Raw genomic sequence first — 57671 nt, 5'->3', positions numbered from 1 at the left:
GCAAACCATGGTTCACCGGATTTTATATTCTTCAACAAGAGTCACTTCTGTTACTCTTCAGAAAGCGTGGTATTGATATATACCGCATAGATTTCCTAGAATATTTTCATGATTGCACCTCACCTGCTGAAGTCATCGAGGATGTAAACTCAACACTTGTAGACCATGAGATGTATGAAACAACTACTGAAAATAATGGATCCGATGAGTTATATTTAGAAGATCATGTAAGAGAAGAGTTATTACAAGACAATCAGATAGATGAATTTCAGCGTGGCTTTACACCATCTGAGCTTTGTAGAGACATTTTCAGGCCAGAATCAAAATATCTTTCGCTAATGGAAAGGGTTAATTACAAAAAATTCCCTCTGAAAGTACACAAGTTTATACTGTCCCTCACAACTCCCATTAACTTCAGAGAGGAGTTTTACTCAGCTTACAACAATGCAATCTCCCAACAAGCGAAGAACGGCACTTTAGATTTTGATGATCTGGATCTTATCGATTGGGATATCCCGTTTTGAACTTACATGATTAAGTTCTAACTTGACTCTGCATAGCACAAATCTAACACGATGAATTCTAATATTTCCGTTATTGGTCAGGAGCGGACATTAGCAAAGCTGGTGTCCGCATTAAATATCGGACATCCAGTGTTCAGGCAAGTTAGCCAATGGAGGTAAACCGACTTAGACCAATTTATCGGCGAATCTGAACCTATTGCAGACTCTGTGCTTCTACAAAACGCATTGCAGAATTTTGCTAATAGCCGTGGAAACCATCTATGTTATGCGGACATAAACGCGCGGGTGAAAACCTTTTAATAATCATATCCTTTTGTTTTTTTATCTCTAACTGTTCTTTCTAAAGAATTTACCAATTTTGCTTCTTCTGGAGTTCTAGCCGTAACACTCATTTTTTTGTTGTTGCATCAAGCCCTTTCCATTGAATTCGTCGCAGCTTTGTTTCCTCGCCGGTTTCGACGTCAACTGCGGTGTAATATGCGCCGGAACGTTCAAGCAAGCCGGATTGCGTGGAAAACGTAAATTACTCGAATTAGAACTTCAAAGTGTCGCCTATATCAATAATGTTCCAAAGCCTAGTTCATAACGGCTCTATTTTTTCCCAAATTTTTAGCTTTATAAAGATTGTTATCGGCAATCTTATAGGCTGGTGTTTGGGTAACCTCTTGCTCCCTTGTGGACAGTATACTTCCATCTATAACAGCCACTCCAATACTGACAGTGACTGATAATTGCTTGTCAGTAGCTGGCAGAGAATATCCATCTCGCCCGACTGCAGAGACTAAACGCTGTGACAATTCCAACGCCGAATGTTTGGTCGCCAACGATGTATAAATCACAAATTCCTCACCGCCAAAGCGAGCGACTAAATCTTCTTCTCTGAGTGCGCTTCTTAGTCTTGCTGCGACCTCACGCAGAATAAGATCACCAATATCATGGCCATAATTGTCATTAATAAATTTAAAATCATCAATATCAACAATCATCAAATAGCCCTGTAAATTTTTCTTCTCTGAAAAACGGCGTTCAAAACCTCTTCGATTGAGCATTTTCGTCAAGAAATCAAATTGAGCGTCCAAAACTTGCTTTTCTAACGAGGTTCGTTGCAACTTACCTTTAATAATTGAAGACATATAAAGAATACTGAAGAAAACCAGATTCACAAAAAGTACAATCCCCATCGCTGTGGCATGAGTTGCTATGACCCGCCACTCATTATCTGCCCAACAAGAATGCGATAAAAATGCAGCCGACAGATACAAACTTATTTTTTTCATAATACTTTCCTGAAAAAGAGATATGCATCTAAACTCAGTGCAACAAAAGAGAAATAAAAGACCGATAGCAATCCTACTGCTACAACAGGGCCTGTTAATAAAATCGGAATACCTAACAATAAAATGCACTTGGCAACTAATAAGTGTGCCCACCCTGCTGCCAGAAAAAAGATGAATACACGTCGACTTGATAACGTTTGAACATTGTTATGGTATGTGTACAAACCTACAGAAAAAAGCAATAAAGATATAATTCCATGGGGTTCGATGAACATCCTAAGGTCACCCGACTCAAAACCCAAGCCAATCGACCAAAAGTCATTAATGAAAATCAAGCTCAGAAAGTCTATTTCGCTCACTAACTTTATTGCGTACTCAAACGAAATATCACTAAGCATAAACTCTTCAGCTATAGATAAAAAACGCACGAATACATAGATTAATACGAGAGAAAAGCTAGCAATCGTCCAAAGAATGGAATGGATTAAAGTGTTGTTTGAGTAATTCTGTGATAAATCCAATTTATTCAAAAACCGCCTCCCTGATTTATAAGAAGTATTAACCAACTCACCTATACTTTAAACAGTAACAGCTTGGTTCAGGTTCGTCACCAGTTCGTCGATTTAGCGAAGGAATAATTTATAGCCGTAACGCTCATCTTTTTTTCGTTGCATCAGGTGCTTGGACTGGTAAAGCTAATGAGGCAGTACATTACGGTATTATTAGTTTTGTTTTATGTCTGCTTCGCTCTTTTCGGTCAATCTGTGAAGTACATTGAAATGGTGTACTTTTAGCAGTTACTTAACCAATCTATGGAAAACGTCCGAGATTCGCTCATTGGAGTCTTTTGAAGTCAGTCAATGTTGGTTGTAGGTAATCTGTGTATCTTAAGTTCAACTAGTATATGCAAGGGTCGAATTAATTATCACAGCTCATAGAAGTGAGATGGATCGACATTTATCTTTAATGGCTCCATTGGGTCGTCATTAAGAGGTTTATCAGTGTGCAATATTATTCGCCATTCATCTTGGCTTATAAATGGCTCTATCGGTATTTTGGTCATGACATTAGGGTTATGCTGTACAAGGGCTTCAGGTATCCCATCGACGTAATAGCCGATAATTTTTCCTGTAGTATTGGCCCTTGTTCGTTTAAGTCCAGGGTATTGGTACGAGACTTGTCCGTAGCCACATTGAGAGACATTTATTTGCTTTGATGCTTGCTGTAGCACATCATTTGCTAGGTCTGCTAGGCTTTTAATACCCAATGTATTACCGCCAAATCCCAGTCTTATTTCTTCTTTGATGTTTAATCCATGCAAGGACATGACATAATGTGTTGGATGTTCGGTGCCCAGTAATCCGCCATGTTCACATTTGATTCGAATACCACCTTCAAAGTTAAACTCAGTGAACAATCCAGAGACATTAACACCTTCAAAACGGTCTTCTCGACTCAAGTCATCTGCTTCGAGTTCTTGGTAAAATACATTTGTTCTAAGCCATATGCTGCCGCCAGATAAAGTATGCGGATAAACGTCTTTTTTTACCGTACGGAACAAGATAGGCTCATCAAGTTTTGTAGTTATTATAGCCACTTAGTCACTCCTTAATTTAACGATTGGAAAAACACTTCGAAGACTATAACCTTTGCGAATCAGCAGCGTGAAGCATTTCTTTGAGAGTTTCTCATTGTGGTAATGTCAGCTTACGAGCAAAGTTAAAAGTAAGAAATCACATCGTCAAAAGTCTGCTTATCGTGCTCAGGAGCCATGATCTGCGGCTTGCAAAGTAAGTAATTGGTCAAAAGCGGACGGCTGAATTTCTTTCCTCTGAAAATCAAGCAATGTTTTTTTAGTAGTAACAGGTGATATATTAAGGTCTTAAGATAAAATTGGCACAGCAGGAGTAATCTTTATCTCATGACGAAAATACGGTCGCCAAGGAAGAAAAAGGCTTTGCCTCCCGTATCATTGGGAGGGGTGTCAGTTGAGGAAGGATTGCCTTATCCTATAGTTCATTACCCGAACCACTATGGCGCTTTTTTTGCCTTTTCAAAGAAAGAGGGGGCGGAACCATTCCTTTGTGACTGTAGTCGTTCTGCATTTGAGAACCTTATAAAACTCAATAAGCAATTTCGTTCTCAACGAAATTCAAACCCGCTTCGGGAAACTGTCGTTGATAGCTTCAATGCCCCAGATATGTTGGCTAAGATTAGTTTAGATATGGGCGGGGAAGTCAACATTCAAAACTTTAGTTTCAAGCCGAAACTCTGTCACAGATGCAACTTAACATCGCCCACCCAGAGGTTTTGTCATGAAATGTATGGCGGACAGTTTAAGCAAAGCTATGGATGGTATATTCAACAAGCCTATTTACGCCTCGGCATAAGCACAACTAGCTTGGATTACTTGGAAGATGTATGTCCTGAAGAATATAAAACACTTATTCAAGAGATTGAACATGCTCAGCTAAAATATCAAGAGGTGCATGAACAATCAAATGACCTTATATACGGTTCAAACCGCGAAGATCTTACTAAGAATGAAGTGACGTATTGCCATGTTGTCAAACAAGAGCTGGCTGAGTCGCTCTTGAAATTGAGAAAAGAGCATCAGAAACTGAGAACTCAGCTGAAGAACAAGATCGAAAATATTACTCGCCAAGAGTTTGGTTTTAAAAAAGTTGGAGAAGGGTGGGTTAGTGAAACTCTTCTATATCAAATCATTGCACGTATGTTTCCTGATCTCGAAATTATCAGACACCACAGACCAGACTGGCTCGAAGGACTGGAGCTTGATATATACATTCCAAGCCTACAACTAGGTATTGAATATCAGGGCCAGCAACATTATCAGCCTATATCAATTTGGGGCGGGAAAAGTGCTTTAATTGCATTACAAGAGCGCGATGATAGAAAAAGGAAGCTATGTAAGGCGCTGGATATTACACTAATGGAAGTGGACTTTACTGAACCACTTACTAATGAACATATAGATAATCGCCTCAAAGAACTAAAAATCTTGTAGCGCAACCGAGAAATTGCCCAACAATCTCTGGGACGGAGACGATTAGTTAAATATCAACTTCTTTTGTGCTCGGTTCTAGAGGCAATGTCCGGAATCGAATCTGCGGGGCTGATAACAAATAAAGTATCTGCAAAGCGAGTTTCGGCTATGAGCGAATCTTTCTCGTTCAAAGAAAGCGCTGTTTACTTCCGCTATTCGCTCAATTTGGACTTTATTCATCTCTGGGACTAGAGCCTCACTATTTTACTGTTTTTTAATTTTCAATTGTAATGCTTCGATAGATATTGGCGGATGAGTTCTATGGATTATGCCATGGCAATTTGGACATAGAGGTTTCAAGTCTTTAATAGGATCAACTTGATATTCTTCTCTGATATCAGCTAAAGCTACTTCATGGTGCACATGTATGAACCCTCTGCCAATGTCCCCATAATTTTCTTCAAAATCAAAATCACAGACATAACATTTACAGCCATAATGAGCAATGCACTTGGCTCTTGCCTCAGGGTTTCTCTCATATGCATTCACCGAAATTTTCTTTGTTGCACCCTCGATGTAAATCTCTGGTTCTAAAATTTCTTCTGTTGATTTGAAAACTTCATTATCAGAAAGGCTTAGGGCGTACCACATACCATTTACACCAGCTAGACTTTTATCTTCCAGCTCCCGCTTAAAGCTTTTTATTTTAGCCGTACCGTTATTAGATTTTTCATATTGCATGGGGAATGTTTTTAAACTGTAACCATGCTCTTTAATCAGTGTTATATGTTCCATAGACTGCTTACGACCTAGCCCCCGCCATTCTTCGCTAAAAATCAGGCCATCTTTATGAACGTCCCATAGCCCAAAAACAATAAATTTGTCTTTATGATTAACAAACGACCAACTCCAATTCCAGTTTCGGCAGGTAGCTCCAACTGACTCCATAAACTTTTTTCTGCTCATACATAATCCTTCTATTGAATTGAACGTTAAGGGTTAATGAGACTAAAAGACGAGTTTAACGTGACTAAATGTCAAGTTAATAAGTAACGATTCACATTTTTATCGATTAGTTAAGCAGCGAATATAAACCAGGCTGAAAACCTTACTTTTTTACCTAAACTTCGATCATGACAAAATGCGACATGGTTTTGTTTATCAATTACAGCCCCGCGAATGAGGCCGATAGTTTCATTAATGCTCATACCACTATCAAAAAAATGATTAGCTTTTTCAACCAATTCGAATGAATACTCGTCACCTGCACTTAGTACAATAAAAGTACACCTTATATTATCTTTATCGTAGCCGCACATCTTAGATTTATTGCTTAGAGTCTCTGTTACAAAGTATTCCCAGCTTTCATCTTCGGGCTTGATTAATGATAGATACCCCAATGCAAAAGCACCTTTCGGTAAGTTATCGTACAGAAAGCTCATATTCGAATTCAGGAAGAAGGTACCAAGAATTTCTGGCTCGAAATTAGCTTGAAGCATGTCTAAGAGACAACGAAGATACTCATTTGGCCGATGAAATTGACCAGCAATCTGAAAAGGGTATTTACCAACTTCCGCGATATATGTATGAACCCCATCTTCAGAAAGCATAGGATATTCAGACTCTTTCGTTAATTCCATGAATTTTTCGATGCTGTCAAATACTTCCTGCAAAGCATCTGCAAATTTCTTCCCTTCGATCATATAGTCCCTTATTGGTTGTAGTGCCCTAACGATTTCGCACGTAATTGTGAAAATATAGCAAAAAGGTTAAGATTTGCTCGCCCCCTATTATGAAACCCACACGATTCAACCAAGTACAATTATCATAGGTGTTGAATAGCCATCGGATTGCGAGACACTTTGTAACATGGCAATTAAAATGTTACGAACTGTCTATTCGTGTATGATTCCGCACAAATTACAAACCGAAATATCTAATGCGAAGTATTCTTGCATTGGTCTTCCATGATGCCATACCCTGAGCACCCCCAGAATTCACCGAACTTTCCATTTCTACGCTTCATCGGTCTACCGCATTTATTACAGATTTTCATAACATTTGCGCAACCTGGGTTGTTGCACACACTTGCCTCTCTGCCATCAATAGATGGTGCTTTGCATTTCTGGCAAACCCTGGCCTTGCCGACTCGACACCCCGTTCCTGTGCTACAACTGTAAAACTCTCCGAATTGGCCTTGCACTAATCTCAAAAAACCTGAATCGCAATTTGGGCACTTGAATATGCGTTGATATTTTTCTTTAAACGCTGCGGAGGCAATATTTAATTCGTATTTTGGCGCGAGTAACTCAGTAACAAAATCTGAAGGTGAAGTAGCGCTCGCTATGATATAAGATTTTTTTCTGGCTCGTGTTATACCGACGTATAGTAAACGCCTTTCTTCTGAATGCGGAAAACCATCCAATGATGGTAATAGCGCTTCAACAACAGCATCATCTCTATTCTCATTAGGGAATCCACTTTTCCCCTGAAAAAAGCCGATTAGTACACAATAATCAGCTTCTAAGCCTTTCGATTTGTGAAAGCTCCAAAACTGGATATTGTCTTTAAATTTCTGACTCCATAGGGCGTTTTTTGAGTCATTCAAAAGGTAGTTGTATCTTGCAATGATAGCAATACTAGCATCTGGGGCGTTCTCTCGAATTTTTGCAACAACCTCTACGACCCTCTCATAAAGACCTTCTTGTTTAGATGGTTTGTCATCAAGAAGGTAAACTTGAGATTCACTGACTTTTGTATGCGTGTCGATATGTTTTTTGAACTGTTCAGGGTTCTCCATGATGAATTCCCCAGCGGTCTTAGCAATACTGTTATTGTATCGAAAGGTCTTTTGAAGTTTTGTTAGCGTATATTTGCCGACCAGTTCGCCAAAGCGCGTCGTTAACTCCAGCTTACCACCAGAAAAACGGTAGATTGATTGCCAATCATCCCCTACGACAGTTAATGATGGTGTTGGCCCTTTATCTATCAGCGCTTTTACAAACTCCATCCTTGCTGACGATATATCCTGAAATTCATCGACAAGTATATACTTCCATCTCGGTTCATATTCTCCGTCCTGAACCACTTGGATTGCTCTTAATATCATGTCGTCAAAATCAATTGCATTTTGAGTCTTAAGTTCTTCTGCATATCCGACTTGGAGCGAGTTCAATAATCCAGCGTATTTTTGAGCTTGGTGAATTTTTGACGCGTTCAATCTCTTAAATATTCTCTGTTCGCTCAACCTCTCAACTCGAATAGCCTGGAGAGCTTTCACCATCAACTCACTCCAACTGGCAAGGTGTTCTTGTCCATTTAACTTTTCGAAAATCTCATTAGGAGATAATGGTTTGCATCGAATACCAAATGAAGCCAATTTCGCAGTTAAACCGCTTAATAGCGTATCTTCTTGCCACTCGTAATGAAAAGTTTCGATGAGCTGCGTCCCACACTCTTGGTGCAACGCCTTTTTTTTCTTCATTGTGTCAGCGTAGTACGTTCTATCAATATCCGGTCTCGTATTTCCTTTTCTATCTATCCCATAATGCTCAATATAAATATCGGTATCCAGAATATGAAAATCAGGCCGATAGTCAAAACCTACTTCTATACGCCGCTTGCTAACATATTGTGCCTCGTATTTATAAGGGATCTGATTTATGTAAAGAAAATTAGCGATGAGCAATTCTTGGTAACCCTTAACAAGTTCGTTATTTAGGGTTCGAAAATCATTATCTCTTAGGTATTTTTCATACTCAGCTTGTGACTTGAAGTCGAATGGATCGACAGGCGGTGTAGTTAACTCTATCAGGTCAAAAACTCTGGTAGGATCTTCCGCGACATATTGATAGATCCAATTTGTTACCCACTGTTTTAACTTAAATGAGTCTTCTGCAAAGACACTGATTTGAGTAGGAATACCGGTATCTCGCAGCAACTGCCTGCCAAGAGCGTGAAATGTAGAAATATGCGGTAATGATTCAAGCTGGATATTTCCGTTAGCTGCTTTGCTTGCTAGCCTTTCTTTCAACTCCTCCGCCGCAGCACGGTTATAAGCTAAGATAAGCACTTCGGAAGGGGTTGCTAGTTGAAGCTCAATTAAATTAAGCGCCTTTGCAACCATCACTGACGTTTTACCCGTTCCTGCGGCAGCCAACACCATATTCAAATCATTGGAACGGATCACACCCAATCGTTGTTCAAGCGTTAATGGATTAGACTCAACCTTATCAAAAAACGACTTTCGCTTTTCTAGTTGAATTTGCTCATGGTAGGCACGCAAATCATCAATATTGAAAGGATAAAACTGGTCGATTTCTATGGTATTGGCTAATGCAACATCGCTTAAATAGAACTCCCATTTCTCTTTTTGGGAGTGATATAGGTGATGGACTTCGGATATTAAAGTGGAAAGCTCGGCGCTGCGTGAATCTCTGGGGTACGCTTTTAAAGCTAATGCTGCGAACTCACTATAGGCACGTCCAAGGTATTCCTCGATTGAATCCTTGATGTTTTTATTTGTGTCTTCGATAAAAGATGCAAGATTACTTTTCTTTAGGAAGTTAAAGTAGTTACGCTCTTTACCAACCTGAATGGCTATTTTCCCACCAGAAAGTCCTGCATCAGATTCAATAAACGTACGTAGCTCTTTAATTGATGCAACGACTGATACCTTACCTTTTTTTTCAATGCTAATCGACTGAGGTTCTGAAATTACGGACGGCCTACCTAATAATCTGCCAAAAAAATTAGGCTCTAATTTACTAACAAAATCCATTTACAACTCTCTTATAATGGCCAGAAATCGAACAACATTTTGCTCTAATGAATATCCTTAGAGGACATATTGTAACTTCAAATTGACCTCACCGTCATTTGATGACTAACAAACTTAAACCAGTCATCCCAACTTAGGTACAGTTCAACTAAAAATGCCAGAAGACTAGAATTAAAGCATCATATCTTACGGACGATACTTATGAGACTCGACGAGTTAATTTCGCTTAGAAAAGCACACGGCTCCTTTCCATGCCGATTCTACTTCACCTACGCAAATCAGGAAGTAACAGACTTTATCATCCTCCCAGCCGCAGGTATCGAAGTTATTTCCGGTGACTTTATCCCGCTGACGTACATCAATGCCAGATTGTTCAATCTCCGATTTGACCGATGGTATATATCCCCCTAACCCAGGGACTTACCAACATAGTTCTGGCAATTTGTCATTGGTCGACCAAACTAAACTTAGATTGCTGCAAATAGCTCAAAATTAAAGCCAATTTGCACCTGACCGAACCTAACGTTAAGGACGCAATCTAATGCCTCAAGATATTGAAAACAAAACTCTACGCATGGCAACATTGATTAATGAGCCTGGAGAACCTGTCAACTTCGGATGCAGTGTTACCGAACTGAAGTCGATGATTTGTCGGTGTCGTGAAATAGATATTACTAAACCATTTTGTGCTGTTGAAAATTGGATGGTTTGGGATGCCGTATTCTCAGAGCCGCCGATACAAGAAAATATAATGGTGGTTTACGCAAACAAAATATTTCGCGACGAAGCTGGTCGATTTGTTACTGGGGGATGGGTGTGTAGCACTGTCGTTCAGAGCATTCATGAAGAATGTATTTTCTCAACGAAAAATACACACTATATACTGCTGGGAACTGGCACACTGAAACCAGCTGACGCGAGCGATATACTCGCGCTTTACAGACAATAACTACTTTCCGCCCGAAAAAGGCTCTCGTCCATATTTTCGCACTAAGGAGTAATCATGAAAAACTACGATGACTACTTGATCGAAGTACGCATGCTTATAGATGCAGGACATAACCGTTCCGACATAATCAAAGCACTTAAAATTGAGTATTTGATGAATGAGGGGGATAAGAACCCGATTGATGAATTAGGCAAACTCATTAGCGATATCGAAGGCTCTCGGCATGAGTTGCTATTCAAGTAATAATTTTGCTTCAGCCGTTCAATAGTTTCCTACACCATTAAGATAAGCTACTAGAAAATAAGTTCATCCAGATGTTTGTTAACCTATTATTAAATACATTATCAATCAGCATTTGAGCAATTATCATAAGAAAGTCATACTGAAGAAAACATAAGAGACATGACGTAGGTCGACAAATCCGAATTAGAAAGGACAATAAATGAGTCATAGGATCGTCAATAATGTTGGTTACAAAAAGATATATCCCATGTCAGAGGGCAAGGATGATACTTTTTGTCATTATTGCGGGCGCGAGGCGAGGATTGATCTTGGCTTACAATGGGATCATGTCCCTGCTCTGAATTGCGCCATACCTGAAGAACATAAACACATTAAAAAGACATTGGTTAGAGCATGCTCCGAATGCAATTCTCTGGCATCGGATATACCCCATCTTGATTATTTAGAGCGTCACTACTGGCTAAAGTCAAAGTATCTGGAGCGGTACAAAAAATTATTGTTAGATGATATCAGTGTTGAAGAACCACAATCGCCAGGACATTCTTTTGTCGATGGTTATTTAAATAACCAGAAATTCTTTTATTTTGAATTACTAAAAGCGGTAGGATTTGGTGTAGTAAATGTTAGCCAAATTGATTCACCTATAATTGCCTTAAAATGCCGTTCGGGTCGAACAGTTGAGCAGGTGTTGGTGGATTACCTTTTTGGTGCGCCCAATGTGATAAAAGACGAAGAGGATGATGAAGATAATGGGGCTGTTTATTTTGAGTATAAAGATTATATTGCTTACCTGAAAGATGCTTTAAAATCAAAGGGTTTGATAACTGAAGAACGAGTACAAGGCATTAATTCAACGAGCAATGAGAAAATTCCAGAATTTCCAACTCGATATTATCAAGTTTCATGGGCAACTATCACGCGTGCAGTAATGTTGAGTGCACAAGTTGATGATGAGGAAATAACAGCAAAGGATGATGACCAAAAAGATAATGTGGTCGAGCCTGTTAAGGAAAATGAAAAAACGGGCATTGTAATTACTGATGATGTGGAAATAGGTTTTAATCGTTTTACTACTGTCATATCAAAAATATTGCATGAAATAGGCATGTATAGAGAATTAGATAACCATTTGTACTTACGGTTCCTAATGAAGCAAAGGAACTTGAACATGAAGTTGCCGAAGAATCCAGTTCCATATTTTGAAACAAGTTGGGAAGAGCTGAACGGTTATATTAAACGTAAGTTTTATCAGGAAACTCTAAATAAGAACAATGCCTATCAGGTAGAGCGTATCATTAATGGTGAGATTACACTTACCGAAAATAAAAAAAGGCGTATCTCTGAACCCCCAAGAGCAGAAAACAATCCCTTCTCCGCAAAAACGGTGAACTCTCCGCCAAGCAAGCAAAATAAAAATAGTGTTGAAGATGTAATGAAGCGCTTTAAAGAACTGCGTAATAGGTACGGCGAATTCTAATTTGTACTAGCCCATATCTTCCTTCAGTACGTTTCTCGATTTGTACTTTTCCGATACGCTTACCCATAACGATCCTCCTCGTTCCCTTGAAGATCTTCATATCACCAACCATCATCTTCTTCAGCTTTTTTGATTGGTATCCGCGTTGTTTTTGTCCCAATTACTAGTTCATTCTTTACTTTTGCCATCCTGTCATCCTGCTTTAATCTATTCCCGAATGATTGCTCCAGAAGATACAGGGGTAACAAATCTTCTCGTTGCACCGATAACCTTCTAGATGTTGGGATTCTTTCACATGCACTTCTTAAAGCGAACTCTACTAACATCGCGCGATCAATATTGAAACGCTTACAAATAATATCAAGCTTTAAGACTGCATCGTCTGTCATCTTAATCGACAATACTTCTAGTCGACGGCTTTCTCTTTGTTGCTTCAGCCAAACATAAGCAGGCTCAGTATTTCTTCTGATCCCTTTGTTACGAGCCAAAAATTCAATCTCGTACTCAATAAAGAAGCGCGCCCAGTATTCCTTCTTGAGAGCTAGCTCATCACACAATAAATGGAAATTTTGGACAACAGCTGCATCAACCCTAAATTTTCTTGATAAATATTTTTTATTCATTATTTTCAACTACGTCAAAAAACGTAAGTTAATATTTTTTATAGAAATCATAAAAAAATATCCATATCACTCACATAAATCCCGTTGTTTCATAGGCTAAGTTGTCTTTCAAACTCAAAAGCCGCAAAAACTATACAAAACAACACAAAAATGACACCAAATGGCAACATTTAAAAAAGATAACTCATTTTTAGCAACCTTTTAAATCAATAAGTTAAAAACAATACCGATCAAAAATCACACAATAAAGTGATCATTTTTCAAGCTATTTACAAGAACCAAAGCTGCCTCTTAAAATCTTTAAAAGTGACAGTTTTTCGGAGCAAAATTCCGTCACGAAAATTTGCGAATAAGCGAAAGGTAACCTTTAATCTTAGTACATTTCAAAAAATAGCCAAAGAAATGAGAGGTATTTTTTGACCAAGGAGAATTGAAATGATAGGCAGAAGAAAGCCAACACGCAGGCGTAACAAATACGTCTTCAATTTTTACAGCAATAAGAATTTCTGCCATATCTGGTGTGAATCGGTGTTGGAAAGCAACTATGCCCTTTCACTCGAATTTGATAGTTCAGTCACATCATATTGCTCACAACCAGAACATTTTGATGTTTACGGTAAAAGATATACACCAGATTTTCTCGTCCAGTATAAGTCAGGACTATGTGAGTACATTGAAGTTAAACATACTTGCTACATGGATGAATTCTTTTTTAGAAAGCATACACTTCGTCAAGAGTGCGTGTATGCACTAACCAACTGCACGCTTAAGCTAATCAGTGAAAAGGATATTCATGTTGTTGCGGTAAACAATCTACGTATGTTGAAGCGCTATCTGGATATCAGTGTAATTCATTTGCTTGAAAAAGTTGGTTCTCGAAAAACAATCACATTTGAGCATCTAAAAAATGCTGTCAATAAGATTCATTACGCTACTCCAGTTGATGCCTGGGCACTCGTTGCTCAACAATACTTCATTTTTGACATTACAAAACCTCTGAATGACGAAGTTACTTTGCAGAGGAACTACTAATGCACTACATACCGACATTAAATGACACATTCGTCACAGACGATAATCAACGTGTAAAAATAATACACACAGACCAACAACGAGTCTTGCTGGCACCTCTAATTAATAATGTTGACGAGGGAGATATTCTGCTACCAGTTGAAAGTTTTAGAGAGCAACTGCGAATCGGTAATCTAAGGTTGCTAACATCTCGAAATGAGACTATCGAGCAATACTCTGATTATCAGGTCAAGGAAGCTGATAAAAGGAGAACTTTCCTTGACGAAATGGAGCGTCTATATAACTTGGGAATGCCCCCTACTGCCTCTGCAACCATCAAGCAAGTAAAACAGAATGTTGAAGATAAACACCATATAGCAAAGAAAAAACATGGTGACTCTACCCTATGTCGATGGTGGAAAGACTACAAAGATGCAGACTTCAATTTGGAAGCATCTATAAAAGACCGCAAAATTCAAACTAAACGATTAAATCCCGCAAGTGAAGTATTTCTAAATAAGCACTTATCTAACGTGTGGACAAAAGGAAACGCCGAAAATATCGCTGGTGGATACAGACAATATGTTAAACATGCGCACCAGGCCATTGAAGAAAACAGCGCAATTCAGGTTGTATGTGAATCTACTTTCCGCAACAGATTGTCGGATTTGAATCAGTTCTCTTTGGTTGCTCAATCAGGCAATTATTCTGAAATTACAAAAGCATTGAGAACACTTTGCAAAAAAATTCATTTGAACCGCGCTTTGGAGCGAGTTGAGATGGACAGATTATCTCTTAATCTTGCGTTAATCGGAGATGATGGCAAACCAACGGAGAATGTGAGTATTTATATTGCTATTGATTGTTATTCACGCTATCCGATATCTGTGACTTACGAAATCGGTACAAGCGAGGACACTGTCGGCGCCCTCCGCTCTCTAAAACGGATTATCACTGATAGCAATCAGCAATTACCCGCTTTTGGTCTGCCAGAGGAAGTGGTGGTGGATAATGGCCCTGGCTATAGCAGTGAGGCATTTCGCCACGTAACGAAAAGGCTCAACATTTCACTTACGAAAACACCGTCAAATCAACCTTGGCGAAAGCCTTTCGTTGAGTCTTTCAATAACACACTTAGAAGAGAATTTTTCGAAGGTGCAAGCTTTACACTTCCAGACGGCTCTGAAGTGTTGGGGGTTCCTGGGTATTTTCCCAAGCGCACTCAAACGTCCTTAAAACCCCCAACCGAGGAGAGTATTAAAAACGCAGCCCGAATAACTATATCGGATTTTGAAAAGCAGTTGCTACTTTATCTTCATCATTATGTTAACAGTGCACACTCGTCGTTAGCAGGCAAAACACCACAACAAGTATGGGATGAATCCATCGCATTGCATCCGCAACCAGCTACCATGGATAGCCTAATACATTCGGCGTTTCATTGCTTTGAATCTAAGGTCAAGCTTTCGAGCCGAGGTACTGTCCAGGTCGATAATCAAGTTTTCGCAGACGCTCAATTAAAACAGCTCTACTTAAATGCAAAAACATTAGATAAAAAGCAAGACCTCTCTGTATATGTTCAAAGAGACCCAGATGACGCCAGATATGTCACTGTCATAGCTACATTTGAATCTTTAGCTTCCGAAGTCATTGTCGAGAACGTTCCAAACCGAGCGCTTAAAAATGACGAGTTTTCATGTCCAGTATCCTTCGAACAGCTGAATGAGGGTAATGCTGGATGTAAACGTCGAGATATTTATTTTGGCGAATTTGACACCCATATAAAACCCAAACGCCAAAAACGTTTGTCAGGAAAAATCGTTCAATCGGCAAATAAAAACATCAAGAAAGGATTATCAGTAGATGAAAGAATTAAACAGAGTAATAATCTTTACAATGAACGAAATGTAACTAACAAGCGAAAAGAAGAAACAACCTCTAGCTCAATAAGTACCAAACACAGTTCTTCCAAAACTGCTCGACAATCATACAAGCAACATGACTTTTGGGATGAGGATGCAGTTTAGACATGTTCGAGCATCCAAGTTTAACTGAATGTGAAACACTGATAGAAGATGTGCATACCCAGCACTTCGGAGTTAATTATGGGCTGCTTATCACCGGCGAATCGGGCGTGGGAAAAACGCTCTTAGGGGTAAACTACACAAATAAACACCCTGTAAAGCAAACTCCAGAAAAGGCCATTCATCCAGTATTATTTGTAAAGTTGACCGAAACTAAAACAGCAAATGACTTACTACTCCAAATAATGAAGTCCTTGTCACGTGTTACGAACAAGCCAAATACTAAATCCCATTTAATACAAGACCGTCTTCACTTTCTTTTTATCGAACACGGAGTACAACTGGTCATTATAGACGAAGTGCAGGAGTGTCTAACCGACATCGATGGTATAACGAGCCAGCGCATGGCAAAGCAATTCTGTGCATTAATTGATAATAATCCAGCAGTATCTTTTGTGCTGATTGGAACACCGGTAGCCAGTAGATTATTAAAGTTAAAGTACGGGAAAGCTGAGTGTCGACTTAAAAATGAAGAGCAACTTTCTCGACGTTTTCTAGCCGAAAAAACACTTCACAGCATCCCTTCTCGCTGCAAATGCTGGTTAGATTGCTGCAACTATTTTTCATATCAACATGGAATATCGCTCTTCACTTTGTGTGACAAAGCAATATTAAACAGACTACACGTCGCCACCCTTGGTAAAATTGGTCTGTTAAACAAGCTGTTTGCAATTACTCAAAAAAACGCTGGCGAAAAATTGTTAAGTCGCTTTGAACTCGCCTACCTAACTGGCCTAAACTCATCGGCTTACAACCCATTCGACGAACGCGCCTACAGCGACAGGGACATTATTAATATCCTTGATTCAAGAGAGTTTGATTAGTGCTTTCCATACTACCAGAGCAAATTACTGATGAAAGTTTCGCAGGCTATATTCTGAGATTAAGTAAACGCAATGGTTTTGCAGATCCGGTTGAATGGCTAAATCAAACGACCTGGGAAGCCATAACGAAAAATTCTATGAGTGCAAATCACTGGCGCACATTGAATACATTCATCCCTATTTCTGAAAAGGAGCTTAGGGCACATTTTTTCGCAAGACATTCTTTGATTTTTGACGATTACAGATGCAACAAGCCACGGATATGTGCGCTTTGTATCAAAGAACTAGGTTACTTGAAAGAGAGCTGGCAATATATCGGAAACCTTTACTGCCCTAAACACAAAACTTTACTTATCGACAACTGCCCCGCCTGCAACCAGTCATTCACCTGGCAGCAGCAATTGTTATCAAACCAATGTACAAATGACTACTGTGCAAATCCACTAAAAGCTGAAATTATCCCAAATGAGATTGAAGAGCTATTCATTGATGAAATTTGTGATTGTCTACTTGCGAGTATTTTCGCTAAAGACCCTCTAACAACTGTGTTGCCACACAGCAAAGTACCTCATTTTGACAATCTTGCACTTGCAATAACGCAAGGTTTTAATCTTCTGACCTGTGACGATGAATTCACTGTATTTTGCAATAACCTGACAGATAACAAAGATTGGAATCATTTACCTATGCAGTTCAGGTATTTTCCATTGGACTTGCTTATAACAAGCCTTCAATCTTTGTGGCCTATTGCATGTATGGCGAAATCACCGAGAAAAAGACAAACCGAAGCACATCTTGAAATGTATGAACAAACCCAGTTCATTGTGGCATATGGTTCAGCCTTAAACGTTCTTACGATTCCAAATGAACTGCTGAGATCATTACCTGAATTTAAAAATAAAGAAAAACTCCCCCTCAATGCTCGGATAAATATCGCTCCTCTACTTGAAAGCCTTTAACTTAGTGTTATTGACCTCAGAGTTAAAAGCTAATTTCCACCTACTATTATTCTAGATATCCGCCATTTGAAATAACTCTATATTTCAATGGTTAATATTGCCATTGAGATATCATTGGATAATAACTACTTTTTGTTATAACGTTCATATGTAGTCGCACGCAGTAATCAGTTGTAAGACTTCTACCTTGGTTAATATCTTCAACATAGATGAGATTTTGCTTATTAATCTCCTTTCGAAGTAAAGAATATATTGTACCTCTCTTCTGCAACCCGCTCCCTTAATAAAGACTATTTACTGAGAATCTCAGCTCGAAGTATGATTCCCACTTAGGGTTACCATACACCTGCTCTAGCCGCCCAAATCCCCCGGTTTCGCAGTCACCAATTTTCTAATAACAAAAAAATGCCCTTACTGGCCACCTGCCGGTTTTACCTATTTCTTATGAGTAAAGCATCGGCAGCCACAAAATGGCACTTTTGCACTTTTTTGCTAGCCTTAAACAGGGTGAAATTCAGTATTGGTAACACTGCTAGCGCAGCCCATTTCTGGTTGCGTTATTTTATGGACACATACTGACTAAATCATCCAAAGCCGCCCCTCCTTTGTAACCCCGAGAGCGAATAAAAAGAAGCGCTATTATGCAAGAGATGTTCACGCAGCAAACCGACTTTGAAACCGTCTTTCGAAACTCAAAAGATGGCCTGGCTATTTTTAAAGGTGATATTTTCGTTGACTGCAACCAGTCTATGCTGGACATCGTTGGCGCAGATAGCCTGGAGCAGTTTGTTGGCAACACGCCTGCTGAGTTTTCGCCGGAGTATCAGCCCGATGGCCGACGCTCAGACGAGAAAAGCGCAGCCCACATTGAACAATGTTATCAACTGGGCAGTGTCAGATTTGAATGGGTGCATAAAAAGCGCAATGGCGAAGAGTTTTGGGCTGAAGTTATCTTAACCAAAATGGTACTCAACGGCGAAGTTGTGGTGCATACCAACTGGCGGGACATTTCAGAAAAAAAAGCTTTTGAGCTGGAACTACAATCGCAAAAAAGCGTGTTTGAAACGTTATTTAACGAATCGTCAGACGGCCTCGCCCTGCTCACCAAAGAAAAACTCTTAGACTGTAACAAGGCTTATATGCAATTGTTCGGGGCCGCTGATAAAGCACAGATTCTTGATGCCGATCCCGAAGATCTATCTCCGCATTACCAGCCTGACGGAAGAGCCTACACTGATAAAGCCACCGAAGTCATCAACACCGCTTATACGCAAGGCAAAGTAAGCTTTGAATGGGTACATCGAAAATTTGATGGCACCGAGTTTTGGTGTGAAATCATCCTGTTAAAGATTGAGTTGCAAGGGCAGGATGTACTCTACGCCACTACCCGGGATATTTCAGAGAAAAAAAGCCTGCAATTGGAAATTGCCAAACAGAAAGAAGCATTTGAAACGTTATTTAATGAATCGTTAGACGGACTCTGCTTGCTCACTACAGAATGTTACTTCGACTGCAACAAAGCCTTTGTTCAAATGTTTGACGCCAAAGACAAAAATCAGATTATTGGCGCCACACCCATGGATTTATCACCGTTCAGTCAACCTGATGGGAGTAAATCCCTGGATAAAGCACAAGCAATCATCCGCACCGCTTTTACTCAAGGAAAAATCCGCTTCGAATGGGTACATAAAAAGTTTAACGGTACCGAATTCTGGTGCGAAATCATTCTGTTTAGAATTAGTCTGAACGGTAAAGATGTGCTCTATGCCAGTACACGCGATATTTCGGAAAAAAAGGCGCTGCAACTGGAAATTGCCAAACAAAAAGAAGCATTTGAAACGTTATTCAATGAATCGTTAGACGGACTCTGCTTGCTCACTACAGAATGTTACTTCGACTGCAACAAAGCCTTTGTTCAAATGTTTGACGCCAAAGACAAAAATCAGATTATTGGCGCCACACCCATGGATTTATCACCGTTCAGTCAACCTGATGGGAGTAAATCCCTGGATAAAGCACAAGCAATCATCCGCACCGCTTTTACTCAAGGAAAAATCCGCTTCGAATGGGTACATAAAAAGTTTAACGGTACCGAATTCTGGTGCGAAATCATTCTGTTTAGAATTAGTCTGAACGGTAAAGATGTGCTCTATGCCAGTACACGCGATATTTCAGAAAAAAAGGCACTGCAACTGGAAATTGCCAGACAAAAAGACTCATTCGAAACCTTATTTGCCAAATCGATGGATGGTTTATCCATCCTCGCCGAAGAAGGCTATCAGGATTGCAATGAGGCGTTTTTAGCCTTATACGGCTTTACCAGCAAAGAGGAAGTTATCGGGTTATCGCCGCTGGACCTTTCTCCCGAGTTTCAGTTTGATGGCAAAACATCGGAACAAGCCGCAGAAGGGATTATAGACAAAGCTTTCAGCGAAGGCTCCCAACGGTTTGAGTGGTTACACAAAAAAACCGATGGCACGCTGTTCTGGTGCGAAATCATCTTAACGCGCATCACACTCAACGAACGGAATGTGCTGTATACTATTTCCCGTGATATCTCAGAGAAAAAAGCGCTCGAAACCAAAATTAACGAACGCAACGAACAATTAAATGAATCCAATAAAAACCTGGAAGAGTCTCTTCAGCGTTTAAATCAAACCAAGGATAAACTGGTTGAAGCAGAAAAAATGGCAAGCCTGGGCTCTCTGGTCGCCGGCGTAGCACACGAAATCAATACCCCTGTTGGTGTTGGTTTAACAGGCATATCGCAACTCAACTCTGAATGTGACGAGATAAAAAAACACTACCAGGCAGGTACATTAACTGCCGATGATTTTGAGGATTTTATCGATAGCGCAGGCGAACTCTCTGGTTTGGTACAGAAAAACCTAGAGCGCACGGCCAGCCTGGTTCGCAGCTTCAAACAGGTCGCCGTGGATCAAACCAGCGAACAGGATCGTGAGGTCAATCTTAAACAGTATTTTGAAGAAGTTGTCACCAGCCTGGCGTCCGTTTTACGCAAGTCTCAGGCTCGGGTGAACATTGACTGCGCGGATAATTTTATAGTTAAAACCAACCCAGGCCTGTTGGCTCAGGTGTTAACCAATTTTATTGTTAACTCGGTTGTACATGGTTTCGCTGACAAAGGTTCAGGTACTATCAACATCGCAGTCAGTGAAATCACCAAGACTGAATTTCTAATCGACTACCGCGACGATGGCGTTGGCATTGAAGAAACCCACGTCGCCAAAATCTTTGAGCCCTTTTTTACTACTAAACGAGGCTCAGGGGGCACCGGTCTGGGATTAAACATTGCCTACAATATTATTACCAATGCCCTTAAAGGATCGGTGGTTTGCAGCAGTAAACGAGGCCATGGAGTACAATTTAACATTCACTTTGAGGTTTCGGCACGCATCGCCTGATCCGTTATCCAGCAGGCAGCATGAGGTAAAACTGTTGTGCGGGAAAATCCAGTACAAAGCCCTCAAACAGATATAGCAAATCAACGCCAATAGTCATTGCTGCGGCGGGATTATGTGAGGATGCAGTAAAGCGAACCGGTATATTTCGCAGGGTGATAGGCCCCAATGACAGACTATCCAGCTCGGCCTTTTTAATGGCTATGCCCTCCTTTGTCGCGCCATGGATCTCACCCTCAGCTGTCAACCCCGGGTCATCAAAGCTTAACCCCAGCGCTTTAAGTACCGAGGGGGTAGCTATCGTTACCGCCGCACCGGTATCAATGGTTGCCGGAATCTCCACGCCGTTAAGCTTTACCATGATTTGCATGGCTAACCCATCATGCGCCAATGCAGGAACAGGCAGATAACGTTGTTTGTCATCAAAGCTGCCGCTTGGCAGTACCTCGAGCCGACTTTCAGCAATATGAAACTGTAGCGCCTGCTGCTGAAAAATATCCATACCGATAATACCGGCAGCCGGCGTAGAACCCGGATTCGGCAATTCAAACAACACCATGTCGGTAAAGTTAAACAACGGGCTCGCAAAATGGTCAACCGCAAAATAGCGGGCTTGAGTAACACCTGTTGCACCGCGTATGGTCATTTCACTCTCACGCGGCGTAAGCCCCAGAATATTGCCCATCTCAGGCACCAGTAGGCTGGCTTCGGCGGCAGTGTCCACCACCATAAAATACGGCCCCTGCTGATTAATGTGTGTGGCGATAACCGGGCGCTGGCGATTATCAAACCGCAATGGGGCACTATCAGAAAACGTGTTTTGCGGGGCGGCTTTAACAAAACTGACAAGCACCAGGGCCAGCAAAGCTAACATTCGGGTAAGCATAGGTAGTCTCTTACTTGGGTTAAATATTCACGCTAGCACGGCTTGCTTGCATACAACTGACACAGCTTTAGTCGGCTATGGATTGCGATACCGCATGCGGCATTTCCTGTTGTTGTTTGGTGGTTTGCAACGCATTTCTTAATGCCGCCAGATTCGCAGTAATGTCTTTTGCTTTATTTTCTGCGGCTTGCCGCTCAACTTCACTTAGCAGCTGTTCCTGAATATCTGCAGATTGCGCTGCCACCAGCTTCGCTACATAAACAGAGGGATCCGTGTTTTGAATAATTAGATTTCCTTGCGCGCCGAACAGTTGTCGTGCCAGCAACAGCAACTGCCGATTATAAAACGCCTGTGGATTGGCCTGTGGTATCTGTGCAAGCACATTCACTATCGCCTTAACAGCCAGTTTTAAATCGCCCTGATTAAGGTAAAAGGCCGCTTTCGACAGCTCAAACTGCCGGGCTACACCGGGCGAATCAACTATCGCAACGGAGGTATTATCTAAAATCTCTTGTACACGCTGTTTCGCGTCAGTTTTTGTGCTTGTGCGGGTTATTGCCGATATCTCGAAGGCCTGCCAAAGTGCCTGGAGCTCGGGTTCGCTAGCAAATTCAGCCGGAAACAATTCCAGTAATTGCATAAGCAGTTGATGCGCCTTATCTTTGTTCTGCCATTCACCCAGCGCCTGCACAATTGTTGCAAATGAAGGTTGTTCAAGACGAGTTACCGCCATTCGATTAGCAATAGTGGCCGCGGGATAACGTAATTGCCAGAATGCCGCCTTTAACAGTTCTCCTGCAATCTCGTACCGCGCCAGACGTGCCGCCAAATAAGATAAACGGATCCGGGTGGCTGGCGTCATTAAAGGCAGCGTTGATGCTTGCGCAATTAACTGTGAAAGTTGCTCTGATTGCGGTTGTGGCCCGGACTCGGTTAGCAGCGTCACCAGCAGTTGCAAATCATGGGCTGTCAGCGTTGAACCTGCCAATTTATCCAGCAACTGAGCGTAATGCTCCTGCGCCCGCCCCTGTTGCAGCCAGCCGGTAACAATTAGATTGTAGAGACGTTGCTGAGAAAACCTTTCGTTATCCGGCAAGGCCAGTAACCATTCGATGAACATAGCAGTTACCTTGGGATCCGCAGCCATGGTAGCGAATAGATCCGGCGCTGCATTCCCATCGCGCAGAACCTGCTCCTGGGTTAGCGGTGTGCCTTTAAGATCAAAACGGGTATGTAACAGCTGCTCTCGATCCAGACCGCTGTCATCAAACTGCTTCTGCCCGCTGTAACCATTTTGCCAGAGCGTATTCAGTAAGGCCCGGGCCGCTTCGCTCTGGATCTTAACTAAGCTGGCGAGTTGCTTTAGGTCAGGCTTTGATGGTTGTTCATTACGCGTTAAACCCTGCTGCTTTTTTAATTGTACAAGTAACGGCAACTCGGCAAAGCGGCTTGCAAATGACTCAAAAACCGGCTCGTACAAGCCTTCAATCAGCCCTCTTCCAGCCAGGTTTAACCACGCTTTAATCTGCTTTGGCGAGTTAAATACATCAGCCGGAATGGCCTTTAATGCAGTATCTTCATTGACCAACTGACAGGCAAGCCAGAGAAGTTTCTGGTGCTGTGCATCAGGATGCATCTGTAACCAATCATCCAGCGTCGTTATAAAGCTGGTCAACGCTTTCTGTTGCCATTGCAGCGTGAGTAAGCCAGTCAGATACTCTTCATCCTGCGGCACCAGCCCGTGCAGTTTTGCGTATACGGCCAGCAAATCGGCAGAGGGACGCATGGTTCTGACTACCTCATTCACAAAGGTATCCCGTGCAGATTTATTAGCCGGGTGCGCAGCCGTATCAGCTAAAAACTGTGCGATGTACTCAGCCCGTTGTTCACTAAAATAGCGTTCCGTTAAATTGTTGAGTGCACCGAGTACATAATTGTCAGTTTGCGAACCGCGATAATCTGATACCAGCTGATAAGCATGGCGTTTATCACCCGCAAAGTAAGCGGCTGCAATCTGTGGCAATAGCTCGCAACCGCTGCAACTTGCCGCTGCTACGCTTAGGCTAGCAAGTACTAAGGCCTGATTAGCCGGATGAATATCAAACTGTAACCAACGTATCGCCGCTGCTGCCGTTACAGGCTTGCCGGGTATCGAATATCCCGCAGCCCTTACCATCGCGTCCTTTAAGCGATTTTGCTGGTCGTCACTCAGAGGCTGATTAAGTAAATAGGTCAGCAATTCGGGTTGCAGGTATGCCTGTTGGCCATCGCGTTCCAGTTTATGTTGCAACTGAGCATACACTTCAATAAGTTGCAGCGTCGTCAGCCTCGCCACCAGTTCAGCCGTAAAATCAGGACTTTTTTCACTGCCAAACAAACCCGAAGGAACCGGCGACGCACTGAACCTGATAACCAGTGCCATCAAAGCTTCATCTGAAAGGAGTGTTAAACGGGTTTCAAGCTGCGCATAAAATGCTGGCTGCGCTCTGAGTAAATTAAATAAAACCTCGGGTAAATCCCGGCTTTGCTTAAACTCCGGCCAGAACCATTGCACAAAGGTATCCGGCGATACCTGCTGTAACGTTTTTAATAAAGCAGAATAATACTGATGACGCAGTGACTGTTCGTAGCCACCCGGGCTCTCAGCATTGTGTGCCTTTACCACTTGCCGGATCAGATCCACACTGGCAGCCTGATCCTGAGTAGTCAGGGCAATGGCCAGTTGTAATGCAAAATTATCGGCGTCTCTGGCTTGTTGCAGCAAAGCCTGCATTGGCCAGGATTTTCTGTTGTCACCTTCCTCGGGCTGCCACTCACCATGCATTAAGGCAAAATGCGTCATGTCGTGGGCAAACTCAGGATCCTGGGTAAACTGGCGCGATAGTTGGTCTGCCAACCCGGTAATCAGAGCTGGCTCAGACAGCGAAAATGCTAAAGGTTTAACGAGTTGCCACCAGGCATTTAAGCGGGGGTAATCGGCAAGTTTTGCCTTGGCAGGTGCTAACCGCGTTTGCTGAAATGTTTGCGTAAAAGCGGTGATTATCTCATCCAATGCCTCCTTATAAGGTACTTCCGAAGCGGTCCATGTCAGCATTAGTCCTTCAGTTAAAGCGCCTGCATAGCGGTGGTAGTTGAGGTATTTTTGCTGCGGATCCACACCTTCAACCAGTGGCAATTGGTTGAGCAGATACTCAATCCCCTGCCGATACCAGTAATTGGCGATCTCGGGATGGCCGGTCTGGGTTTCCAGTACAGCCGTTTTTAACAATAAGCCAATATTGGCCTGATCTGTGGCTAAAGCCTGACGAAAATTAACCAACGCCTGTTCAGCTTTTCCGATATGGGCGTAAGCATTGCCTTTCAATTGCTTCACGTTTACCAGTCCCGGAATATTGGTGATCAGAGAAAATGCTTGCTCGGCTTCTAAGAACTGCCCGTCTTCCAGCAGTGTTTGCGCTAAATCGGCGTAAAAAGCCGGGGGAAACAAAGGTTTTAACACCAACAAGCGTCGTCCATACAACAGCTTTTTAGCGTTATCGCCAAATATCGGTCCACTGGCGTTGTCACTTTTTGAGCCACTGTAAAGGGTAACCAGGCCTCTTAGCAGGGTTGGCCGTAGTGCGGGGTTTGTTGCTGCCAGCAGGCGGTTCGCTTGTTCTACACTGGTATAGTCGGCCAATTGCTGCGCTACCTCGGCATAGGTAAACAACGCCTGAGTCGGCTCTTCCTGGATGATAATGTCTACGAGCAGTCTGCGCTTTAGCCAGGTTAGGGTTTGCGTATTTATTTGCTTATTGTGGTTTTCCGTTTCCGGGTTTTCATTGGCCAGCAGATTCAATAAACCATCAACCGCAGCGCTTTGCAGTTCTTTTGTCTCGCCAAAGATGGACTGGTATTGCAGTATAGCGATGGCTGTTGTTAATTGCCCCTGCTGCTTTAACAGTACCGCCTGTTGAAGCAGTGAATCAACACTCTGTTGTTTTTCTAATACGGCAAGCTGATACAGACGAATAGCCTCCTGCGTTAACCCGGCCATGGCGTAAATGCCAGCCGCAAAGGCGTTATCGGAAAACGCGGGCGAGGATGCTTTTAGTTCCGTCAGTAATGACTCTACGGTGCGGGTTTGAGAACGTTCAAATGTGTCTGCTGATGCCGCAGCGCCCGGAGCCGGGTTCTCTCTGACATGATTCCGCAAGGTATTCAGGGTAATTTGCTGCCAGTAAGTATCAGCGTTACTGCTATCGAGCTCTGCCAACTGCTGCCAAACCTTGTTTAAGCTCACATAGTCCCGGGTTTTAGAATACAGCTTAGCCTGCATTCTGAGCTGCTCAATCTGACTAATCTTGCCTTGGCTAAACAGGCTGTTAATTGCCTCAAGTGCAGGCTTAATTTGCTTTTCCGTCAGGTAAACACTCACCAGCAATTCGACTTCGCTGGCATTTGCCTGCCCCTTCAATAACTTTTCAGCCAGTTTTTCAGCCAGTGCAGTTAGTCGCCCGGTTTGCGCCGATACGCTGATAATTCGGTTTGCCAGAAACTGTCGGCGTGCAGGAAGCTGAGCCTGTTGCCACAGCTGTTGCCAACGCATAAGCGCAGCCTCGGTATTGCCTGTGGCATAAGCCAGTGCTGCAATATGCAATTGCTGGTCGTAACCCAGCGTGCCCCTGATTTGTTCTAACTTCTGCAATATTGCCAGTGCATTATCAGAGCGATGCAGGCGCTCGTAGTTTTCCGCCAGTTGTAATCTGACCATACTTTGTTGCGGCAGTTGCTCATCAAGGAAGGCCAGCACGGTAAGGGCCTTTTCCTCATCCCCTCGGGCAAGATAGGTTTCAAACAAAAACTGTCTTACCTGCAGTGATAGCGAGTCATCATTTCCTTTGTTTTTTACCAACGCAATCGCTGCGTCGGTCAACCCCATCGCTACCATCTGCCGGGCAGCATCAAGCAACAAAGCCGTATCATCAGGGTTTCGCGCCAGCAATGTGTTAAATACCCCTTTGGCTGCATCCAGGTTTCCCGCATTGATGTGCAGGCCGGCGAGTCCCGTATAACCATTGATGTTTTGTGGCTGGCGCTGCATTTGTTCCTTATACAGCGCAGTAAGTTCGTTGGTGCGGTTTGCCAGTTCCAGCAGGCCTGCCTGACGGGCGATGATGGCAGGTTCGCTAGAAGAACGGGTGATTTTAAGTGCTTTATCGTATTCACCCAGCTCCATCAGTATATCAATGCGGATCTGACTGACTTCCACGGTTTGCGGCTTTGCCGCCAACTGCTGCTCAGCACTGCTAAGGTCACCGGCCAGCCGCCAGGCTTCACTAAATAACGCCAGGGCATAACGCTGCTGCGCTTTATCGGTAGCTCCTTCATAGGCTTGCCAGGCATAGCGGGCTGCTGCTGCATAAGCCTGAGTACTTAGCGCCGTATCGGCCGCTAATAATGGTGAACCGCCGATGGATAACTGGTTAATTAGTTGCAGAGCTTCGCCGGTGTAACCCAGTAAAGTCAGTACTCGTACAGCGCCCAGCGCATAATCAGGTTGTTGTTCGGCAAATTGCACTAAGGCCAGCGGCTCATGGCTAAGTAATGCCTGCATTGCTTTGCCATTCACATTACTTGCTGCATCACCATTAACCATAGTTTTATCGTGTTCGCCCCTAGCCAGGGTTAACGCAGCATAAATAGATTTTAAATTAGCGGAGGGTGAAAGCATTAACGCCTGTTGCAGCGCCATTTCGGCCCCCGCCACATCACCACGCAGCCAGTTTACTATCCCGGCTATAGTCAGCGCTTTGGCACGATGGGTTGGAACAAGCGCGGATTCGCTTATGCTATTTAATGAAGCTAATAATGCCGCCACGTCGCGATTCACCAAAGCCTGATGATATAGCTCAGCAGCCGCCTTGTGTGCATCCCATTCGCTTTGCACAACCTGCAGTACCGACTGATTTTCGGCAACAGCCATTGGCGGGCAAAGTAGCTCACTCACTAACAGGAGCGCACAGGTTACGCGGGATAAAACTTTCATTAACGGGCTCCTGGGTTAATGCTGGCAGTGGGCCAGCGGCGACAAATGATTTCCGCAAAATAAAGCAACAACGCGAACGCCAGTAGCCATGGATACAGCAGGGTTTCTTTTAGAGCTAAGTCCGCTTTCACGGCGGGTAACTCTCGAGTATCCAGCGTTAAATGTTTGCCACCGCTTTGCTCAACCACACGGTTAAGTGCATCTTTGGCAGCCAGACTCACCCGCGTCTCATTAAACCAGCCTTCTTTTTCACTGTTGGCCGCATACCAGTTTTTAGCGTCGACTGTGGCCCTTAACATAACGGCTTCGTCAAGTGAGGCCGCGATGCTGGCTGTGTAAATTCCCGGTGCTCGTTGCTCGACAGCAATCTCCTGCCACTGCCCGGTTTGTGCATTTAATTGGGCTAACTTCAGCCGGTCTGTGGTTTGGTCAACCCGAAGGGTTACCAGAACATGATCGGATAAACGCGTGCTACTCATTACCACTGGTGGTGCAAAGTCAGCCACCTCACTTAGTTGCGTGCCCAGCCACTGGCCATATTCAGACCAGTCTTGCCAGCGCTCAGTGCCGTTTCCAATGGGATCAGTCATCAACGCGGTTACCCGCCCTGCCCCGTATTGCCAGCTGGCCATAACAACATCGCTGGCGTTAACTTCACTCAACAGAGTCTGAGCATTGGCACGGGAGTTAATTTTTGCGTAACCATTTAACGGCGGAATACGTTCGCTTTTTTCACCCTGCAACCAAAAAGCACCTTGCTTAAACACAGGCTCTGGCTGCTCTGCTGGTTTATGAAAATTCAGCTCAACCATGGCAAACTCATCGGCAATACTGTAGTAGCGCCCACGTCCCCAGTTGGCCAGATCAGCCATCTGTGCTTCGCGCGCGGTATCACTGCCCACCAGGACCGTCGAGACGTTAATTTGATCCTGCGCCACAAAGCGCAGCAGGTGTTGATAGTTTTCTTCTTCAATGCCTGCGTCAGTAATTACCAGAATGTGGCGATACCGGGCGGGGATTTGTTTTAAGCCAAAATAGGCTTCCTGAATGGCCGGGAAGAGTTGCGTAGCGCCCATAGACTGCATGCGCGAAATAGCCCGCTCGATGTTTTCCGGCGTCTTAACAGGCTGCATAGGAACCGACCATTGTCGCGTACCGTAAAACTCAACGATACCGACCTGATCATCAGGATTCAGTTTTCTGACTGCCAGACGGGCAACTTGTTTAGCCAGTTCAAGGGGTTTACCCTGCATCGAACCTGAACTGTCTATGACTATTGCCAGGGCCACGCTAGGTTCCGTTTTTTCCAGAGTTTGTGTAAGTGTTACCGGTAATGCTTCGGCCAGAGGGCTATTTGCCATGCCCCCACTGGCAAAAGCCATTTCACCGCCGCTGTAAAATAAGCCTTTGCCCTGTTTTACCGCTGCTCTAATTGCCTGCTGCTGAAACTCAGAGAGTTGCTTTTCACTGGCATTGTTTAACCAAATCGCTTCGCTGGCGTTAATACCCTGGATAAAAGAATTATACTGACTGACGCTAGTCACCGTTATTGCATCACCCACCAGGGTTTGTAACGCAGAAACTGCGGTTTTATCAGCATTGGCGGCAAACAGGGTGATGGCAGGCTGACTTACCGCGATGATATCGCGACTATCACGCTCTATTTGCTTGTCGCCCTGTATTTCAAAAAGCTTTACCGCCAAGGGAGAAAAAGGCACGGAGGCGGTTCCCAGGTTAAGGGTTTCCTGCGCTCGACGTGGGTCAATATATCGAGATACAGACACCTCCGCGCCGACAACGTCAACTCGCCACTGGCTGGCATCGGATAGTGACTCGGCCGAAACCTGCAATGTGAGTGCCTGCCCGATCCGTGCAGGTAACACGGTTAACTTACTTAATAACGGGGTCGCTGTTGCGGGTAATTCAGCCCAGTTCAAATGCACATTTTTACTGGTGAGTTCGGCCAGGGCGGCAGCCCAGTTATTAGTAGTGCTCAGGCCATCGCTTAGCAGAGTGATATCGGCATTGGCATGGGCTGGGATTTCTAACAAAGCCTGTTGTACAACTTTTGCTAAAGCACCTTCATTAACGCCAGAGGGTAGTCGTTTAATTTCGCCACGGTTAAGGGATAAAGGCATCCCGCCGATTTGTATCACTTTTACCGCCACGGTTTGTGGCAGGGATGCAATCTGCTCATTCAGCCAGGCCTGTTCTGCACCAGCGTCTTCCATGGCATTAGCAGAATCAGTATCCACAATAAATACACGCATGGCACTGGTCGAAGAGTGAAGCCAAACTGGCTGCATTAATGCCAGCACTAAGGCGGTTATCAGCAAACAACGCAAAACACTCAGGCTGGTTTTGCTACGCCGGCCCAACCACAAAATTGCCGGTAGCAATAGCAACAGCAACAGCAACGCATAATAGGGGTGTAAAAATGTGATACTCATATTCATTACTCCCTAGGGTAAGCGTCCACGCACAATTGCCAGCCATTCAGCTAAAACTAAAAACAGCGCCAGCAGGATAAGCCAGGGCCAGATGATCTGGTGCGTGTTGACTGTAGCTGACGGAATTTCTGTCACAGACGGCTGCGTCATACTGTCGGTAACGGTGCGGTTTAACAGCGACACCGAAATTTCAGCATGTTCAGGCATTATCATTTCACCTACCGATAGCGGTAGCGGACTTTCACTTAACGTAGGCAAGGGCTCGCCAACCGCGGCAAATTCACTGGCCGCGGCGACAGGAGTAAGCCAGTAAAGAGAATGAACCAGCAAACCGGGCAAGCGTCTGTCCTGATTTTTGCTGAGGGCCTCGTATGCAGCCAGGCTGAATAACACCGAGCGCTGCTCACCTTCGTTAACCGATAAAGCCGCCAGTGACTGCTCCGCGGTCCAGCCCTGCCTTTGCCAAAGCTGACTGATTGCCAACTTCGCCGCAGTAGAATCAGCCTTGTACACTATGCCCTCTTGCCCGGCATCTTTAGCAAAAAGAAAGTGTGTCAGCCCCTGGGCGAAACAGTTTTCATCTTCAGCCAGACAAACGGCCACCTGCGCGTTTTGTGCAACGGCCGTCAAACGTGGTGTTAGGTTAACCAGCCGGCTCATTGCCAAAGGCACGCCTTCACCTGTATAAACGGTTATCCGTGGCATGGCTGGTAACGTCAGCGTGGCTGAATTATCGGCGGCAAAATCATCATCAGAATGTAGTCTGACGCTTAACTTTCCTGGGCTATCGGTAAGCGCCAGATTACTTAACAGCCAGGTATTGTCGGCAATTCGCTCAGCTGACGCCAAAGTAAAAGGGGTACCATCAAGGTCAATGCTAAGCTCTGGCACTGTACTTCCGGCTGTATCACCGGTTATTTCGATAATCACATCCACCCGTTGCGGATCACCACTGGCAGCAGCGCGATAGCCAAAGTTGACTATGCCCCAATTGCTAGCTACGGCTGGTGCCGTAAACCTTTGAATCAGCTTTACATTTTGGGGCAGCCGTGCAAATTGGGAAGCGCGCAAAGGCATGCCATAATAGGCAATAACGATTGATTTTTGCTGGTTTAACACCGCCATACGGCGGGCAAATTCACTGATTGCGGTGAGCGTGGATTGTGGAGTAAGGCTTTCGAGGCGCGCTTTAATAAGCGCAGCACTGGCATCTTCACCGGCAATCAATGAGGGCGTAACACCGCCAAACCACACTTCTTGCGCAGCGCCTGGGTTTTGTTCCAAATCGTTAATTAACCTTGTACGGGCGTTGCTAAAGCGCTTGCCAACCTGCATAGAAACGGAGCCATCCAGATAATAAATATGGCGTTCAGCAGATGAATTGGCGGAACTTTGAATACCTGCCAAAGCAAGCCAGATTGCCAGCGCAATGATGACCGACAGCAGCCATGCCAGGGGATATCTGAATCGTTGCCACAGGGTTCTCAACGGCGCTTGTTGCTGTGCCTGCTGCCAGAACAGTGCGGTGGCTACCTGTACCACTTTGACTCTGGGTCGCAGAAATTGTAATCCAAACAACACGCCAGCCAGAGCCAACGCGCCCAGCAATACCGTTACCCCAGAGAATAAACCAAAGCTCACAGGTTAAGCCCTCCCTGCGCAAATAATCCGGCCAGCTGAGGCAACACCGGCTGACTGGCATCCAGTTGCAACAAACCGGCCCCCTGGGCCTGTGCCGCTTTTAACAAATCCTGGTTGAATTGCTGGTATACCTGTTTGTACGCTTTGAGTACATCCGGCGTTGGCGAAACCGCTACTTCGGCACCGGTTTCACAATCCTGTATTTGCAGCTCGCCCTGCCATTCTGGCATTAACTCTGGCTGCGCATCCCAGGGCTGAGTAATTTGCACCAGTAACACTTTATGGGGCAGATTGGCCATTGCAGCTAATACTTTTTGCAGGCCGTCGTTATCAAAAAAGTCCGACACGATCACCACCAGTCCTTTACGCAGATTCAGGTTAGCTAAGGTCTTTATGGCAGTGGTCAGTGAAGTGGCTGCCTGACTTTCGCATTCGGCCAGCACCCGGGCAAATTGCAGCAGGTTATTTTTACCATTGAGGCCTTTTACCTGAATATCGAGGTTGCGGCCAAAGGGCATCAGGCTCACTGAATCATGTTGTGCCAGCGCAATGGCCGCCAGACCTAATGTGGCGCGTAATGCTGGCACGATCCGCGGCGTCGTTTCGTAAAACATACTGGCTGAGGCATCCTGCAGAAAATACACCGGCATATCCTGCTTTTCTTCAAAAACTCTGACGAATACCCGTCCTAAACGGCGATAAATATTCCAGTCGATGGCACGTAAATCATCGCCAGCCACATAAGGTTTAAAATCGGCAAACTCAAGCCCCTGGCCACGCGCGCTGGTTTTTTGTTCTGCCAGTCGGCCCCCCTTGCCAGCCTGGGCAATGCGCAGACTCAGTTGCTGGACCTGGGCCAGATATTCGTAATCAAACAGCGTGTTTAGATTAAGCGCCACGTTGAATTGCCTTACACCAACGTAATGATAAGGTCGTCTGCTGCTACAGCAGACGCCTGGGCTTTAAAATTAAGCACCATGCGATGGCGTAATACTGGCAGGGCTACGGCCCGAATATCATCGGCACTTACAGCGCTACGCTGATTAAGCAGGGCGTTTACCTTCCCTGCCAGCATGAGGCTTTGAATTCCACGGGGCGAAGACCCCAGTGCAACGTACTGGTTTACACTGTCGGTAGCGTACTGACTGCCGGGCTGCGTTCCCATGACCAGACGAATAGCAAAAGTTTTTGCTTCTTCGGATACCGGCATGCGGCGTACAATCTGACGCATTTGATTTAAGATCTCACCGCTGGCAACCGGCGATACCACCACTTCTTCGCCACTGGTGGTGCGGTCAATAATGGTGTGGTAATCCTGTTCGGTGGGGTAACCTACCACCAGTTTAAACAGAAAACGGTCCAGTTGCGCCTCCGGCAGCGGATAGGTCCCTTCCTGATCTACCGGGTTTTGGGTAGCCATAACACAAAACGGCTCGTCGAGCTTAAAGGTTTTACGGCCAACGGTAACCTGCTTTTCCTGCATCACTTCAAGCAGGGCTGACTGGGTCTTCGGCGTTGCCCGGTTAATTTCATCAGCCAGTACCAGATTAGACATAATCGGCCCCGGCTGAAATGTCAGCTCATGGCCACCACCGGCGGTTTCGCTGAGTACTGAGGAACCCTGAATATCAGCAGGCATCATGTCCGGGGTAAACTGAATACGTGAAAACGGCAGATTAACCGCTTTACTGATGGTGCTGATGAGCATGGTTTTACCCAGGCCAGGCACACCCTCAAGCAGAACATGCCCGCCGGCACACAATGCCGTAAGCACACCATCAATCACCGCTTGCTGACCGACCATCATGTTAGCCACTTCGCTGCGGATAGCCGCAAAGTGCTCACAAAAGAAAACATTGTCCTGGCTGGTTACCACTAAGTTTGCTTGCATGATTAATCTTGCCCCCTGGTTTTCTTATTCTGATTAGTTTGTGGGTTGTCGCCACGCTTATAGAAGCCCTGTAATAAGCGTTTCTCCCAGGCCTCTTCCTGGCTCAGACTATGCTGACCGGTATTGCCACTAGCATGGCCTCGCGCCTGAGCCTCAGGCTGTTCACTGATTTGCTTTTCAGGTGTTGTTTGCTGCGTTTTTTGCTGCTGTGGACCGGGCCCTTGTGTACCAATGAATTGATCTGCCATGGGCACACTTAACATCAGGCCACCGATGCCACGGGATTGTTTCTTACCGTCATCGCCTGCCTGATTACCGCTATTCTGACTGTTGCGATTACTCTGATTACCACTCTGATTTTGTTGCTGTTGTTGCTGACCTTTACGAGCCTCAGTTGCCGGTTTCGCCGCTTTGGCCGCGGCTTTTGCTGGCGTACTGGCCGGCGCCGCTGAGTCATTATCTCCACTTGCGGGCGAATCGTCAGCCGCAGAACCAGACGGTTGTGTTGCATCATTTTGCTCTGAATCCGCCGACTCATCCTGTTGTTGAGCCGCATTCTCGCCCGCTGCCGCCGGGCTGCCGCTAGCCGGTTCACCATTATTCATAACGGCTGCTGACTGGCGCTGGGCCATGGATTGCGCGGTATCAGATGGCGCTTCTGGTTTACCAGACGACGCTTTGTTCTGACGACTGGCCGACTTCGGCGAACCGCTGGAAGCACCTGAAGAGCCGCTGGTACCGGAACTTGACGGCGAATCATCTTGCTTTGTGTTACCAGCAGCGGCCCCGGCAGTGGCATTGGTTTTAGCCGATTGCGCAGATAAGGTGTCGTTAGGTACCTGCATCGTGTTTGCCATCAACCGAGGGCTGGCGCTGGGTGTTATAGTCGTTGGTTCTGGTTGACTGTTGTCACGCGTGGCGCCTGATTGCGCCTGGTTTTGTGCTGCTAGCGTTGCCTCGTTTGTTTGCCGGGGTGTAGTCAGCGAGGAGCCATCGTTAGCTACCGATGCTGGCAATTTTGTGCCTGCAGGCTCCATAAAAAAATGGCTTATCAAAACTATGCAAGCCAAAGCCGCTACGGAGTATGCGTACCCTGACACACCGCTCCACCACCCTGTAAGTGGCTTAAACCGAAAGTTCAGTGCCTGATCAACCGTGGCACTGGCATCGTTAATGGCGGCTACCTGAAACCCACTGGTAACCGGTTGCTGCAAAAATTCATCAGCCGTGACGATTCGTTGCTGGCTTTTCATTGCCTCATCAAACACTGCCAGACTCTGGCTACGGGAGACCGGTGTATTCAGCAACTTAAGCGCAACGCTTAACGCGTATACGACCAACGCTATCACCAGCATCAGTAACGCCAGTGACATAGTAGAACCAGTCGAAACGCCTGTAGCTTCAGCCAGTATAAGTGCTGTTAACGGCATTATCGGTAAGCTGAGTAACGCATTGGCTATGGCTTGTCGATTTGCCTTAAACCAAATTACCTGCAGCAGTCGCCGTCGGCCTCTGGCCGCCAGTCTGTTGAGCTGCTGTGTAAGGGGTTGTGGCTGTACCGACATCAGTTTGCCTGCGTTTCCTGCAAAAAGTTTGGCTTATGTGGTCCATTTCACACCATAAAACTTACACCAACCTTGCACGGCGCAAATATTGTTCAATTCGTGTGATTAATACTTGTGCAAGGCTCGTGCAAGGTAAGTGTGTATAAATGATTGCATTACATCGAAAAGACCCGGAGTGTCTCGTTGAAATCCTTTACAACACTGGCCTTATCCTTAAGCATTGCAGCGGTCTGTGGCCTGTCTGCCTGCGCCGTTAATTCGCTGCCTGTTGAACAATCTTCATCAGTCGCCTTTGAGAAAATCAACATCGGTTACGAGATGTTTACCTTACCCAATGGCCTGACAACCATTGTGCACAGTGACCACAGCACGCCCAATGTTTTTGTTGGCGTCTGGTATAAGGTCGGCTCGAAAAACGAACCTCAGGGCAAAACCGGTTTTGCCCATCTCTTTGAACATCTGATGTTTCAAAGCACGGTAAATCGCGAGAGCGAATACTTTCTGCCATTGGATCAGGTAGGCGCTGTAGGAATGAATGGCACCACAACGCTGGATCGCACTAATTACTACCAGACTGTGCCCAGTAATGCCATCGACGTTGCCTTGTGGATGGAATCGGATCGCATGGGCTATCTGGGCGAAAGCATTACCCAGAACGTACTCGATGAACAACGCGCGGTGGTAAAAAACGAAAAACGTCAGGGTCAGTTAGGACCGGAAGCTCGGATCTACGACCGTTTCGTGGAAAATTTTTATCCGCCGGGTCACCCCTATGACCACAGTCCTATTGGTTCTATGGAGGACCTGGACAATGCCACTCTTGATGACGTAAAACAGTGGTTTAAAGATGCGTACGGTGCTTCTAATGCGGTGTTGGTGTTGTCTGGTGATATCACCCTGGATGAGGCAAAACAAAAAGTTGCCCATTATTTTTCTGATGTCCCCGCAGGCCACCCTATGGCAAAAATCGATCAGTGGCTGCCGGATCTTGACAGCATAAAGCGTGACATCATTTACGATAAAGTCCCCTATATCAGTCTTAAACGAACCTGGCCGCTGCCAAATAACAGCAGCAAGGATACTGTGCTGATGAAGCTGGTAAGCCGTACGCTGGCCGGGCATAAAAATGCACCGCTCAACCGCGTACTGGTTGATGAAAAACAGCTGGCCAGCGGGGTATCGGCCTACGTGGATGCCTACGATATCAACAGTACGTTTTCTTTGGATATCGCCTTAAAGCCCAGTGCCGACCTGAACGAAGTCATTCGCCTGACCGACGAACTGATGCAGAGTTATTTTGCCAAGGGGCCGTCAGCGGAAGAACTGCAGTCAATCTATCTGGGCGGTGAAGTGTCTCTGCTGCGCGCCATGGAAAGTAACCACGCCATTGGTAGTCAGCTGATTGACGGTTACGTTCATCATGGTGATCCACTCTTTGTGAACACTCAACGCAAAATCATTAGCGCGGCAACGCCACAGGACATTCGCAAGGTTGCGCAAAAATGGTTAGCCAAACCCTATTACGAAATTCAGCTACTGCCTGAGCCAGAAACCCAGCCCATGGCTAGTCAGGTGGATCGGAGCAAAATGCCACAAGCTGAAGCATTTACCGGCAAAGTAACCATGCCGCCTATTGCAACGGCTACGCTGGCAAATGGCATGAAGCTGGTTGTTGCCAACCGCCCTTCGCTGCCATTAATTGATGTAAGCCTGCAATTTAGCACCGGCACGCTGGCCGATACCTATTACCACAGAGGTACTGCCAGTAAAGCCTTTAGCATGCTGACCAACGGCACCAAAAACTATTCTATGAGCGAACTGGCTGCGCAGATGGATAAGTTAAGCATTGCCGTACAAGGCGGCGCTGGCACCTGGGGAAGCAGCGTTAACTGGGGTGGCCTGGCCGAGGTTATGGACGAGGGATTTGCTCTGGCAGCCGAAATTGTAAGACACCCGACTTACCCACAAAACGAATTTAATCAGTACCTCAGCAGTATCGACGCGGGTTACAGCCGCTACGAAATGGAACCCATTCGTGCGGCCGGTAAGGTTTATGCCAAAGCGTTATGGGGTGCAGATCACCCCTTTGGCCAAATCACCGCTAAAACGACCGCAAAATCACTTACGCTGGACGATATACGGGCTTTTCACGACAGCGAAATTACACCGGCAAATGCGACCCTGTACATGATTGGTGATATTACCCTCGAACAGGCTACAGAGCTGGCAGAACGCCACTTTGGTGACTGGCAGGCTGGCAGCGCTCACCCACTGACAACCATTGCAAAAGCCCCTGCTCCCGCAGCCCGGGTTATTCTGGTTGATGCACCGGGCACGGTTCAGAGTAGCATTATGGCAGGCCATGTCGTTACGCCATTTAATAAAGAAACCGCCGCTACAGAGGTTTTAATGGATGCAGCGCTAGGCGGCGGCTTTAACAGCCGTTTAAATATGAACTTGCGCGAAGACAAAGGCTGGGCCTATGGGTTTGGTGCAGGCATCGACAATGCACCTCATGGTGAACGCCTGTTTACTGCCAGTGGCACTGTGCAGGCCGATAAAACCGCAGCAGCCATGACCGAAATCAAACGTGAAATCACTGAGTACGTGACCTCATTGCCGGTTACCAGGCAAGAACTGGAACGGGATAAGGCCACACTCATTTACTCGGTGCCGCAAAACTACACGAATAACGGCGCTTTTATGGGGGCAATGATTAATGCAGATATGTACGATCTGCCCTATACACGGGTTGAAGGCACAACACAAAGACTCGCGGCAGTCACTCGCGAACAGGTTATTGCGCAGGCTAAACAAACATACTTACCGGAGCAAATGATCTGGGTTGTCGTGGGCGATTTAGCCCTGATTGAAGATGAGATCCGGGCGCTTAATTTTGGTCCGGTTGAAGTTTGGGATGTTTACGGCAATAAGATCCGCTAAGGCCTGATATCCCTTTTACCTGTTTGTCTGTTTTGCAATGTTTGCGGGGTTATCTCGTTGCAAAACATCCCAACCACATGAAACCCTGGACCGGCTCTGCTGGTTATTTTTAAGCCTGGCAAATTGCCAGGCTTCTTTTTTAATCCTGCAGAATCTATGCAACCCTAAGGAAGGTAAGCGCCACCGCAAACCGGTACATAAGTCCCTGTAATGTGCAGCGCAGCTTCACTGGCCAGAAAACGAACCGTACTCGCCACATCCTCTGGCAGCGCGATACGCTGGTTAGGCGTCATGCTGCGAATAAACTCCTTAAACTCTTCGGGCGCTTGCTTAGTGGCATCTGTCAGCACCAGTCCGGGCGCTACCACATTAGATGTGATCCCATAAGGCCCCAGTTCCTGGGCCAAATATTTATTAAAGCTATCCAGTGCGCCTTTAGCTGTACCATGGGCCAGAAAGCTGGGTGCAGGAGCTTCTGATAAGGTGCTGGAAATAAAAATCAAACGGCCAAACTGCTTTTCTTTCATGCTTTTTGCCGCGTGCTGCGCTGTAATGTAAGAGGCATGCATTTCATCATTCAGCTTCTGGGCAAATTCATCCCAGCTTTGTTCAAGAAAAGGTTTGGGCGTAAAGTTCATGTTGGCATTAGATACCAACACATCAATACCACCAAATTCGCCATTAATAGTGTTAAACATGGCTTCTACCTGCGCATCGTCCCGCACATCGGCCTGAACCGTCACCGCTTCACCACCACCAGCTATAATACTTTGCGCAAGCGCTTCGGCCGCTTCGGCACTGTTTACATAATTAATAAAGACGCGGTAACCCTCTGCCGCCAGTGAAGTAACCGTTGCTGCGCCAATACCGCGCGCACCGCCCGTTACCAATGCATTTCGCTTGTCCATAATAAACTCCTTGGTTGATGATTGTAGCATCGTGAATGTGTGCAAATTATATAGCCATAATAAAACCTCAGGTATGGCTGAGGTCAACAGCTATTTGTTTCTATAAAACATGCACTTGAGATTAATCAAATAAGAAATGTTTAATTACAGGGATGGCGATTTGAAGGAGATAGTAAAAATAGCGCCCCCCTCCGGACGGTTTTGCACACTGACTTCGGCTTCATGCAGTGCCGTAATGGCTTTAACAATTGCCAGTCCCAGGCCATGCCCATTGCGGTTTGGCGGAAATTTGGCAAAAGGTTCAAACAGCGCATCCAGCTTATCATCGGGGATCCCCGGACCGCTGTCGCTAACGGTTAACTTACCTTCTCTATGCAAAGTGAGTTCGACTTTATCTCCGGCTTGTGAGAAAGACACCGCGTTGTCGACCAGGTTAGCAACAGCAACTTCCAGTAACCCCTGATCACCGGTGATCACGTAAGTTTCGGTTTGTTGGGTAAAAGCCAGCTCCACACCGCTCTGCGCTGCGACTATCTGCCGTTCAGCAACGACTCGCCGACAACACTCAGCAACGTCAACCTGGCTATCGAGACTTTTTGGTCCGCCAATACGCATCAGTCGCAACAGCTGATTTACCAGATTGATTAACCGGCGGACATCATCCACCAGCTTGTCTTTGACTTTACCTTCATCAAGCATTTCCAGCCGGGTGCGTAATACCGTTAACGGCGTACGCATCTCATGAGCGGCTGTCGATAAAAAGAAATTATGCTTTTGCTGGGTTTCATCGACCCGGGCAATCATATTATTGACCGCCTGAACCAAAGGTAACACTTCGTTGGGCAAACCATTTTCAGGCAGCTTTTGATGCAGTTTTTTCGGATTAAACGAATAAGCCAGATTGGCCAGCTTTTTAATTGAACGCAGGTTGTATAACAGAATAAAGCCAGTAATAAACATGACGCCAATGGCTGAAAGCAGCAGGTCGCGGCCACCGCCCCACAAATGGCGTTGATAATAGTCCAGATAAGAGGTCTGTGGCGGCACGACGGGTGTGGTTAAGCCATAAAACTCGAGGTAATAATACTGGCCAGAACAAGCATTAAACTGCACATAGCCATCACCAGCATCTTCATTAATGACTTCGTAAAAATTAGTACAGAGCCTGTCCAGGTTGATTTTTTGATTCAGGGCGAGAAGGTCGTCTAATTGATATTTTTGGTAATACGCGGGCGCATCCACGTTGCCATAATGTTGTGTTCCGGCAATCAGATAATACTGAAAATTCGGGTTGTTACTTACTATTTCGGCCATGGCCGGAGAATACTGATATTCTGAAGCGGGCTTGTCTGCGTTAAGCTGAATATCAATAAACGAACGCAGTTCCTGACGGACTTTCTCGACGGTGTAATCCACCGGATCCTGGCTCACTACTTCCACACCAATGATGGGCGAAATGGCAATGTAGTAAACCACGCCAATAACAAACACCAGCGACAGCACCAGCATCTGGCCAAACATGGAGCGGTGGAGCTGTGAAAGCAGTTTTAATTTCATGCGGATGCTCACGTTAACAACTCCCTGTACTGCATTCTTAACCTGATGTTATCGTCCATGCGAGCTCATAACGACATGAGCACTGCCAGGCAGTTTACCTAAAGCAGATCCGGTATGCCAAGGGTATCAAGGATTTCGCCAACGATATCGTCACCGCTTATGCCCTGAGCCTGTGCTTTAAAGTTGGTCACAATACGATGGCGTAAAACCGGTAATGCCACCTTTTGGATATCTTCGCAGATCACTGCAAAGCGATCATTCAGTAATGCCTGAACCTTAGCGGCCAGCATCAGGCTCTGGATCCCGCGCGGCGAAGCGCCAAGGGCGACGTTCTCATTTACAGTAGACGTTGCATAATCACTGCCAGGCTGAGTTGCCATGACCAGACGTATAGCATAGGTTTTTGCCGCCTGAGGCACTGGCACTTCGCGTACAACGTGTCGCAAGCGACACAATGTCTCTGCGTTGGTAACCGGATTTATTGATATATGCTCGCCACTGGTGGTGCGGTCGATGATAGTGTGATAGTCAGCCTCGGTGGGATAACCCACCACCAGCTTAACTAAAAAACGATCCAGTTGTGCTTCAGGTAACGGATACGTGCCTTCCTGATCAACCGGGTTTTGCGTGGCCATTACGCAGAATGGCTCTGGCATTTTAAGCGTGGAGCGACCAACGGTTAGCTGCTTCTCCTGCATCACTTCAAGCAGTGCCGACTGGGTTTTCGGCGTGGCGCGGTTAATTTCGTCGGCCAACACTAAATTAGACACAATGGGCCCTTGCTGAAAAGTAAGTTCATGGCCGCCATTCGCACTTTCGGTCAGTACTGAGGTACCCACAATGTCTGCGGGCATCATATCTGGCGTAAACTGAATGCGACTAAAGTTAAGGCTGACAGCCTGACTTATGGTGCTGACCAGCATGGTTTTACCCAGCCCTGGTACCCCTTCAAGCAATACATGCCCGCCGGCCATCAGGGCTGTTAACACACCATCTACCACATCGCGCTGACCCACAATCATCTTGCCAACTTCGGCCTGAATTTGTTGGTAAACCTGTTTAAACTCTGTTGCCAGCGCCTGGGCACCTGCCATGGTATCTATCTGCATTGGGCTCGTATCATTAAAAGTCAGAATGCCAGTGTAGTGATAAATGCTTACACTAACCTGATGTTATTCGTCTGCCGCGTCTTCGACTAAGCGATATCCCATACCACGCACGGTTTGGATTTTGATGCTGTCGGTATGCTCCGACAAGCTTTTGCGTAAGCGACTCACCTGCGACTCCAGCGAATTGGAGGTAACAAACTTATCGTAGCCATACACTTTACTCTCAAGCGACTCCCTTGGCACCAGCGTAGCAGGACGGGCAATTAATGCTTCCAGCACCAGCGCTTCGGTACGACGTAAGTTCAGCGCTTCACCGTTAACCGAAAAAGCGCGGCTTTCCACGTCGTACTGTAAAGGGCCTAAGGTCTTAATCTCACGTTCAGTGGTAACCGGCTGGCGCAGCGCATTGCGTATTCTTACCAGTAATTCCCGAGGTTCAAAAGGTTTAGGAATATAATCCTGTGCCCCGCACTCCAGGCCATGTACGCGGTCGTCCACATCGCCCAGCGCCGTTAGTAAAATTACCCGCTGAGGACGGCCATTTTCTTCAAAGTAACGCAGCATTGTCATGCCTTCGCCGTCGGGTAACATTCGGTCAAGCAGAACCAGGTCAAAGCTGTTTTCCATTACCGCGACTTTTGCTACCGCCAGCGTAGGCGCTAAATCGACGACGAATCCGTGTTTTTCAAGGTAAGCGACCAGGGTTTCTGCAATGTTTTCATCATCTTCTATCAATAATAAACGCATACAGATCTCCGGTTTTCAACACGCAGTTTATAGCAATTAGCGCTGCGAGGTTGTCTGATGACCAACGCTAATGGGTATAAACATGCCCCGCCGAAGCGGGGCATTAAGCAGAATTAATTAAAACTCATACTGTAATTGCAAAGACAGGGTTCTGCCTTCAACATTGTAGCGCCCGTCATCGTATGGCAATGAACCAACTACTACCAACGGCGGCTCGCGATCGAAGATATTGCGACCCGCGAAGGTCACTTGAAGTTGGTTAGTCACCTGATAAGACGCGGTTAGATCAAACGTCATGTAAGCGCCCGCTTCTATAGCATAATCCGGGTTACTGATAACACCAGCATAACGTCTCACGATATAGTCATTGATATAGTCCGGCATATAGTAACCAAACAATGAGGCACTGAAATCCTGATAGTTGTAAGTCAACTGACCTGTGATTTTATAATCATCAACACCTTGTAAGAAGCCAAGACTGGAAATCGGGGTGCTATCTGCAAACGCCTTACGCTCAGATTTTCGGTTATCCAGATAGGTTAAGCGCGGCTCAAAAGAACCAAAACTGGTATAAACGTAATAACCGACCGTATACATGATTGACTCATATTCTGAACCTGAAATATTAAACGTCCGGTTCATTGCCTGAGCTACCTTGCCATCTTCATCTCTAGGATAGAAAGCTTCTAAAGAAACAAGCTCTTCAAATGGTAAAAGAGTGTTCAGAGTATCCAGCGTCGCAATTTCATTTTCGATCTTAGTGTTATTGTAGGTCACATCAACAGTTAAACCTGACAGCACACCACTTGGATTCCAAGAGAGTGTATACGACTGCTGCTTAGACGTTTGCGGTTTTAAATCCGGGTTTGGTGTGGTAATCCTTGGTACGTAATAACCATATGAACTACCCCAATCAAAATCACAACTGTTAAACTCCCGACAGTCGTAGTAAGGGTCGTTAGTAACTGATGTGTTATAGGAATCAGTGCCATTTACATTAAACAAACTAGTATATTCAGGCGCCTGAAAACCTTCACTCCATCGAGCTCGAAGAGTAATATCTTCTACCGGCGTCCACTTAATACCAATACTTGGTGTGGTTCGGGAGAACGTATTTTCACCATAAATAATCTGGCCGCCCTGGTCATATGGAACATCGTCCACTGTACCAATTGCACCATCAGTACTGTAACTGTCGCGACGAGCAGCAATACTTAATGTTAAGGCTTCAAAACCTGGATAGTGGAGGTCTTTACCAAATACCGGAATACTCATTTCAGCAAATAATGCTTCGCGGGTTTTGTTAACTCTCTCTCCAGTGCTTGCGCGCACCTCTCGGCTATCTACGCCATCATCGTTGTATTCACCGCCGATAACATAATAAACCTTACCTGCTGGAAGCTCAGTCAACGCCCCGTTCAGACGAATTTCAAAGTTTTCTAACCGTGAACCACGGCTTTCACTTTCCTGGCCGAAGAAAAACGGATCGATGGAGCCACCAGCACCATCCGCACCTGTACGCCAAGGGTTAAACGCAATATCCGGATCTGCACTGGTTAAAACTTCACACTGCGCATCAAAGGCATTTTGATAAGCGGTTGCCTGCTCTCCCTGATAGCGATTATTTTGTATCATGAAGTTATAGCAGCTCCAGCCACCTGTATTGTAATCGGTACTGATAGAGACAACAGACTCATAACCGTAACGATTACCTTTGTTTGTCGTTCTGGAGGTGGTGTAAGCTAAATCAAGGCGAGTTTCTTTATCAAATTGATAGGTTAAACCTAAATTTACGCTCCAGTTATCAGTGGTATTTTCACTGTAACCATAGCTGATATCGCCATTAGCTAATTCACTGCCAGGATAATAGTAAGCTACTGTCCCGGGATCCCATGAGCTAAAATAATATTCCGGAAACGGGTTATAGTATTGACCCGGTGCCATATTGACCAGGATAGCAGATGCTTCTAACTGATTCTGTGTATTCTTGTTTCGGGTAAACAGGGCGTCAGCAGTAAACTGTAACTTATCCGTTATATTTTGTTCAAAATTGACCACGATACTACTGTTTTCAGACTTTGGCCCCCCTAGACGAGGCACGAAGTCACGGTATGCTTCTTCACCAACTTCGACAAAATCACTCATCTCAGGTCGGCCTTCAAAGCCAGCCGGTAAAGTTAATGCTCCGATATAGTTAATTTCTTCACCGGTTTCCCAATTATAAGAACTTTCGGAAATATCAATTAAACCGGGCTGGGCACCGCTGGCAAATGAACGTCGGTCATAAGTACTATCACCATTAAAATATGGAGCATAGTTATTCGTTACATAACCTGTTTTAGCATTCACTACCGGATCACGCTCTGAATAATCTAAAACAACCGATACATTACCTGATTTCCAACCGTAGCCGGTATAAACGCTTAAACGTGAAAAGTCAGCACCGTTATTAGAATCTTCATGCTGTACTGTTACGCTGGAACCAGAGTAGCCACTTTTCAGAATAAAGTTGATGACACCGCCCATGGCATCGGCACCATAAACAGCCGAGGCACCATCAGTGGTAATTTCTACCCGTTCGATAGCAGATAAAGGGATTCCGTTTAAGTTAACAAACCCATCTTCGATACCTGCAGCGCCGGCCATACGACGACCGTTAATCAAAATTAGAGTACGCCCTGCGCCCATACCACCTAAGTTGGCAGCAGAAACACCCAGCGCACCAATTGAAGACATATTACTTGCTGAACCATCGGCTGGTGCTAACGGGCCATTAAAACGATTGTTGGCCAAACCACCAATGGTTGCCAGGTTTTGTGGCAACGTGCGAATCAGCTCAGTGACGCTCGATACACCGCGCTTTTGAATATCTTCGGCGGTAATAACCGTTGGCTTGGAGGTAACGTTACCAAACTGCAGGCGCGATCCGGTAACCAGAATGTGCTCTGGTTCGTCGTCGGCAGGCTTTTCAGTTTGTGGTTGTTCAGCAACAACGGCGGCGGATTGCTCCGCTTGCTGAACTTCGATTGTTTGTTCTTCTTGTGCTGCAATAGCCTGGGACAGGTTCATCCCGGCAACTGCCAGTGCGACCAACGACAACGGGAATATGCGGTTTTGCACTAGAGTGTTCCTCCACTTGCTTGTTCAAAAAATAAGTTGAATGGCTAAACGGTATTCGATTATGTAATTTTTATTACCGCCCTTAAGACATCCCACTTATAGCAAGTAAAGCTTGCACCAACCTTGCACCGCATAAAATTCCATCAGCTTTCGCCAGGCGAGCACGAGTCAGTAAAATAAGTATATAGTAAAGCGCTTGGCGTGGAGGTTGGATATGTACCGCAGATGTGTTGATGCCAGCATTTTTACTGGCATCAGAGGTTTAATTTAAAGCGCTCGGGTGGTGCCGGAAACGGCCACACTACAGCCCTTTTCGTTGGTTAAACGAACATGAATTATTGACGGCGCTCCCATATCTTCGCCCTGTTTAATTAACAGGCTTCCGTTGTGGGGCCAGTCACAATCGCGCAGAAACCCCGCAAACGCTGCTGCCGCTGCGCCAGTGGCTGGATCTTCCAGCACGCCGCCTGAAGCAAACGCGTTACGCACCGCAAATTCCTGCTCGTTTACAACATAAACCAGCATGATGGTAACCAGCCCAAGTTGCTCCATGAGGCGTTTTCCCTCAGCCAGAGAATAATCCATATTGGCCAGTGTCTCTCTGCTTTTTAGTGGCAGAACAATGTGATTAGAACCGCCATGAATACGGGCAGGTATTAGCTGTTCGGATAAATCACTCTCGGCCAAGCCAAACAATTGCAACACTGCGCTGAGTTCATCAGCAGAGACTTTGCCGCTGTGGGTTGGCGGCGAGGTTAACGTTGCGGCGATCCCGGATGCGGTATGTGTTGCAGTTACCGAAATGATGGCATCATTTAGGGTGAGCTCAAACGTACCCGCGCCTTCGGCCTCACCCAGTGCGGCGCCCAACGCGATGGTCGCATGGCCACAAAACGGCACTTCTGACTCTGGCGAAAAATATCGTACCCGCCACGCGGTACGCTCAGTGTTTAAAGGCCAGGCGAAAGCCGTTTCTGAGTAGCCGACGTCAGCAGCCGTGCTGCGCATCAGACTTTCTTCTATGGGTTGCTCCAGTAACACCACCCCGGCCGGATTACCTCCGAGTTCCCCCTGACTAAATGCGGCGATTCGCTGTATGTTCATTTGTGTTCCTTAATTAATTGGCTGTATGCAACGCTTTTTAAAAGCATATCACTGCCCTGTTCATGAGATCACTGTGATACAGAAAGCGGAGTTTTGACTTTACCTTTTAATTACCGCTAAATTTACTCAATAACTTTCAATTCGAAAATAGCCCATGACAACAACGATTGATTACCTCGATAAAGCCATTTTAACCGCCCTTGATGAAAATGCCCGACAGAGCCTGGCGGAGATCGGCAAGCAAGTGGGATTATCCGGCCCGGCAGTGGGTGAACGAATGAAAACACTCCGTCATAAAGGCGTGATTGACGGCTTTGGTGTGCGGCTGAATATGCGCGCTATAGGCTATAGCATTGAAGCGCTGGTGCGAATAAAACCCAAATCGGGTCAAATCAGAAAAGTCGAAAAGTTAATCGCTGAGGAGCCACGTTTTATGGCCTGCGACAGAGTGACCGGGGAAGATTGTCTGATTGCCCGTCTGGCCCTGCGGGATATTGCCGAGCTTGATGATATTATGTTTCCGCTGCATGAATGTGCCGATACCAACACATCGATAGTAAAATCGTCGTTATTCGAACCGCGGTTACCACAAATTAATATAACGCGTTAGGGGTTAATGTTTATTAACGCCGCTGGCGGATGGGGCAGATATTCGCTTTAAGCGTGTTGCCTGTGTATCGGCTTCGGTTTTTATCAGTTGCGCGGAATCCATACCTTCGAGAGGATCCATAGCATCGCGCTGCAACAAACCATCGGCGACCATGGAAAGATAACGCCCGCAACATACCCTTAGAAATGAGGTAAAATTGCCAATATCGTGGTCTGCATCCAGCGACTCCAGATACAGCCTGGATATCAACTGACTGATACTCAGTCCATCGCGACACGCTATTTCCTGCAGGATATTCCAAAAGAAGGTTTCCATGCGGATAGAAGTAACGACCCCATCAATTCGCATTGATTTGGTTGAGCTCTGCCATAACGATGGCTCGGCATTGATAAACAATCCACACATCAACCTTCCCTCTGTTTAATCTGGTTACAGTAGCGCCATAAACTGGCTCAACAAAGCCGGATGTGCTGGCCAGGCCGGGCCGGTAACCAGCTTACCATCAGTAATGGCTTCATCCATGCCAACACTTACGTAACTGGCACCGGCCAGTTTAATTTCGGGTTCGCAGGCAGGATAAGCAGAAACCTGTTTGCCTTCGAGCACACCGGCAGCCGCCAGTAGCTGAGGCCCATGGCAAATGGAGCTCACTGGTTTATCCGCCGCAAAAAACGCCTGAACCAGTGCAATTACATCACTGTTCAAACGCAGATATTCAGGAGCCCTGCCCCCCGGGATATACAAGCCATCGTAACTTTCAGCACTCACCTCTGCAAAGGTCGCATTCAGTGTAAAATTATGGCCCGGTTTCTCGGTGTAGGTCTGGTCCCCCTCGAAATCGTGGATCGCGGTTTTGATCGTATCGCCGGCTGACTTGCCCGGGCATACCGCATCCACCAGATGACCGCAGGCCATCAGGGTTTGAAAGGGCACCATATTTTCGTAGTCTTCCACAAAGTCGCCGGTGATCATCAGGATCTTGCTCATCGTATTACCTCGTTAGTTGGGTTTACCACAGATAACACTTATACAAACATACTTACCGGCCACACGGGTAACAACATAGTACTACATGTTGTTCACAGTGGGATTAAGATGTTCAGCCCATAAGTTCGCAATTAAAGTAATTGATCGCCAGCGTCTGCGCTTGTTCGTTTATCTTCACTGAGGTATTCGCTCGCAGCACCAGATAGAGTTCAAAACATGCCTCAAACGCCGGGATAAGTGCTTCTTTGGTTGGCTGAGCGACGGTCTTTTCCAAACGTTTTGCAAAGCCGGGCAATCGCCGCTCGATAGTACGCACGCCTGATGGGGTTAACCCTGCCTGCTGAAGTGCCAGGGGTGACAAGACCGTGGTGCGCAGAAAGGATAAAAATTCCATTGCCTCAAAATATTCCCCCCGGGCAATTTTGCCAGCGCCGTAGTGCAGCCAAATCCAGAATCGGTCTTCAATCCACTGCGGCTCGGGCTGTGGGTACTGATAGCCGGAATTTGCGTAAATCGCAGACAACGCGTTTCCGCGCTCCCAGATAACCTGGGTATCATCCACCCGTTGTGCAGCATCTGGCAAGGCGACAAATTTAAAGTCCACATGTACCAGCGAAGGCTCGCTGGCAGCCAACTGATAAAGGGCAATAATCAGGCGGGGCTCACCGACATGCTCCCCCGTGAATGCCGCTACATGCCCAGGGATAGATTCAACCAATGTGAAACGCTGTGCCATTACCTCGCCGTAAGCGTCCGGATCTACGGCAATAACCAGATCCAAATCACTGTAATTGTCCATCTTATTACTGGCAAAAGAGCCACTGGCGCCAATGGCCGTGATGCGTTGGTCGGCAGAAAAATGATCGATAATTTGCAGCAGCAGGCTTTTGTGCGCTGCATGAAGGGTGCTTGGAAATTTCATATTTTACCTATCATAAAAGATGTTAAGAACTGCCGGGAGCAGTTAGTGCGGTAAAATTAGCGCAGCATTACAACATAAGGGATTTTACGACGGGATTCAATTAAGCAGGCTCACTTATTCCAGCTAAAATTGAAGTTTCTTTGAAGAAACCTGGGCGTTACAAATTTCTGACGGCTACTGAAGCCCGCTCAACAAATGCTAATAAAAAGTTAAAGAAAAAATGAGAAAACTAAAAATTCACTATACGTAAAATTGAATAGAAAAAGTGTAAAATAAATAAAGCTATTACATTTTAGATATTTAGCTCTCGCATCAAGAAATCCCGCCACCATACAAAATAAAATACAAACTATTGTTTTCAATAAGAATAATAACAATTCAAGCCATAAAACAACTACCTCAACTTAACATTGCTGATTAATATCCCACACAATAACTAAGTATTTATATTAATACCTAAAGCATCAATACTGTCATATTCGATTTTTCTAATCTGCTCTATATTTCACTAAATTCTAACGATTAAGTTCATTTTTTGTACTCGGATAAATTCATGCAACGCAACGCCCTGCTCCTTGTAAGCGTACTCACCAGTGTCGTTTTGTCTGGCTGTTCTATTTCACCAACGCCGCTTTCGCTTAGCGAGATGCAGCAAACTCACGAAGAAGATAAAGCAACGATACTGGCTGCCAGTCAGCCGATTACAGAAGCCATATCCTTATCCGAGGCGATTTCCCGCGCATTGAAGAACAACCTGGATCAGCGGGTGCTTACCCTTAAGCAATCACTGGCCTCCAGTGAACTGGCGGCGGGCAAATATGACATGTTGCCAAAACTGCTGGCTGAAGCGGGCTATGACTGGCGCAATAATTTCTCCAGCCGTTATGAGGCGGATTACAGTACGCCTTATGAAGTGAATCGTGACCGCGATACCAACGTATCTATCGATCCTGAACATCAAACCTATGATCTGGGGTTATCCTGGAGTCTGCTGGACTTTGGTGCCAGTTATTACACCTCGAAACAAAACGCCGACCGGTTGCTCGTTGCCAACGAAGAGCGCCGCCGTGCCATGCACATGCTGATTCAGAAAGTACGCGTTGCCTATTGGAAAGCCCTGGCCAGCCAGACGCTTGCCTTTAAAGTTTCCAGCACAATTGCTGAAGCCGAAAATGCGTTGAATAAATCCAAGCAATTGTTTGCTGAAAAAGTAACCTCGCCTGAAGAGTCACTGCGTTATCAGCGGAATTTGCTGGAGAACCTGCGCTTACTCGAAAGTGTTAATCGTGACCTGGCCAGTGCCAAGATCGAGCTGGCCAAATTAATGGGTGTTTTGCCGGGCACCGTGTTTGAACTGGTAGAAGAAACCGAACACTTTGTGCCGTTGTCGGTGGATGTAGAACTGCTGGAAGAATACGCGCTGTATAACAACGCCGATCTGAAAGAGCAGTTTTTAAATGTTCGCATTGCCGCACTGGAAACCCGTAAAACCTTGCTTAAGATGTTCCCTAACCTGACCTTTAAGGTAGGTACACACTATGACAACGACTATTACATGGTGAACAGCGCATGGAACTCCGCCGGTACTTCACTAAGCTTTAACCTGATGAATCTGTTCTCCTACTCTTCGCGTAAAGAGGCGGCCGAGAAAAGTGAGGCCATTGAACAGCAAAAACGTATTGCCTTGCAAATGACGACGTTAACCAAGGTTCATCTGGCAGTGCACCAGTTTAATAACGCGCTTATGCAATATCATCGCTCTGACGATCTGTTTGCTGTAGACGCTCAGCTCGAGCAAATCGCATTAAGTAAATCCGAAGGCAATATGGCTGGTAACCAGCGCCGTATCTCTGCCAGCGTTACCACCATATTAAGTGAGCTTCGCCGCTACGAAGCCATGTCAAAATATGCCGAGGCGCTGGCCTTATTACAAGCGAGCTTAGGCGATGAGCCTGTTATCGGTAGTGTTGATGAGATGGACTTACAACAGCTAAGTAAAATGATTGAGCAATGGTTAGCCAGGGATGTAAACCGTATTCGTTTACCTGAAGTGCCAGGGGTTTAACCGACTATGAAAAAACAATTTGCCTTATATCTGATGTCAGCACTTATGCTGGCATCTACGCATTGTGCTGTTGCGCAATCCCCGGCATTTACGCTGGAATCTGAAGAACTCAGAGCGCAAATTACCGCGCAACAATCTGCCACATTAAGCGCCGCCATGACCGGCAGCATTAAAACCCTGCATGTTCGGGAAGGCATGCACGTAGACGCAGGACAGATCCTGGTCGAATTTTCCTGTGACGCCGAAAACGCCCGTCTGGATAAAGCCAGAATTGAAGCTCAGATTGCAGAAAATAAACTGGTTGGTGCCAACCGCATGGCGCAAATGGAAGCTATTGGTTTAGTAGAACTGGAAAACAGTCGTCTGGAAGTCATGAAAGCCAACGCTGAGGTGTCATTGCTAAACGCCGTAACCGGTAAATGCACGCTCAGAGCGCCTTACGCTGGCATCGTTGCCGATAAATTCGTGAATGCCAATGAGTTTGTCGAAACCGGCAAACCTATCCTGGAAATACAAAATAACCAGTCATTACGGGTAGAGTTTATTGCCCCGTCATCCTGGTTAGAGTGGCTGTCTGCCGATTATCCCTTAGCGATTTTTGTGACAGATACCCAAACTACCTATTCAGCTACCGTAGGCTACACTACAGGAAAAGTGGATGCGCTAAGTCAGTCAATCAAGATATTTGCCAATCTTGATAGTGTTCATAGCGAATTACTGCCGGGAATGAGCGGACGTATTGATATTACGCCCCCTTCTCAACAGTTAAGTTTAAGCAAATAATCTGAGGAGACCTTGGATGACTGACCGTACCAATAACACCACTGCAAGCCCAGCATTAGATATTTTACAGTTAGAACAGCGCCTGATGTTTGATGGCGCTGCCGTTGCAACCACTGCCGAGGTTGTTGCGGGCCCGGACACTCATCTTGATGATCCGGTTCAGGACAGAGGCGACTCTGAAGCACCGGTTAATTATTTCCAGTTGGGCGTAGCTCACGACCAGACTAATCGCGCGACCGAACTGGCTACCTCTCAGATTAAGGCATTCCTGGAAAACGCCTCTGCAGAGGATCTGTTTGCCATTTTTAGTGGCGGCAATAAACACATGGATCTGGCCTGGTTACAAGCGATGGAAGCTACCCGTCAGGATGTCCTTGCTGATGCAATTGACGTGCAGGTTTTACTTGTAGATAACCAGACCTTAAACGGCGCACTCGGTGCTTTTAGTGCTTCCGGCACTGACGGGCAGCCAACGATTTATCTGAACGCAGGCTTTATCGATCAGCTTGGTGCCGAAGCGGCCACACGTGTACTGGTAGAAGAGTATGGACATCTGCTCGATAGCCTGATCAACGATGGTCGGGATACCATAGGGGATGAGGGTCAGCATTTTGTGGATGCAGTGTTTTCTACCGACAGCGAACAAGCTAACGACAATGCCCTGAATGAAGACGATCACGGCGAGCTGAATATTGACGGCGAAAACATCGAGGTGGAATGGGCTAAGTATTCCTTTGTTAACGCTTACATGATGGTGCGCGATGTTGACGGCGATGGCATTGCTGACAACACCGAGAACTGGGCGGAAAAAGAACAGGAAACCCACAGCATTATCATCTCAGACGGTAACTATACCAACGGTTTAGGCAATGTTACTGTGGATGATAAAAATTACGACAGTCAGTACTTTAGCGGCAACGACGTTTCTGCCATCGGTATTAATATTGGTGGCACCGACTATTTTGGCTGGATTAGCCGCCCCCTTAAGATTCAGGGCGAAGTAAAAGGTTTTTACTTCTGGACCGATGCCGACTTTACCGATTTAGCCACCGCGCAGGCTGATGGAAACCAGGACGGCGACAATGATGTCAGCGACAACATTGGCTTTATTCTGGTAGTTGATCAGCTCTATTTTAACAGCCTGAGCACGTCCGGCCTTACCGTTGGTGCGGGCAGCGAAGCCGGCAGTTACACCATTGCGGAAGTAAAATCGTCGTCCGACCGGGTCGACAGTCAGTTGAATGATTTAGTAGATGCACTGGCCCCCAATGACGCGCCGGTCGCCGCCAATGATACCGATACCTCAGCGGTTGAACTGGGTACCGACCGTGACGACTCCCCAATCCGGATAATCACCGCTGGAGTTGATGCCAGCGGCAACGTGCTGAGTAACGATAGTGATAACAACAGTGACTCACTCATCGTAACCGAGGTCGCCGCCTCGGTACGTGGCGGTACCACCAGTATTGCCGCCACCGGAACAACTAGGGTAACCGGCCAGTATGGTACCTTATCTATTGGTCAGGACGGTGCCTATACCTATGCCGTGGATAACACCAATACCACTATCGATGCCCTGCTCAACGGTACCGCCTCTGATACCTTTACCTACACCATTGCCGATGGTAACGGTGGATTTTCGACTGCAACCCTGACCATAACCATTCAGGGCAGCAATGATGCGCCCGTGGCAAGCGACGATTACAACAGTGCCAAAGAGTCAACCACCCTTGCCGAATCTGGCTTTACTTCAAGCGGTTACAATGCAAGTGGCAACGTATTGACCAATGATAACGACGTTGATACCAGTGATTCGCTAACCATTACCGGTTTGTCTGCGCAGGGCAGCGCCGATGCGGCCACGGTAACGGTAAATACCGGCAGTTATCAGCTGACATTCAGCTCGGCCGCGGGTGCCTCGCTGGGTAATAAAGTGGCGGCAGGTGATGAGCTTTACGTTGACCTGAGTAACACCGGAGGCAACGTTACCTATTACGCAATGTATTACTCGGCGGATAATGGTTCCACCTTTACCCAGGTAACCGCAACGTCGGCCCCGGTAGCAAATGTGGATGGTACCTATGGGATACCGCTCAGCCAGACACCTAACTATTACTGGAATGGTTCGGCCTATGTGCCGATCAGCGATCCGCAAACATTTTTAGCAACTCACTCTTTTGTCTCCTTTGAGGACTCAACGTCACAAACCGAGAACGCCTCCCAGGGTGCACAGGCACAGTTGCAGTCGAGCGCCACCACCGGCAGCACTGAGCTGACAGGTCTAAGTAATCTCAGCGGCACCATTGGCATTGGCATGACAGTCACCGGCACTGGCGTTCCCGCAGGGACTACGGTAACCGATGTAACCTACACCAATGGCGTGGTGACATCCGTGTTGCTAAGCAGTGATAAGGTCACCAGTACTGCCGGCACCAGCTTTAGCTTTTCTGGCGGCAACGGTGCAACGGGCGTTACCTATCAGGGTGCCCATGGTGAATTAGTGCTACAGGCAAATGGTAGCTACACCTATACGGCTAATGCCGATAATACCGCGATATCTGAGGGCGACACCGTCGTCGATATTTTTACCTACAGCATGCAGGATGCAGCGGGTGAAACCAGTGAAGCCCAACTGATTATTACTGTGTACGGTGCCGGTCAGAACGACTCCACGGCGGTAAGCGATGCGGCCAGCGCAACAGAACAAGGTTATAACACCAATACCGGTACCGTTCTGGTTAATGGCGTTAATCCAACGGGTAATTTACTCAGCAATGATACCGGCCCGGTGAGTGCCACCGAATTTGTGGTGTCAGTTGCCACAGACAGCGCCAACACTAACGTTGGCAGTGGCGTGGTAAACCAGACCATTACCGGCACCTACGGCACTCTCACCCTGAGTGGCGACGGTACGTACAGCTATGCACTGGATAATACTAATAGCACGGTTAATGCCCTTAACAGCAGTCAGTCTCTCATCGACACCTTTACCTATGTGGTGGGTAATGATTTAGGCAGCGGTTTATCCAGTTCACAGTTGGTAATTACGATTGCCGGTGCCAATGATGCCCCGGTTGCCGGCGATGACACCCTGAGTGCCAGCGTTGGTAATAACGCCGGTGGACAAGTTTTCAGCAACGATACCGATGTGGATAATAACGACACGCAAACGGTTATCGCCGCAACGGCAGGCAGTTTTGATGATGTTAGCCAGGCAAACCTGCCCAACGAAACCCCGGTCGACAGTAATGGGGTTACCATCAGTGGTAGCTATGGCACCCTGACCATCAACGCAAACGGCACGTACACTTATGCAGTAGATAGCAATAACAGTACTGTTATTGCGATGACCGCGGCTCAAAACGTTACAGATACGTTTACCTACCGGATGGAAGATGCCGACGGCGTGATATCCGATGCCTTGATTTCAGTTACAGTTTACGGCAGTAACGATGCACCGGTTAACCAGTTTAACGGCAGCAGCTCCTTTGCATCAGGCGTTGAAACCGCTAAAAACACGCCTTACAGCTTCTCTGTACTTAACAACAGCCTGATTGCTGTAACCGATGTGGATGGCGATCTGAGCCGGGTCATTCTGGCAGTAGATAACGGTATCCTCAATATTACCGGCGGTTCAGCCAGCATTACCGACAATGGTACCGGCCGGGTGATTATTCAGGGTAGCCAGGCTGCCATAAACAACGCTTTAGCCTCGCTGCAATACACCCCGGATACCGACTTTGTGGGGTCAGATTTTCTGACCATTTTCAGTCAGGATGGTGAGAACCTTTACGACAGCGATGGGATCGCCATTACCGTTCCAGAAGTGTATGCCGGTCCCACCGTTCTGGAAAGTGATTTGGCCAGTGGCAGTAACGCCTCCGGTACGGCAGAATCTGCCGCAGTAACCCTTACCGTACCAACAGATCAATCATTTGTTGCCGGTCAGTCTGGCTCGGGAAGTTATGGCACCTGGAGCTTTGATGCATCAACCGGTGAGTTTTCTTACACCCTCACCGGTAACGCTGATCACACTGCTGGCGGCGTTACCGATGCCATCACCATTCAAAGTTATGATACCTATGGCAATGTTGTGAGCCACACGGTAAACGTGGCTATCACTGATGATGCACCGGTCGCCAATAACGATCAGGTAAGTGTTACCGAAGGCACTGCGGGTGCGCCAGCGGCCAACCTGAATGGCAACGTGATTATTGCCAGCGCAACAGGCGATGTTTCTGACACGGCCGGAGCCGATGCTCAACTAGAATTAACCCTCGTTAGTAAAGGCAATACATCGCCCGTAACACCCGTAGCGAGCAGTTCTACCAGCAGCAGTAATGGTACAGAGGTAACCGGGGATTTTGGCACCCTGACCATAGGTGCTGATGGCAGCTACAGTTATGACCTCAACGATGATAATACTACGGTCGATGCGCTGAATTCGGATGACCAACTCAGTGACGTGTTCAGCTACCAAATTACCGATGCGGACGGCTCCACATCTACAGCAACGTTAACCATACTAATTTTAGGTGCAACCGATGGTTCAGCACCCACCATCGACCTGGGACTAAGTAAAACTGTTGATAATGCTACCCCGAATCTGGGTGATAACGTCAGCTTTACCCTGACCGTCTCGAACACCGGGCCGGATACCGCCACCAATGTGGTGGTCACCGATCAACTCCCGGCGGGCTTTACTTTTGTGTCCAGCGACGGTAGCTACGATTCTTCAACCGGCTTATGGACCGTGGGATCGTTAGCGAGCGGCGCCAGCGCGACCTTAACCATTGTGGCGACCACCATCGACAGCAGTGCGGTGACCAACACTGCCTCGGTTACGGCGGATCAGACTGAACTGGATAACTCAGATAATACCGATTCCGCCACCGTGGATGCCCAGGCCATTGATTTAGCCATCAGCAAGACCGTGGATAATGCGTCACCGAATCTCGGGGATAACGTCAGCTTTACCCTGACGGTAGCCAACACTGGCCCGGATGCCGCTACCAATGTGGTGGTGACCGATCAGTTACCCGCCGGCTTTACCTTTGTGTCCAGCGATAGCAGTTATAACGCCACTACCGGCTTGTGGACCGTGGGCAGTTTAGCCAGCGGGGCCAGCGCGACCTTAACCATTGTGGCGACCACCACCGACAGCAGTGCGGTGAC

38 protein-coding genes (1 of these 38 running past the window's edge) are annotated in these 57671 nt (G+C 46.1%); 15 read left to right on the top strand and 23 right to left on the bottom strand.

Going from position 1 to position 57671, the window contains the following annotated elements:
* On the top strand, nucleotides 1-524 hold the 3' end of the coding sequence (locus tag BFC17_RS14230) for a reverse transcriptase family protein (RefSeq protein WP_070177123.1). 940 nt of this gene lie to the left of the window's left edge; the window shows 524 of its 1464 coding nt (coding positions 941-1464); its start codon lies off the left edge, out of view; the stop codon is at nucleotides 522-524.
* Between the two features lie 575 nt (nucleotides 525-1099).
* Here the strand turns inward: BFC17_RS14230 and BFC17_RS14225 are convergent.
* The 3 genes from BFC17_RS14225 to BFC17_RS14215 form a co-directional block, all read right to left on the bottom strand.
* On the bottom strand, nucleotides 1100-1801 hold the full coding sequence (locus BFC17_RS14225; protein ID WP_070177122.1) for a GGDEF domain-containing protein: 702 nt from the start codon (nucleotides 1799-1801) through the stop codon (nucleotides 1100-1102).
* Nucleotides 1798-2331 carry a hypothetical protein gene (locus BFC17_RS14220; protein ID WP_070177121.1) on the bottom strand — a complete coding sequence of 178 codons (534 nt, stop codon included), beginning with the start codon at nucleotides 2329-2331 and terminating at the stop codon, nucleotides 1798-1800. The genes BFC17_RS14225 and BFC17_RS14220 overlap by 4 nt, the downstream gene beginning before the upstream one ends.
* A 395-nt stretch (nucleotides 2332-2726) precedes the next feature.
* Nucleotides 2727-3398 (bottom strand): hypothetical protein, encoded by a 672-nt coding sequence (locus tag BFC17_RS14215; protein ID WP_070177120.1) that lies wholly within the window; start codon nucleotides 3396-3398, stop codon nucleotides 2727-2729.
* Nucleotides 3399-3722: 324 nt separating this feature from the next.
* Between BFC17_RS14215 and BFC17_RS14210 the strand changes: the two genes are divergently transcribed.
* The gene (locus BFC17_RS14210; protein ID WP_070177119.1) at nucleotides 3723-4829 is read left to right on the top strand and encodes a PDDEXK family nuclease; all 1107 of its coding nucleotides are present in this window, start codon (nucleotides 3723-3725) and stop codon (nucleotides 4827-4829) included.
* Nucleotides 4830-5072: 243 nt separating this feature from the next.
* On the opposite strand, the gene BFC17_RS14205 is transcribed toward BFC17_RS14210, so the two are convergent.
* The 3 genes from BFC17_RS14205 to BFC17_RS14195 form a co-directional block, all read right to left on the bottom strand.
* Nucleotides 5073-5774 carry an HNH endonuclease gene (locus BFC17_RS14205; protein ID WP_070177118.1) on the bottom strand — a complete coding sequence of 234 codons (702 nt, stop codon included), beginning with the start codon at nucleotides 5772-5774 and terminating at the stop codon, nucleotides 5073-5075.
* Nucleotides 5775-5884: 110 nt separating this feature from the next.
* Nucleotides 5885-6511 (bottom strand): hypothetical protein, encoded by a 627-nt coding sequence (locus tag BFC17_RS14200; RefSeq protein WP_070177117.1) that lies wholly within the window; start codon nucleotides 6509-6511, stop codon nucleotides 5885-5887.
* A gap of 233 nt (nucleotides 6512-6744) precedes the next feature.
* Complete coding sequence (locus BFC17_RS14195; protein WP_070177116.1) at nucleotides 6745-9588, bottom strand: UvrD-helicase domain-containing protein; 2844 nt, start codon at nucleotides 9586-9588, stop codon at nucleotides 6745-6747.
* A gap of 541 nt (nucleotides 9589-10129) precedes the next feature.
* On the opposite strand from BFC17_RS14195, the gene BFC17_RS14190 reads away from it, so the two are divergent.
* The 3 genes from BFC17_RS14190 (at nucleotide 10130) to BFC17_RS14180 (ending at nucleotide 12257) form a co-directional block, all read left to right on the top strand.
* Nucleotides 10130-10537, top strand: a complete 408-nt coding sequence (locus BFC17_RS14190) for a DUF6957 family protein (protein WP_070177115.1) — start codon at nucleotides 10130-10132, stop codon at nucleotides 10535-10537.
* A 54-nt stretch (nucleotides 10538-10591) separates the two neighbouring features.
* The gene (locus tag BFC17_RS14185) at nucleotides 10592-10780 is read left to right on the top strand and encodes a hypothetical protein (RefSeq protein ID WP_070177114.1); all 189 of its coding nucleotides are present in this window, start codon (nucleotides 10592-10594) and stop codon (nucleotides 10778-10780) included.
* Nucleotides 10781-10979: 199 nt separating this feature from the next.
* Nucleotides 10980-12257, top strand: a complete 1278-nt coding sequence (locus BFC17_RS14180; protein WP_070177113.1) for a hypothetical protein — start codon at nucleotides 10980-10982, stop codon at nucleotides 12255-12257.
* A 101-nt stretch (nucleotides 12258-12358) separates the two neighbouring features.
* Here BFC17_RS14180 and BFC17_RS14175 read toward each other — a convergent pair whose 3' ends face one another.
* Nucleotides 12359-12880, bottom strand: a complete 522-nt coding sequence (locus BFC17_RS14175; protein ID WP_070177112.1) for a hypothetical protein — start codon at nucleotides 12878-12880, stop codon at nucleotides 12359-12361.
* 435 nt (nucleotides 12881-13315) lie between these two features.
* Between BFC17_RS14175 and BFC17_RS14170 the strand changes: the two genes are divergently transcribed.
* The 5 genes from BFC17_RS14170 (at nucleotide 13316) to BFC17_RS14150 (ending at nucleotide 21183) form a co-directional block, all read left to right on the top strand.
* Nucleotides 13316-13912: a hypothetical protein gene (locus tag BFC17_RS14170; protein WP_070177111.1), complete on the top strand. Its 597-nt coding sequence runs from the start codon at nucleotides 13316-13318 to the stop codon at nucleotides 13910-13912.
* Nucleotides 13912-15918, top strand: a complete 2007-nt coding sequence (locus BFC17_RS14165; protein ID WP_070177110.1) for a DDE-type integrase/transposase/recombinase — start codon at nucleotides 13912-13914, stop codon at nucleotides 15916-15918. Before BFC17_RS14170 ends, BFC17_RS14165 begins: the two co-directional genes overlap by 1 nt.
* A gap of 2 nt (nucleotides 15919-15920) precedes the next feature.
* Nucleotides 15921-16799 carry a TniB family NTP-binding protein gene (locus BFC17_RS14160; protein WP_070177109.1) on the top strand — a complete coding sequence of 293 codons (879 nt, stop codon included), beginning with the start codon at nucleotides 15921-15923 and terminating at the stop codon, nucleotides 16797-16799.
* Nucleotides 16799-17758, top strand: a complete 960-nt coding sequence (locus tag BFC17_RS14155) for a TniQ family protein (RefSeq protein WP_070177108.1) — start codon at nucleotides 16799-16801, stop codon at nucleotides 17756-17758. Before BFC17_RS14160 ends, BFC17_RS14155 begins: the two co-directional genes overlap by 1 nt.
* Nucleotides 17759-18399: 641 nt before the next feature.
* Entirely contained in the window at nucleotides 18400-21183 is a 2784-nt protein-coding gene (locus BFC17_RS14150; protein ID WP_070177107.1) for a PAS domain-containing protein, read from the top strand.
* A 4-nt stretch (nucleotides 21184-21187) separates the two neighbouring features.
* Here BFC17_RS14150 and BFC17_RS14145 read toward each other — a convergent pair whose 3' ends face one another.
* The 7 genes from BFC17_RS14145 to BFC17_RS14115 all read right to left on the bottom strand — a co-directional run bounded on the left by BFC17_RS14145 (nucleotide 21188) and on the right by BFC17_RS14115 (nucleotide 35641).
* Complete coding sequence (locus BFC17_RS14145) at nucleotides 21188-22066, bottom strand: retropepsin-like aspartic protease (RefSeq protein WP_070177106.1); 879 nt, start codon at nucleotides 22064-22066, stop codon at nucleotides 21188-21190.
* 67 nt (nucleotides 22067-22133) lie between these two features.
* Entirely contained in the window at nucleotides 22134-28094 is a 5961-nt protein-coding gene (locus BFC17_RS14140) for a tetratricopeptide repeat protein (protein ID WP_070177105.1), read from the bottom strand.
* The gene (locus tag BFC17_RS14135; RefSeq protein ID WP_070177104.1) at nucleotides 28094-30544 is read right to left on the bottom strand and encodes a VWA domain-containing protein; all 2451 of its coding nucleotides are present in this window, start codon (nucleotides 30542-30544) and stop codon (nucleotides 28094-28096) included. The genes BFC17_RS14140 and BFC17_RS14135 overlap by 1 nt, the downstream gene beginning before the upstream one ends.
* Nucleotides 30545-30556: 12 nt before the next feature.
* Complete coding sequence (locus BFC17_RS14130; RefSeq protein ID WP_070177103.1) at nucleotides 30557-32185, bottom strand: BatA domain-containing protein; 1629 nt, start codon at nucleotides 32183-32185, stop codon at nucleotides 30557-30559.
* A complete protein-coding gene (locus tag BFC17_RS14125; RefSeq protein WP_070177102.1) occupies nucleotides 32182-33084 on the bottom strand; it encodes a DUF58 domain-containing protein in 903 nt (300 codons plus the stop codon). Before BFC17_RS14125 ends, BFC17_RS14130 begins: the two co-directional genes overlap by 4 nt.
* Nucleotides 33085-33095: 11 nt before the next feature.
* Entirely contained in the window at nucleotides 33096-34076 is a 981-nt protein-coding gene (locus tag BFC17_RS14120) for an AAA family ATPase (protein WP_070177101.1), read from the bottom strand.
* 2 nt (nucleotides 34077-34078) lie between these two features.
* Nucleotides 34079-35641, bottom strand: coding sequence for a hypothetical protein (locus BFC17_RS14115; protein ID WP_070177100.1), 1563 nt, complete (start codon nucleotides 35639-35641; stop codon nucleotides 34079-34081).
* Between the two features lie 183 nt (nucleotides 35642-35824).
* Here BFC17_RS14115 and BFC17_RS14110 point away from each other — a divergent pair, with 183 nt between their 5' ends.
* Entirely contained in the window at nucleotides 35825-38584 is a 2760-nt protein-coding gene (locus BFC17_RS14110) for a M16 family metallopeptidase (protein WP_083271744.1), read from the top strand.
* 164 nt (nucleotides 38585-38748) lie between these two features.
* On the opposite strand, the gene BFC17_RS14105 is transcribed toward BFC17_RS14110, so the two are convergent.
* The 6 genes from BFC17_RS14105 to BFC17_RS14080 all read right to left on the bottom strand — a co-directional run bounded on the left by BFC17_RS14105 (nucleotide 38749) and on the right by BFC17_RS14080 (nucleotide 47129).
* The gene (locus BFC17_RS14105) at nucleotides 38749-39492 is read right to left on the bottom strand and encodes an SDR family NAD(P)-dependent oxidoreductase (protein WP_070177099.1); all 744 of its coding nucleotides are present in this window, start codon (nucleotides 39490-39492) and stop codon (nucleotides 38749-38751) included.
* Nucleotides 39493-39636: 144 nt separating this feature from the next.
* Nucleotides 39637-41049 carry a sensor histidine kinase gene (locus BFC17_RS14100; protein WP_070177098.1) on the bottom strand — a complete coding sequence of 471 codons (1413 nt, stop codon included), beginning with the start codon at nucleotides 41047-41049 and terminating at the stop codon, nucleotides 39637-39639.
* Between the two features lie 98 nt (nucleotides 41050-41147).
* Complete coding sequence (locus BFC17_RS14095) at nucleotides 41148-42158, bottom strand: AAA family ATPase (protein ID WP_070177097.1); 1011 nt, start codon at nucleotides 42156-42158, stop codon at nucleotides 41148-41150.
* Between the two features lie 63 nt (nucleotides 42159-42221).
* Nucleotides 42222-42905, bottom strand: coding sequence for a response regulator transcription factor (locus tag BFC17_RS14090; RefSeq protein WP_070177096.1), 684 nt, complete (start codon nucleotides 42903-42905; stop codon nucleotides 42222-42224).
* A 117-nt stretch (nucleotides 42906-43022) separates the two neighbouring features.
* Nucleotides 43023-45974: a TonB-dependent receptor domain-containing protein gene (locus BFC17_RS14085; RefSeq protein WP_083271756.1), complete on the bottom strand. Its 2952-nt coding sequence runs from the start codon at nucleotides 45972-45974 to the stop codon at nucleotides 43023-43025.
* 318 nt (nucleotides 45975-46292) lie between these two features.
* A complete protein-coding gene (locus BFC17_RS14080; protein ID WP_070177095.1) occupies nucleotides 46293-47129 on the bottom strand; it encodes a PhzF family phenazine biosynthesis protein in 837 nt (278 codons plus the stop codon).
* Between the two features lie 154 nt (nucleotides 47130-47283).
* Between BFC17_RS14080 and BFC17_RS14075 the strand changes: the two genes are divergently transcribed.
* Nucleotides 47284-47739 carry an Lrp/AsnC family transcriptional regulator gene (locus tag BFC17_RS14075; RefSeq protein WP_070177094.1) on the top strand — a complete coding sequence of 152 codons (456 nt, stop codon included), beginning with the start codon at nucleotides 47284-47286 and terminating at the stop codon, nucleotides 47737-47739.
* A gap of 3 nt (nucleotides 47740-47742) precedes the next feature.
* Here the strand turns inward: BFC17_RS14075 and BFC17_RS14070 are convergent, their stop codons facing one another.
* The 3 genes from BFC17_RS14070 to BFC17_RS14060 form a co-directional block, all read right to left on the bottom strand.
* Complete coding sequence (locus BFC17_RS14070; RefSeq protein ID WP_070177093.1) at nucleotides 47743-48144, bottom strand: ribbon-helix-helix domain-containing protein; 402 nt, start codon at nucleotides 48142-48144, stop codon at nucleotides 47743-47745.
* 24 nt (nucleotides 48145-48168) lie between these two features.
* On the bottom strand, nucleotides 48169-48726 hold the full coding sequence (locus tag BFC17_RS14065; RefSeq protein WP_070177092.1) for a DJ-1/PfpI family protein: 558 nt from the start codon (nucleotides 48724-48726) through the stop codon (nucleotides 48169-48171).
* Between the two features lie 112 nt (nucleotides 48727-48838).
* Nucleotides 48839-49648: a nucleotidyltransferase domain-containing protein gene (locus tag BFC17_RS14060; protein WP_070177091.1), complete on the bottom strand. Its 810-nt coding sequence runs from the start codon at nucleotides 49646-49648 to the stop codon at nucleotides 48839-48841.
* Between the two features lie 553 nt (nucleotides 49649-50201).
* On the opposite strand from BFC17_RS14060, the gene BFC17_RS14055 reads away from it, so the two are divergent.
* The 3 genes from BFC17_RS14055 to BFC17_RS14045 all read left to right on the top strand — a co-directional run.
* Nucleotides 50202-51713, top strand: a complete 1512-nt coding sequence (locus tag BFC17_RS14055) for a TolC family protein (RefSeq protein WP_070177090.1) — start codon at nucleotides 50202-50204, stop codon at nucleotides 51711-51713.
* Between the two features lie 6 nt (nucleotides 51714-51719).
* Entirely contained in the window at nucleotides 51720-52496 is a 777-nt protein-coding gene (locus tag BFC17_RS14050; protein WP_070177089.1) for an efflux RND transporter periplasmic adaptor subunit, read from the top strand.
* A gap of 16 nt (nucleotides 52497-52512) precedes the next feature.
* Nucleotides 52513-57671: VCBS domain-containing protein (locus BFC17_RS14045; protein WP_139142085.1), on the top strand; the 5159-nt coding region annotated here is incomplete at its 3' end.

The sequence above is a fragment of the Marisediminitalea lipolytica genome (assembly GCF_001758465.1).
GTDB classification, from domain to species: Bacteria; Pseudomonadota; Gammaproteobacteria; order Enterobacterales; family Alteromonadaceae; genus Alteromonas; species Alteromonas lipolytica.
Note: the sequence above shows the minus strand (reverse complement) of the source record. Positions and strands in the feature narration are given on the sequence as shown.

Bases quoted from the DNA above. Each gene is read 5' to 3' on its own strand.
- BFC17_RS14225 (WP_070177122.1), bottom strand. From the start codon at position 1,801: ATGAAAAAAATAAGTTTGTATCTGTCGGCTGCATTTTTATCGCATTCT.
- BFC17_RS14210 (WP_070177119.1), top strand. From the start codon at position 3,723: ATGACGAAAATACGGTCGCCAAGGAAGAAAAAGGCTTTGCCTCCCGTA.
- BFC17_RS14205 (WP_070177118.1), bottom strand. From the start codon at position 5,774: ATGAGCAGAAAAAAGTTTATGGAGTCAGTTGGAGCTACCTGCCGAAAC.
- BFC17_RS14200 (WP_070177117.1), bottom strand. From the start codon at position 6,511: ATGATCGAAGGGAAGAAATTTGCAGATGCTTTGCAGGAAGTATTTGAC.
- BFC17_RS14195 (WP_070177116.1), bottom strand. From the start codon at position 9,588: ATGGATTTTGTTAGTAAATTAGAGCCTAATTTTTTTGGCAGATTATTA.
- BFC17_RS14190 (WP_070177115.1), top strand. From the start codon at position 10,130: ATGCCTCAAGATATTGAAAACAAAACTCTACGCATGGCAACATTGATT.
- BFC17_RS14185 (WP_070177114.1), top strand. From the start codon at position 10,592: ATGAAAAACTACGATGACTACTTGATCGAAGTACGCATGCTTATAGAT.
- BFC17_RS14180 (WP_070177113.1), top strand. From the start codon at position 10,980: ATGAGTCATAGGATCGTCAATAATGTTGGTTACAAAAAGATATATCCC.
- BFC17_RS14175 (WP_070177112.1), bottom strand. From the start codon at position 12,880: ATGAATAAAAAATATTTATCAAGAAAATTTAGGGTTGATGCAGCTGTT.
- BFC17_RS14170 (WP_070177111.1), top strand. From the start codon at position 13,316: ATGATAGGCAGAAGAAAGCCAACACGCAGGCGTAACAAATACGTCTTC.
- BFC17_RS14165 (WP_070177110.1), top strand. From the start codon at position 13,912: ATGCACTACATACCGACATTAAATGACACATTCGTCACAGACGATAAT.
- BFC17_RS14160 (WP_070177109.1), top strand. From the start codon at position 15,921: ATGTTCGAGCATCCAAGTTTAACTGAATGTGAAACACTGATAGAAGAT.
- BFC17_RS14150 (WP_070177107.1), top strand. From the start codon at position 18,400: ATGCAAGAGATGTTCACGCAGCAAACCGACTTTGAAACCGTCTTTCGA.
- BFC17_RS14145 (WP_070177106.1), bottom strand. From the start codon at position 22,066: ATGCTTACCCGAATGTTAGCTTTGCTGGCCCTGGTGCTTGTCAGTTTT.
- BFC17_RS14140 (WP_070177105.1), bottom strand. From the start codon at position 28,094: ATGAAAGTTTTATCCCGCGTAACCTGTGCGCTCCTGTTAGTGAGTGAG.
- BFC17_RS14135 (WP_070177104.1), bottom strand. From the start codon at position 30,544: ATGAGTATCACATTTTTACACCCCTATTATGCGTTGCTGTTGCTGTTG.
- BFC17_RS14120 (WP_070177101.1), bottom strand. From the start codon at position 34,076: ATGCAAGCAAACTTAGTGGTAACCAGCCAGGACAATGTTTTCTTTTGT.
- BFC17_RS14115 (WP_070177100.1), bottom strand. From the start codon at position 35,641: ATGTCGGTACAGCCACAACCCCTTACACAGCAGCTCAACAGACTGGCG.
- BFC17_RS14105 (WP_070177099.1), bottom strand. From the start codon at position 39,492: ATGGACAAGCGAAATGCATTGGTAACGGGCGGTGCGCGCGGTATTGGC.
- BFC17_RS14100 (WP_070177098.1), bottom strand. From the start codon at position 41,049: ATGAAATTAAAACTGCTTTCACAGCTCCACCGCTCCATGTTTGGCCAG.
- BFC17_RS14095 (WP_070177097.1), bottom strand. From the start codon at position 42,158: ATGCAGATAGATACCATGGCAGGTGCCCAGGCGCTGGCAACAGAGTTT.
- BFC17_RS14090 (WP_070177096.1), bottom strand. From the start codon at position 42,905: ATGCGTTTATTATTGATAGAAGATGATGAAAACATTGCAGAAACCCTG.
- BFC17_RS14085 (WP_083271756.1), bottom strand. From the start codon at position 45,974: ATGAACCTGTCCCAGGCTATTGCAGCACAAGAAGAACAAACAATCGAA.
- BFC17_RS14080 (WP_070177095.1), bottom strand. From the start codon at position 47,129: ATGAACATACAGCGAATCGCCGCATTTAGTCAGGGGGAACTCGGAGGT.
- BFC17_RS14075 (WP_070177094.1), top strand. From the start codon at position 47,284: ATGACAACAACGATTGATTACCTCGATAAAGCCATTTTAACCGCCCTT.
- BFC17_RS14070 (WP_070177093.1), bottom strand. From the start codon at position 48,144: ATGTGTGGATTGTTTATCAATGCCGAGCCATCGTTATGGCAGAGCTCA.
- BFC17_RS14065 (WP_070177092.1), bottom strand. From the start codon at position 48,726: ATGAGCAAGATCCTGATGATCACCGGCGACTTTGTGGAAGACTACGAA.
- BFC17_RS14060 (WP_070177091.1), bottom strand. From the start codon at position 49,648: ATGAAATTTCCAAGCACCCTTCATGCAGCGCACAAAAGCCTGCTGCTG.
- BFC17_RS14055 (WP_070177090.1), top strand. From the start codon at position 50,202: ATGCAACGCAACGCCCTGCTCCTTGTAAGCGTACTCACCAGTGTCGTT.
- BFC17_RS14050 (WP_070177089.1), top strand. From the start codon at position 51,720: ATGAAAAAACAATTTGCCTTATATCTGATGTCAGCACTTATGCTGGCA.